Origin of the sequence: Acinetobacter sp. AOR43_HL (assembly GCF_027854635.1) — a bacterium.
Classification (GTDB): domain Bacteria; phylum Pseudomonadota; class Gammaproteobacteria; order Pseudomonadales; family Moraxellaceae; genus Acinetobacter; species Acinetobacter pittii.
Genome location: NZ_JAKTHX010000036.1, coordinates 1 through 57671 on the forward strand (window position 1 = coordinate 1; position 57671 = coordinate 57671).

Consider the following 57671-nt stretch of genomic DNA (forward strand, 5'->3'; position numbering starts at 1 on the left):
CTGATTGATTAATCGAAATAATTTTCATTGATTGATTGGTTTAAATTACTCGAAGTTTATTTGAGCGAAATTTAAGTCAGTAATTGATGAGCCAGAATTGGCACCTTGTCTTTAAATAAGGTGCAAAATGATTTTAACTGAAGAGTTTGATCATGGCTCAGATTGAACGCTGGCGGCAGGCTTAACACATGCAAGTCGAGCGGAGAGAGGTAGCTTGCTACTGATCTTAGCGGCGGACGGGTGAGTAATGCTTAGGAATCTGCCTATTAGTGGGGGACAACATTTCGAAAGGAATGCTAATACCGCATACGTCCTACGGGAGAAAGCAGGGGATCTTCGGACCTTGCGCTAATAGATGAGCCTAAGTCGGATTAGCTAGTTGGTGGGGTAAAGGCCTACCAAGGCGACGATCTGTAGCGGGTCTGAGAGGATGATCCGCCACACTGGGACTGAGACACGGCCCAGACTCCTACGGGAGGCAGCAGTGGGGAATATTGGACAATGGGCGCAAGCCTGATCCAGCCATGCCGCGTGTGTGAAGAAGGCCTTATGGTTGTAAAGCACTTTAAGCGAGGAGGAGGCTACTTTAGTTAATACCTAGAGATAGTGGACGTTACTCGCAGAATAAGCACCGGCTAACTCTGTGCCAGCAGCCGCGGTAATACAGAGGGTGCAAGCGTTAATCGGATTTACTGGGCGTAAAGCGCGCGTAGGCGGCTAATTAAGTCAAATGTGAAATCCCCGAGCTTAACTTGGGAATTGCATTCGATACTGGTTAGCTAGAGTGTGGGAGAGGATGGTAGAATTCCAGGTGTAGCGGTGAAATGCGTAGAGATCTGGAGGAATACCGATGGCGAAGGCAGCCATCTGGCCTAACACTGACGCTGAGGTGCGAAAGCATGGGGAGCAAACAGGATTAGATACCCTGGTAGTCCATGCCGTAAACGATGTCTACTAGCCGTTGGGGCCTTTGAGGCTTTAGTGGCGCAGCTAACGCGATAAGTAGACCGCCTGGGGAGTACGGTCGCAAGACTAAAACTCAAATGAATTGACGGGGGCCCGCACAAGCGGTGGAGCATGTGGTTTAATTCGATGCAACGCGAAGAACCTTACCTGGCCTTGACATAGTAAGAACTTTCCAGAGATGGATTGGTGCCTTCGGGAACTTACATACAGGTGCTGCATGGCTGTCGTCAGCTCGTGTCGTGAGATGTTGGGTTAAGTCCCGCAACGAGCGCAACCCTTTTCCTTATTTGCCAGCGAGTAATGTCGGGAACTTTAAGGATACTGCCAGTGACAAACTGGAGGAAGGCGGGGACGACGTCAAGTCATCATGGCCCTTACGGCCAGGGCTACACACGTGCTACAATGGTCGGTACAAAGGGTTGCTACCTAGCGATAGGATGCTAATCTCAAAAAGCCGATCGTAGTCCGGATTGGAGTCTGCAACTCGACTCCATGAAGTCGGAATCGCTAGTAATCGCGGATCAGAATGCCGCGGTGAATACGTTCCCGGGCCTTGTACACACCGCCCGTCACACCATGGGAGTTTGTTGCACCAGAAGTAGCTAGCCTAACTGCAAAGAGGGCGGTTACCACGGTGTGGCCGATGACTGGGGTGAAGTCGTAACAAGGTAGCCGTAGGGGAACCTGCGGCTGGATCACCTCCTTAACGAAAGATTGACGATTGGTAAGAATCCACAACAAGTTGTTCTTCATAGATGTATCTGAGGGTCTGTAGCTCAGTTGGTTAGAGCACACGCTTGATAAGCGTGGGGTCACAAGTTCAAGTCTTGTCAGACCCACCATGACTTTGACTGGTTGAAGTTATAGATAAAAGATACATGACTGATGATGTAAGCTGGGGACTTAGCTTAGTTGGTAGAGCGCCTGCTTTGCACGCAGGAGGTCAGGAGTTCGACTCTCCTAGTCTCCACCAGAACTTAAGAGAAGTTCGGATTACAGAAATTAGTAAATAGAGATTTAGATCTTGGTTTATTAACTTCTGTGATTTAAGTATCACGGTATTAAGCATGACCTGACGAAGGTATGTTTATTCATTAACAGATTGGCAAAATTGAGTCTGAAATAAATTGTTCACTCAAGAGTTTAGATTAAGCAATTAATCTAGATGAATTGAGAACTAGCAAATTAACTGAATCAAGCGTTTTGGTATATGAATTTAGATTGAAGCTGTACAGTGTTTAAGTGCACAGACAACAGATAGTAGCGATGAAGAATCGCACGGACAACACTCACTTGTAGGTGTTGACGACTGTTTGGGGTTGTATAGTCAAGTAATTAAGTGCATGTGGTGGATGCCTTGGCAGTCAGAGGCGATGAAAGACGTGATAGCCTGCGAAAAGCTCCGGGGAGGCGGCAAATATCCTTTGATCCGGAGATTTCTGAATGGGGGAACCCACCTACTTTAAGGTAGGTATTGCAACATGAATACATAGTGTTGCAAGGCGAACGAGGGGAAGTGAAACATCTCAGTACCCTTAGGAAAAGAAATCAATTGAGATTCCCTCAGTAGCGGCGAGCGAACGGGGATCAGCCCATTAAGTTATGTGTGTTTTAGTGGAACGCTCTGGGAAGTGCGAACGTAGAGGGTGATATTCCCGTACACGAAAGGGCACACATAATGATGACGAGTAGGGCGAGGCACGTGAAACCTTGTCTGAATATGGGGGGACCATCCTCCAAGGCTAAATACTCCTGACTGACCGATAGTGAACCAGTACCGTGAGGGAAAGGCGAAAAGAACCCCTGTGAGGGGAGTGAAATAGATCCTGAAACCGCATGCATACAAGCAGTGGGAGCACCTTCGTGGTGTGACTGCGTACCTTTTGTATAATGGGTCAGCGACTTATATTCAGTAGCGAGGTTAACCGTATAGGGGAGCCGTAGAGAAATCGAGTCTTAATAGGGCGTTTAGTTGCTGGGTATAGACCCGAAACCAGGCGATCTATCCATGAGCAGGTTGAAGGTTGGGTAACACTAACTGGAGGACCGAACCCACTGTCGTTGAAAAGCCAGGGGATGACTTGTGGATAGGGGTGAAAGGCTAATCAAGCCTGGTGATAGCTGGTTCTCCCCGAAAGCTATTTAGGTAGCGCCTCGGACGAATACCATAGGGGGTAGAGCACTGTTTCGGCTAGGGGGTCATCCCGACTTACCAAACCGATGCAAACTCCGAATACCTATGAGTACTATCCGGGAGACAGACTGCGGGTGCTAACGTCCGTAGTCAAGAGGAAAACAATCCAGACCGCCAGCTAAGGCCCCAAAATCATAGTTAAGTGGGAAACGATGTGGGAAGGCATAGACAGCTAGGAGGTTGGCTTAGAAGCAGCCACCCTTTAAAGAAAGCGTAATAGCTCACTAGTCGAGTCGGCCTGCGCGGAAGATGTAACGGGGCTAAAACTATGTGCCGAAGCTGCGGATTTGACATTAGTCAAGTGGTAGGGGAGCGTTCTGTAAGCCGATGAAGGTGTATTGAGAAGTATGCTGGAGGTATCAGAAGTGCGAATGCTGACGTGAGTAACGACAAAACGGGTGAAAAACCCGTTCGCCGAAAGACCAAGGGTTCCAGTCCAACGTTAATCGGGGCTGGGTGAGTCGACCCCTAAGGCGAGGCCGAAAGGCGTAGTCGATGGGAAATTGGTTAATATTCCAATACTTCTGTGTAATGCGATGAGAGGACGGAGAAGGTTAAGTCAGCCTGGCGTTGGTTGTCCAGGTGGAAGGATGTAGGTATGTATCTTAGGCAAATCCGGGGTACTCTATACTGAGATCCGATAGCAAGCTGTACTTGTACAGTGAAGTGGCTGATACCATGCTTCCAGGAAAAGTCTCTAAGCTTCAGTTACACAGGAATCGTACCCGAAACCGACACAGGTGGTCAGGTCGAGTAGACCAAGGCGCTTGAGAGAACTCTGCTGAAGGAACTAGGCAAAATGGTACCGTAACTTCGGGAGAAGGTACGCTGTTGTTGGTGATGGAACTTGCTTCCTGAGCTGACGACAGCCGCAGAAACCAGGCCGCTGCAACTGTTTATTAAAAACATAGCACTCTGCAAACACGAAAGTGGACGTATAGGGTGTGATGCCTGCCCGGTGCTGGAAGGTTAATTGATGGGGTTAGCGTAAGCGAAGCTCTTGATCGAAGCCCCAGTAAACGGCGGCCGTAACTATAACGGTCCTAAGGTAGCGAAATTCCTTGTCGGGTAAGTTCCGACCTGCACGAATGGCATAATGATGGCGGCGCTGTCTCCAGCAGAGGCTCAGTGAAATCGAAATCGCTGTGAAGATGCAGTGTACCCGCGGCTAGACGGAAAGACCCCGTGAACCTTTACTGCAGCTTGACACTGAACTTTGACCTTACTTGTGTAGGATAGGTGGGAGGCTTTGAAGTTGGAACGCTAGTTCCAATGGAGCCGTCCTTGAAATACCACCCTGGTAATGTTGAGGTTCTAACTCTGTCCCGTTATCCGGGACGAGGACCGTGTCTGGTGGGTAGTTTGACTGGGGCGGTCTCCTCCTAAAGAGTAACGGAGGAGTACGAAGGTGCGCTCAGCGTGGTCGGAAATCACGCGTAGAGTATAAAGGCAAAAGCGCGCTTAACTGCGAGACCCACAAGTCGAGCAGGTACGAAAGTAGGTCTTAGTGATCCGGTGGTTCTGTATGGAAGGGCCATCGCTCAACGGATAAAAGGTACTCTGGGGATAACAGGCTGATACCGCCCAAGAGTTCATATCGACGGCGGTGTTTGGCACCTCGATGTCGGCTCATCTCATCCTGGGGCTGAAGCAGGTCCCAAGGGTATGGCTGTTCGCCATTTAAAGAGGTACGCGAGCTGGGTTTAGAACGTCGTGAGACAGTTCGGTCCCTATCTACCGTGGGCGCTGGAAATTTGAGAGGATCTGCTCCTAGTACGAGAGGACCAGAGTGGACGAACCTCTGGTGTACCGGTTGTGACGCCAGTCGCATCGCCGGGTAGCTATGTTCGGAAGGGATAACCGCTGAAAGCATCTAAGCGGGAAGCCTACCTCAAGATAAGATTTCCCTAGGAATTTATTCCTCTAAAGAGCCGTTCGAGACTAGGACGTTGATAGGTTGGATGTGGAAGCATAGTGATATGTGAAGCTGACCAATACTAATTGCTCGTGAGGCTTGACTATACAACACCCAAGCAGTTGTATATGAAGCATCAATCGATTCATAAACATGCAAAGCAACTTGATTTAGTTAAACACTTAGCTAAAATGAACAAAATCAGATCCAATCAGCCCATCTGTAAAGATTTGGAAAACGCAACGTATCACACAGTGAATAAAACGAAGCAAGTATCCATACCAGTTGTGCTGGCGACCATAGCAAGAGTGAACCACCTGATCCCTTCCCGAACTCAGAAGTGAAACCTCTTAGCGCTGATGGTAGTGTGGGGTTACCCATGTGAGAGTAAGTCATCGCCAGCTCATTATTCTAAACACCCCCGTTCTAACGAATGGGGGTGTTTCTTTATTGGGAGAATATAAAATCTAAATCCCTGACTAACTTTAGAATGAATTGTAATATAAATCACACTATTTAAAATGATAAAAAGAGTATTAATAATGAAATTTTCAGAATTTAAAATATTTTCCTTTATATTGGCTACAACACTGAATTGTAGTTGTATATATGCTAATGAAACTGTGAAAAGTTTGTATAGTACAAAAGCTTTTTTAAATATTTGTGTAAGTTCTAGAGGAAATCCAGAATTAATAAATAAACAAGCAAAAAATATGGGATTTATCCAAATGCCTAATGAATATGCTGCGCATTTTTTAAAAGATTATAATGGTCATGCTTGGATGATAAGTTCCTCTGAAGGAAAATTTGTTATTACTCAACTCGATAATGGCGTATGTTCATTATTTATAAATAAAGGAAATTCAACTGAAATTCAGAAGAATTTAGAAAGCTGGCTACCTCCAGAATCTACGGGCCTAACTTATAAAAAAGAAGTATATAAAGATAAGAATTTGACCACAACAAATTATATTATTTCTAAAAATGGGAAGGCTTTAGAAACATGGATATATACTAGTTCATCTGAAAAGAATGATTCATTAGTTGCGGTTATTTCCCATCAAATGAATTAATTAAAGCAATGTGAAGTAGAGAAGAGCCAATTTTTATTAATAAAGAGCTCTTCTAAAATCGATTATTTCAGTTGTCTACGCGCATGCTTTAGAGCAGTGCGAAGACCTTCTTCTAAAGTCGGATGATAAAAGGGTTTCTCTAGAATATCATTTAGCGTTAATTCTTCACCGATTATCCAGCTTAATAAATGGGCCATATGTTCAGTTGCTTCTGTAAATAGCTCAGCACCTAGAAGCTTTTGGCTTTTTCGTTCTATATAAACTTCAATAGCACCTTTATTTTTTCCAAGAACTATAGCTCTTCCTTGTCGTTCATAAGAGACTTCGCCTGTAATAAAATCTATACCTTCATCTTTTAATTGCTTATAACTTTGACCTACGATCGCCATTTCAGGATGACTAAAGACAATTCCTAATGGAGTAAGTGTCTTAACTGAGTTTACCTGCGGATAATTTAAGCAGTTATAAACAACTTTTTTACCTTCATGAGCTGCTTCATGTTGTAGTGGTGTTGAGGTGTAAGCGTCACCGACAACAAAAAATGGATATGTATCTAGCTGCTTAGTTTTAGCATTTACAGGTAATAACTTAATATCTTTGAATGAATTATCAATATTTTCTAGTTTTAAAGTATCAATTAAACTTGTACGGCCGGTTGCAGCTAAAACATATTCAACTTCGAGAGTTTTCTCTGTTTCATCAAATTGGTAAGTTAATACAGCGTTTTCCTGACTGCATTTAACTTCACTCGGTAAAGTCTCGAATAGAATTGTTAATTCTTTTCCTAGCTCTTTTTGAGCAAGCTGTTGAAGTCTAGAACTAGTTAGGATTCCAATTCGTTTACTGCGAGCGAAGATTGTTGTTTTTACACCTAGGCGATGCATAGCTTGTGCGATCTCAAGAGCGATTACACCGCTACCAATTACAGCAATAGATTTAGGAAGTGTTTTTAACTCAAATATTTGGTCTGTTGTTATAAGCCGGTTTCCTAATTCTTGCTTCCAAGTTTGATCATAATTAGGGGTTGAACCAACCGCTAGAATAAAACTTTTTGATTTGTACTGTTTTCCGTTAACTTCTACAGTTTGTGCATCAATAAAATGTGCCTTGCCAGAAATTTTATGCTCAGTCGGCCATTGATCTACATCTTTTAAAGTTGCTTGTGTAAATCTGTCACGTAAAGTCTGTACATGCTGCATCACTTGATCAGTATTAATATTTGCAGATACGTCTAAAGCAACCTCTTGAGCATTTTGAATATCAAACATACGGTTTGCTGTAGAGATGAGAACTTTACTTGGCATACAGCCTACACGGGCGCAAGTGGTATCCCATGGTCCATCATTTATAATTAAAATATTGTTGGTATGTTTAACGGCTTCTTTGTATGCGCTAATACCAGCAGTACCTGCGCCAATGATAATAATATCGAACATTATAAATTCCAATATCTATAAGTTTTTCACTTAATAAGTTACATAATAAAACACAATGTAATTTATGTTTACAGAGTATGGTGAATATGATTACACTAATAATATAAATAATTAAAAAATCTTATACCTTTAGGAAAGATTGGGGAAATGAAAAGTATGTATAAAAAACAACTTACCTTAAAGTTGTCGGCTATTGCTGTGTCAATTATGTTAGCAAGTTGTGGCGGGGGAGGCGGTGATGGCTATTACCAAAATGGTTCATCAAATAGTAACTCATCATCTGGAAGTAATAATAGCGGATCTCAGCAAGCGACTGCTACAGCTTTAAAGATAGAACTAGATAAATTATCAGTTGCTGCAACGAATGATACTTTAACTGTTACTGTTAGAGCTTTAGATAAGAATAAAGGCGGTGTTGCTGGTGCTAATGTCACTTTGGAATTAGATGATCCAACAAATAACGTATCTATAGAAGGCGTATCTACTCAAACTACTGATGCGGCAGGTAATGCTATATACATTATAAAAACACCAAAAACATCGAGTTCGATAAATGAGTTGGTGAAAAATGGTTTTAAATTAAAAGTCTCTACGAATAATGGTACGCTTACTCAAGAACAGACAGTGACAGTAACAGGTAGCAACAGTACTGTCGAAGCTGATACTACGAGTATTGTATTGTTTGATGCTACAAAAACCTCTCTAAATGTTAGAGGTGATCAAACAACCGTCACATTAACAGCTGTAGATGCAAATGGTGCAACTTTAGCAAACCAAGCGATTACACTTAAAGTTAGAAATTCAGTTTTAAATGGTGTCAAATTTACTCCTAATGCGACACAAACTGATGCAAATGGTCAGATCACCTATACTTTATCTTTTAGTGAAAATCAAAGAACTTCATCATATAGTGCTGCTCAGTTCGTAACAGATGATCTTGTTTTAGAAGCAAACTTTGGCCAATCTACAAAAATTTATACTTATAAAATTGATGTGGTTAATTCTGATGTACCAGTAGCAGTAGGCGCTATTGCCGTAGCATATAATCCGACCGCAATGGAAGATTCAAGTGATGGAGTCTACTACTATAAAAATATTTCAGTACAAGTGACTGATGTGGATGGTAAACCGATACCCAATCAAGATGTAGTCATGGGCGTTAATGCTCTTGCGTATTATAAGGGTCGATATGGTTTTGTTGATACTTCTAATCCAACTGATGGTAAACCAGATGAATATCTTCCTGTTATTAGAACAGCTTGTACATCACCAGTCCAAGCTGTAAATGTGAATGGGGACGTTATTAATCAATTAAAGCCGCTTAAAGAAAATTCTACAGTCCAAGTTGTATCGTATATCAACAGTGCAGGTACCGCTGCAACCAATAATAAATATACGACAGATGCAAATGGACGTTTTGATCTTAAAATTCAATATCCTAAAATTTATGCATCATGGTTAACTGTTCAGTTAACTGCTAAATCTACAGTTTCGGGAAGTTTAATTAAAGGATCTACATCTTTAACTTTAGGTTATTTATCGAAAGATGTTAATCTTACTGATCTTAATGGGCCAAATATAGAAAGCCCATATGGAATAGATCCAAATTGTTCAAATGGTAATTAATATAAAAAGAAGCAGCATTTAAGCTGCTTCTTTTTTTAGAGTTGTGTTCCCATACTAACACCTACGGTAGGTCGGACCTGCATAGATGAACATGCATTAAGAATAAGACAACTGACCAATAAAAATATAAGTTTATTCATAAGAGAACTGAGAAATTTAATGTGATTTGAATACTTTAGCTGAAAATTATTTATATATCTGTTGAATTGATACAGTTGTATATTTTCTTTTTATTAATAAAAGCTCTACTTTTTAGGAAAAATAGAGCTTCTCGTTGGCTCATTCAATAATTTAATCGTCTAACAAATCCATTTGTTTTGCTAATTGATATAGGTTGTTTGAACGGTTTCCTGTGCGGCAGAACATCAGCACAGGTTTTGGCAATTCATTATAATGATTAGCAAAAGTACGTACATCTAGTTCAGTAATTTGTCCAGCTACAACAGGTTGATAAACATAGTCTAAGCCTACTTGACGTGCTGCTTCTTCAATCTGAGCGCTTGTAGGTTGTTCTGGGCCGCCTTCCATATCTGGTCGGTTATTAATAATAGATTTAAATCCTTTTTCTACAACTTGGCCAACGTGTTCTGGACCAATTTGACCTGCGAAACCAACATTATCTGACATTTCGTCACTCCAAAATTTAACAAAACCTCTTATGCTGTATCATAGCATTAAGCTTAACCTGAGATACAAGACACTAAAACGTTGTTCCTACATAGATAAAACTTATGTCATAGAACAGCTCTAGATTTTTAAAAGGCGATCAGGATGTTTTTTGTAAATTCATTACTTCGACCATAATGCCACGGAGCACATATGCACGCTTATACGGTTGAGCCTTTATATGTTCCATGTGATCAGGAAATGATCGCAGCTGACTTTTATATTCCAAAAACAAATAATAAATCTGCGGTAATTATCATGGCGCATGGTTTTGCTGGATTGCGTCAATTTAAACTTATTCAGTATGCCCAGCGATTTGCTCAAGCAGGTTACGCTGTTATTTTATTTGATTACAGATATTGGGGTGGTAGTACTGGCAAGCCTAGAGAAATGGTCTCAATCAATTCACAATTAGAAGATTGGAAGACGGTGATTCAGTATGCTTCGACTTGTAAACTTGTAGATAACCGAAGGATTGTGCTTTGGGGAACTTCTTTAAGTGGGGGATATGCACTAAGCCTAGCTTCTGAGTTAAAGAATATTCAAGCGGTTTTAGTACAAATTCCTTATGTAGATGGTGCTGAAACTGCCAAGCTCTATCCTTTGCAGCGCTATCCCCAAGCATTAAAGCTATCGAGTCAGGATTATATGGGATCAAAGATGGGGCTTAATCCAAAGAGATTACCTGTTGTTGATCAACATAACTTATGCTTTATGCCTACGGCTGATAGTTATTATGGCTATTTATCGATTGTAAATCCTGATTATTATTGGAGTGGGGAAGTTCCTGCTCGTGTCTTTTTTAATCTGATGCGATACCGTCCAATCCAAGTTGTGCGCCAGATTAATATTCCTGTTTTATTTATTGCTGCTCAAAAAGATTCGCTTATTCCTATTGAGTCAAGCCGTGAAGCTGCGACAAACATTGCGCCTTTTGTGAGTTATCATGAATGGGATATGAAACATTTTGATATCTATCACGGTTCATGGTTTGAAAAAGCAGTGACAACCCAATTAGAATTTTTACATCAGCATATAGGAGTGATGTAAATGATTATTGTATGTGCATCGTGTGGTGCTAAAAACCGAGTTCCAGAAGAAAAACTTCCAGAGCAACCAAGCTGTGGGCAATGTCATCAGCCACTACTAACGCTTGCACCAATTGAGCTAAATGAGCAGAATTTTAGTAACTACATCACGAATAGTGATCTACCTATTCTTATAGACTTATGGGCAGAATGGTGTGGACCTTGTAAAATGATGGCTCCACATTTTGCGCAGGTCGCAAAACAGAATCCAGGCGTTATCTTTGCCAAGATTGATACCGAAGAATCTCCTCGCTTGAGCCAAGCTTTTCATGTGAGAAGTATTCCGACACTTGTCTTAATGAATAAAACGACAGAGGTCGCGCGTATTAGCGGTGCATTACGTGCGCCTGAATTGCAACAGTGGCTCGATCAACAACTTCAAACGAATTTCGGGAGCTAAGGTGTCAGAAGCTTATACCAAACCAGAAGGAATTTTATCCTTACAAACGATTGCCATGCCAGCAGATACAAACTGGAGCGGTGATGTATTTGGTGGATGGATTGTGTCACAAATGGACTTGGCTGGAGCAATTCACGCAGAACGTTTCAGTCGTGGGCGCTGTGCTACGATTTCTATTAATCAAATGACCTTTTTGGTTCCGGTAAAAGTTGGCTTTGTCATTAGCTGCTATACCAAGATCTTAAAAGTTGGAAATACTTCTATTCAGATGCAAATTGAAGTTTGGGATAGTCATGATGACTCTCGTGAACCAATACGCATTACTGAAGGAGTCTTTACCTTTGTAGCAGTAGATGTAAAAGGTAATAAGCGTCAAATACCTGAAGAAGCGAAACAAAAGTTTTTGGAAACTCAATAAGAATCAGAAAGCCTGAATATTAGTATTCAGGCTTTAATTTTTATTCAAAAGAAAAACTAGTTTTTAGAAATTAAAACATCGTATTTGTATTTTTGCTTTGCTCAGGAATATTTTGTATCACATCCCAATGCTCTACGATTTTTCCATTTTCAACACGGAATATATCAACAATCGCTCTTCCTCGATCTTTTTCGTTTTCAGTGGAATGGACATGTAAAACGACAAGATTGCCTTCAGCAATCGCACGTTTAATCTCATTTTTTAGCTTGCGGATTCTTTTGGAATTTTTCAGTGAAGAAATTAACGAAAGGTGCTTTACCATCTGGCACATTAGGATTGTGCTGAATGTATTGTTGACCAATATAGCGGTCTGCATATTCTTTGACTTTATGTTTTAAAAAGACACCTTCATAGAAGTCGGTCACTATTCTTTTGTTTTGAGCACTTACTTTATCAATAGCTTCTGATTTAGCCGAAGTTACTTTACTGGTTTTAATGCTGGGTTCAGTCGCGTGAGCCGTTATTGTTGTAAATATTAAACTGGTAAATAAAGAGGAAAGAATTAATATTTTTTTCATTTTTAACCTCAAGATACAAAATATTAGTTTTATATCTTGAGGTAAATAACCGTCTAAAAATACTTTAGATTAGTTATTATTTCTTACGTTTAGGTAACCATGCCCAGAGCATTTGGCATTGAATTGGTTCATTGCCTGCATCATCAATCACAGTAACAGGAATCACAAGTTCACCTTTCTCATTATCTGCAATAAACTTTTGTTGTTCAGCAGACAATGTTGCTGTAGCAGTCAAACCGCCTTCAACCACTTTTAAATAATCTACATGTAATGATTTGATTAATAAAATACGATTATCAGGAATATGTAAACCGGTTAGAAAACCTGTTGCAGTTTCTGCTAAAAGCGCCATAGCCGCAGCATGCACTCCTTTAATATGATTCTGCATATTTTTTTGGTTATCTAAACGGACAGTAACGTGGTTTGAGTCTACTTCCAGATAGCGGATATTTGCTGTACCCACCATTGGTACGATACGGCCAAACGCCTTGCTCCAAAGCGTGCTTCGAATGCCTTTAGGGAATTTTGAAGTTGCTTTTACCAGTTTTGATAGACGGTTGGATTGAGACATGGGATTACCTTAGCTTTAAATGGCCGACAAGATATTAATCTTTAAAGTTATTAAACTGTAGTGGCACACCGAATTGTTGTTCACGTAAAAAAGTCATGACTTGCTGTAAGGTGTCACGCTTTTTATCAGTCACACGAATTTTGTCGCCTTGAATAGAAGATTGCACTTTAACGCCACTTTCTTTAATGGCTTTATTAATTTTTTTTGCAGTATCAGAGTCAAGACCATCTTTAAGTTTAATGACTTGTACAAAGTTTTTGCCAGAAGCCGCAGCTTTTTGTGGATCAAGTGCTTGAACATCAATTTTACGTTTATAAAAATGATTTTCTAACATGTTATAAACTTGTTCACACTGGAAATCACTTTCAGTACTGATTTTGATTTCTTTATTTTTTTCATTTAATTCGATAGAAACATCGTGACCACGGAAGTCAAAGCGTGTTGCAATCTCTTTTTGTGTGTTTTGTACAGCATGATTAACTTCAAATAACTCTAATTCAGAGACAATATCGAAAGAAGGCATAGTTTAGACCTTTACAAAGTGAAAGAATATTTGAGATGCTAAGAGGGTTTTCTTCATTTGCCAAGTGTTGTTTACATCAAAGGAGTGCACAATGATCCGTAAACAAGAAATTACAACATTTGAATTCCCAGAAAATGCTGTTATCTGGGATGTCCGTGATACTAATGCTTATGCAGAAGGGCATGTTAAAGGTGCGGTGAATCGCCCAATTAATGATTTGAATGCTGATATTTTGAACCAGGTCTCTGCGGGTCAGCCGATTTATATTTTATGTGGTGGTGGTAGCAAAGCTCCTCGTGCAGCTGAGAAACTAGAAGGATTGGATGCCTCGCGTGAATATGTCGTGCTGATGGGCGGGACACGTGCAGCTCGTGATGCTGGCTTGCCTCTAGAGCAGGGCGCATAAAAAAAGCACCTTCGGGTGCTTTTTTATTGAAATGAATTATTGCGGTTTAAAATAAGGCTTTTTAGGTTTCACTTTCTTTTGGAACCGTTGAGGATTCAATTTTTGTAATAAGCGGTCTGGTACGGGACAAGCTTCTCCTAACATTTGAGCAACTAAGATTTCACTGCACAGCGGGGCAAATAAGAAGCCTTTAGAGCCAAGCCCAGCAAAAGTAGCAATTCGGCTATTGTCCTGTATTTTTCCAACCAGCGGAAAATAATCCAAGCTTTGTGCCCGTATAGATGCACGCCCTTGCCATGTCGAAGGTGACGGTAACTTTTCAGCATATTCAGGGAATACGCTGTGGATTAATTCAAAGTTATGCACATGGTCTTCGGGAAGTACATCTTGATCTTCACGATTTGGGTAGAAAGATGCACCCAAAATCATCTGTGAGGCGTCAAGTTGCATGCAATAGCCGCCATAGCTATAAGCTTCATTTAAAGGCAGAGGGGCAAACGTATTATCAACCCAGCTCACTTGTCCACGTATTGGTTTTAACGGTGGATAGCTGTCGAATAAAGCAGCACTTTCTCGAGCACAGCACACAACGACATTGTCTGCTTCTGCAATGATATCGTTGTCGGTTTGCAATTGAACTTTATTTTCACAAGAAACAAGTGCTGTGACATGGGCAATTTTGAGATTGATACATGGATGCTGCAAAATTTCATCACGTAATTGATGTGGTGAAACGGAACCAGCCTCAGTTAGTAATATGCTTGAATAATCAGTTTCAAGTGAGTTCGCTGAGTTAGTAACAACTTGAGCTGGATACTGATTTACCAAATCGAGAAGTTCTTCTGCATTTTTCAATGCAATTTGTTGAATTTGAAGTGGACGGAATGCATTAAAATTTTTATAAAAATTTAAAGCATGTTGCCAACTTAAGGTCATGAGATGTTCATGACTTTGTTCAATTGGGCATAGTTTCGGATTAAGTAATGCCAAAGGGTTTCCAGAGGCACCCGATAATGCATTTGTTTGCTCGTATAAGGTCACTTGGTGGCCACGTGCTGCAAATACCCACGCCGTGCTTAAACCTGCTACACCAGCCCCTATAATCGCAATATGCTGTTGCTCTGTAGCCAATGCATGAGTTTGCCCTAATTCTGTGGAACCTTCATCAGATTCAGGCAGATTCCAGACTGCTTTGAGCATTTCTCGTTTATGGCCAAAACCACGTGGACGAGAAATATCAATACCATGTGCTTTGAGTCCACGTTTTAGAATGCCAGCAACACTAAAAGAGGCAAAGGTAGTGCCATAACCTGAAAGACGGACAATATTATTTAAAACATTCTGTTCCCACATGTCTGGGTTGCAAGACGGTGCAAAGCCATCTAAAAACCAGGCATTCACAGCTTTAGTTTTAGCCATGCTTGGAAAAATTTCTTGCGCATCTCCAAGCCATAAATCGATGCTAAAACGTTCTTTAGGAAAAGTTAAACGATGACATCCAGCAATAGGCAGGGGATATTGTTCAATTAACTGCTCTGCAAGTGGTTTAAGCTCATCCCAGACATTTAAAGCGCGAATAAGATCAGCTTTACTTAACGGAAATTTTTCTACGCTAATTGCGTGTAAATGGCTTTGATTATTAGGACGAATTTGCTGCCAAAGTTGCCAGAGTGCAAGAATATTTAAACCTGTACCAAAACCGGTTTCTCCTACACTGAAATATTCAAAATCTTTTAGATTAGCTAATCGTTCTGATAAGTCATTACCATTTAGAAAAACATGTCGTGTTTCAAGTAGGCCATTATCTTTAGAGAAGTAGACATCACCAAATTGTTTGGAAATGGGAATCTCGATACCATCGACAAATTCCCAGTCCAGTTCTGCTGTTTGGATACGGTTTGATACGTTCATTGAATTTAATAGATCGCTTGGTATTACCACTGGCGTCGACGTTTTGTATGAATATAACTAGCAATAAAGAAACCTAGCAATACACCACCCGCTAAGGTAACAGCACCATATAAAAACATTTGCGCACTTCGTTCACTTTGTAAGACTTGAACCTGAACAGAGAGATTATCATTTTTTAGCTGTAACTCTTGGTTCTGAGCCAATGCTTCAAGGTTGGCATGTTCTAGCTGTTTTAAGCGAGATGCTTGATCTTGAACTAAGGCTTTGATTTTTGCGTCTTGCTGTTGCTTGTTCTTTGCAAGCTGTTCTGCTGTAAGTGGTTGTGTTGCAGTTGGTGCTGTCGTCGCTGCTGTTTTGACTCCAGTTGCAGATGTTGGAGCTGGTTTAGCGGCTTGAGTTGAAGGCGCACTTGGGGAAGGAGTTGCTGGTGTCGCAGCAGGTTCAACTGCTCCAGCAGTTGAATATATCAAACACAAGCCAAGAAAGCTTTTGATTGCAAGCTGCATGCGTTTACCCTTTTGGAAATGCTTTATTAAACGGTTTTACATCAACGTGAGCATAAATGCCTTCTTTAAGAAAAGGTTCTTCTTTTAACCATTCATCTAATGCTTCGCGACTGTCGAATTCAACAATCATGGTGCTACCATAGAAGCCTGCTTGCGGATCATTAGGATCTTTTGGCATAGCACCCGCTGTAACAAGGCGGCCTTCATCATCGAGTTTTTGTAAGCGTTCGATATGCTGAGGGCGTACTGCCAAGCGTTTTTCTAAAGTTCCTTCGTTATCGGTACAGCTTAGAACAAAAAAAGGCATGTAATCGTATCTCTATAATCAATCTGGAAGCACTTTAAGCGTCTGGTGACTTAAAATGTTTGCGTAAAATAATGAACTGAATAATGATAAATGAAAACATCACGATCATGTCACCAAATGCAGTAAATTCGCCCCAATATTTTCCACCGTGAAATAAAAATGCGAAGAATACATGTAGACAAGACATCACGACAAACATCGCTGCCCAAGCAAAATTGAGGTTTTTCCAACCTTTTTCACTCAAATCTAAAATAGGGTCAAATAAGCGTTGAATGAGTGGTTTACGGTCTTTACCAAACCAAGGTGAAACCAAGAATGCGCCTGCAAAAACTAAATTTAAAATCGCAGCTTTAAGACGAATATAGAAGTCGTCACTTAACATGAGGGTGATACCACCAAAAATGACAGTCATAAACAATACAAACCACTGTTGTTTGTCAAGACGGAATTTTTGGAAAACGAATAGGGCACCATATACCACAAGCATTGAAATAATTAAGCCAGTCGTCGCTACAAGAATATTATTATTATCGGCACCACCAGCAGACCCGATCAGTTTCAGTAAAGGATGCTGGGTGTCAGTTGGATCAACTGTTTTATATAAATAGAAGAAAATAATTAATGGAACAAAGTCCAGAAGTGCTTTCATGTTAGAGTATCTGATCAGGTTTGGCGAATGGCATAGTATAAAAGATGCAAGGCATAGATTTACATACACATAGCAATATTTCTGATGGAACTTTGTCTCCGGAATTGCTGGTGCAAGCTGCTATTGATGTGAACTTGCATATACTGGCTTTGACTGATCACGATACAATGGATGGGCTGCAGCGTGCAAAAAATGCTGCGCAAGGTCATGATTTAAATATTATTTCTGGTACAGAGATTTCTAGTCAGTGGTCGCGTCCAAGCACTAAGAAGAGTTATGGTGTACATATTGTTGCTTTAAATATGCAAGATGAAGCACCAATTTTAGAAGCATTAGAACAACAAAAAAGAATTAGAGCGCAAAGAGCTAAAGTGATTTGTGAGCTATTAGAAAAATGTATTGGTTTTCAGATTTATGATGATGTTCTTGCTAAAGTAGAACATCAGGCGGATAGGATAACAAGAACTCACATTGCTAAAACATTGGTCGAGAAAAATGTCGTGACTCGTCCTCAACAAGCATTTGATCGTTTCTTAAAAGAAGGAAAACGTGCTTTTGTAAAGTTTGAAGGACTAAGCTTAAAAGAAACCATTGATGTGATTCATCAAAGTAAAGGCTTTGCAGTATTAGCACATCCGACCCGTTATGATTTATCTGCAACTAATGTTCGTTATTTAATTGAATTATTCGCGACTTCAGGTGGAGACGCAATTGAGTTACCTCCACCAATGGAACCTCTATCTACTCGCCAGATGATTGATCGAATGATTGAACAATATCAGTTGGCAGTTTCAATTGGCAGTGATTTTCATGGTGAAAATATGCCATGGATTAAACTAGGAAATACGCCTAAACCCACTGATAAGCAGCATGGGATTTGGGAACGTTTTCTTTAATCGAGCTCAGAGTAAGTTGTTATCTTGAGCTTGAATTGGAGGAGGTGTCGGTTTACCGAGAGTCCCTAATAACTCAATCTCGATACTACGTACCATTGCATCTAGTGGTAAATCATTACTTTGCGTACCGAAAGGCTCTTCAATTTCAGAGCTTAGCGCATCCAGACCTAAAAATGTGTATGCCAAAATTCCGACGAGTAAAGGTGTTGCTAATCCAAGCAATGAACCCAGACTAAACGGCAACATAAAACAGAAAAAATAGACTGTGCGGTTAAGTAAAACTGAATAAGCAAATGGAATAGGTGTATTGGCAATTCGGTCACAGCCAGTTTGTACGACGCTTAAGTCGGCAACATTTTTATTCATTTGTGCATAAATGATGTCAGAAATTTCACCTTCTTTAAGTGCCTGCAACAATTCCCAATGAATGAGACTGAGCGTGTACTGAGGGGCATTATTTTGTTGGTAGAGTTGAGTGAGTGCTTGCTGACTCATACCACTGGTTTGAATTAACTCAGTTGGGTTCGCCGTCTGACGACGTAAACGGTCACGCAATACATTAGCAAAAACAATCACATGTTGAATAACACGCTCACGGCGAGCTTGAGTTAAAATACGGCAGTCACGGTCAAAATGGCGTGAAGTTGCAATGAGAACGCCCCATAATTTTCGGGCCTCCCACCAACGGTCATAACACGCAGTATTTTTAAATCCTAGGAAGATCGAAAGTACGACACCAATGAGCGTAAAGCCAACCAAAGGAATCTCTGGAAAGCGATAAAGATTGATGTACTCCACTCCACCAATGATTGCCGAGATCAGCATCACAACGCCTAGGGATGGCAAAATTTTGGGTAAAATTGTGCCTCGCCAAGAGAATAATACTTTGAAAATACTAGGCTGTTCCCGAACAATCATTTTATTTTAAACGTCGCTATTTTTGTTTTGATCTTCTAGGCTTAGTAGTACTTTGTCAATATCATTGAACTGATATTGTTGCTAGGTTGAGCAGTTGTTGTTCAGCAAAGGAAAAGCTCCCTTCTGGTGAGATAATAAAGTGGTCAAGCAGACGAATTTCGACAAGCTGACAAGCCTGTTCAAGTTGCTGAGTTAAGGCAATATCTTCGGAAGACGGCTGCGCTGAACCAAAGGGATGATTGTGTGCAATCACGAGCTGGCAAGCATGTTGCTGTAAGGCGTAGCGTAGGGTTTGATTGACTGAGACTGCGCAATGCTGAACTGAACCAAAGAATAGCTTTTTAAAATGAAGCTTTCTTAATTCGGGATCTAGGCACAAAACAGCAAAGACTTCTTGTTTTTCACCTTTTAATTCATAGCGCAGATAATCCAAAACTAAATCTGATGAATGGAGGCTGAGATTATTTGTCTGGAAGTGATGATCGAGATAACGCCGTCCAAGTTCTTTGACTGCCAGTAATTGTGAATATTTCGTTGCCCCAATGCCATTAAATTGAGTTAACTCACTAAATGAGGCATCAAACACGGCATTAAGATTACCGAAGTGCTGAATGAGTAAACGAGATAACTCGACTGCTGAATATTGCCGTGAACCTGAGCGAAGAAAAATCGCGAGTAGCTCAGCATCTGATAAACTTTGTGGACCTTGTTGTAATAACCGTTCTCTTGGCCGTTCTTGTTCAGGCCAATTTTTAATAGAAGTATTCATATTCCCCAGCATTATTCGCTTAAAATTTTATTTTGTTTGCCCAATCAATCTTGGGTCTGCGCGTATTTAATGCTATTGTGAGCGCCACTGCAACAGAAAGGTATCCTGTTCGTGAGCTTTGATCTAAGCGTTATTCCTCATAAAAACATTGTTTTAGCTGTTACTGGCGGAATTGCTGCCTATAAAAGTGCCATCTTAGTCCGCCGCCTCAAAGATTATGGCTTTGACGTGCGAGTAGTGATGACACATGGTGCTCAGGCATTTATTACACCATTAACTTTTCAGGCTCTTTCTGGTAATCCTGTTCATACTGAACTTCTAGACCCTGCGGCTGAAGCGGGTATGGGACATATTGAATTAGCACGTTGGGCTGATTTATTACTAGTCGCACCTGCAAGCTGTGACACATTGGCTAAATTTGCGAATGGTTTGGCAGATGATTTACTCAGTACAGTTTTTTTGGCAACAAAATCTCCTGTCTGGGTAGCTCCGGCGATGAACCAGCAAATGTGGGCGGCTAAAGCAACTCAACGTAATTTGCAAACCTTGGTCGAAGATGGCGTACATGTGATCATGCCAGATGCGGGGGAGCAGGCGTGTGGTGATGTCGGCTTAGGCCGTATGCCAGAGCCAGAAGAAATTGCTCGCCAAGTCGCTGGCTATTTCCATCAAGCTCAACGTGCCATCGCTGAAAAATTTGGTTTGTTGGCTGGTAAGCGAGTGGTTATTACTGCTGGGCCGACACGTGAAGCGATTGACCCTGTCCGTTATATCTCAAACCATAGTACGGGAAAAATGGGCTTTGCTTTAGCCGCTGCCTGTTATGCTGCTGGCGCACAAGTGACTCTGATTGCTGGACCTGTAAGTTTAGATACGCCAAATGGTGTTCAACGTGTAAATGTTGCCTCAGCACGACAAATGCTTGACGTCAGCATGAGTTCTCTAGAAACAGGCTGTGATATTTTTATTGCGACTGCGGCAGTTGCGGACTATCGCGTAGCAGAAGTTGCTGAGCATAAGATTAAAAAAGCAGGGGATGAGTTGAACGTTTCCCTTGTCAAAAATCCAGATATTGTGGCAACAATTGCAGGTCAGGAGAAACGTCCATTTATGGTAGGCTTTGCAGCTGAAACGCAAAATGTTGAAGAATATGCGGCAGGGAAACTCGTGGCTAAAAAACTAGATATGATTGCGTGCAACGATGTATCTCGTGCTGATATTGGGTTTGCTTCTGATGAGAATGCGATGACAGTTTTCTTTGCTGAAAGCTATCACATGAAAAAGCGTGAATTAGAGAAAGCCTCTAAACAAGAAATTTCTCAACAATTGGTTGAAGCAATTTCAGATGCATTACGCCGTAAATAATTTTTGAATCAAATAAAAAAAACCGCGAATGAATCGCGGTTTTTTTATTTGTCTTGTTTTAGACAGCTTAAGGAATCTCATCCTCAAATTCAGGTTTAACTTGAACGATGAAGTCTTGGCGGTTAAGACCACGCCATAATGCAAATGCAGTACCGATATAGATCGAAGAATAAGTACCAACAAATACACCAACAAACATTGCCACAGAGAACCAGTGTAGACCATCACCGCCTAAGAACATCATTGCAAGTACAACCAGCAATAACGTCATTGATGTATGAATGGTACGACGTAAAGTCTCAGTTAAAGCAATATCGACGATTTCACGAGGAGTCGCACCGCGAATCTTACGGAAATTTTCACGGATACGGTCTGACACTACAATGTTGTCATTAAGCGAGAAACCAATGACAGCAAGTACCGCAGCTAACACTGTAAGGTCAAATGGCCATTGGAATAATGCAAAAGCACCAATAATAATGATAATGTCGTGGAATAAAGACATTACGGCACCCATCGCGAGTTTAAACTCAAAGCGAATGGTTACGTAGATCAACATTAAGATAAGTGCAAGTGCAACAGCACCAGCAGAACGAATATATAACTCGTTACCAACTTGACCACCTACAGAGTCCACTTTATGAACTTCGGCAGCATTATTTGGTAACTGTACAGCCTTAGTGATCGCGTTATTAAGATCTTCAACCTTAACTTCTTGTACTGGCATGCGCACAAGTAAGTCTTTATTACTGCCTAAAGTTTGTACTACAGCATCTTTAAAACCAGCTTTATCGAGAGCCTGAATAACTTCAGACTGATTGGCTGGTTGAGCATAGTTAAGCTCAGCTGAAACACCACCTGTAAAGTCCAAACCGAGGTTAAGACCTTTAGTCGCAATAAAGAAAATACTTGCCAAAGTAATAAGGATCGAGAAGATTGCCGCAGGTTTAGCAATCTTCATGAACGGGATGATTTTTGCATCATCCGGACGTCCATATTGTTTTGAATCTTGTTGAGTCACTTTAGTCATCATTGATCTCCTTAAATGCTCAACTTTTTCAAATTACGGCGTTTACCATAAATGATTTGTACGATTGCACGAGTTACTGTAATTGCAGTAAACATCGAACAAATAATACCGATCATTAATGTCACGGCGAAACCTTTGATTGGGCCTGTACCAATTGCAAACAGAATGAATGCAACAAGGAACGTGGTTAAGTTCGAGTCAAAAATGGTGTTATAGGCTCGATCATAACCGGCCACAATGGCCTGTTTGGGTGAGGCCCCCCAGAGCATTTCTTCTCGGATACGCTCACATATCAATACGTTCGCATCGACCGCCATACCAATGGTAATAACGATACCGGCAATACCCGGTAAGGTGAGGGAAGCTCCAATCCATGACATCACGGTTAAAATCATTGCCAAGTTAAACACAAGAGCAAAGTTCGCGATTAAACCGAATACACGGAAGAAAACCACCATCCAGATTGCAACGAGTAAGAAGCCGATTTGAGTAGACAATACACCTTTATCAATGTTTTCTTGACCAAGGCTTGGACCAACTACACGCTCTTCAACAAAGTACATTGGCGCAGCTAAAGCACCAGCACGAAGCATTAATGCAAGTTCAGATGCTTCTTGAGGAGAACTTAAACCGGTAATACGGAAAGTCGAACCTAAAACAGCCTGAACTGTTGCTGCGTTAATGACTACAGATTCAGTGTATGGCGTACGAACTTCTGTTTGTGCACCAGTTTTTGGATCTGTGACATAGTTAATTTTTTGCTTGTTCTCGATGAACAATACCGCCATGCGTTTACCAACTGCATTACGGGTTGCATCGGACATTAGCTTACCGCCAGCGCTGTCGAGCGTGATATTTACTTCGGCACCGCCAGAGTCCTGACTAAAGCCAGAGCTTGCATTTTGAACACGCTCACCAGTCAAGATTCGGTTACGTTGCAACAAGAGCTGACGACCGCTATCTAAAGACTCATAAGCAAATACTTCTGTACCCGGAGGTAAAGGTTGACCATTATATTTACCCGTATATGGATCGATATATTGATCATTTAAGTCAGAAACTAAACGGAATTCGAGGTTCGCAGTACGCCCTAAAACACGTTTAGCTTCAGCTGTATCTTGTACACCCGGTAATTCAACAACAATACGGTTGCTACCCTGACTTTGTACCAATGCTTCTGCAACACCAAGTTCGTTAATACGATTACGTAATGTTGTTAAGTTCTGATTTACCGCATATGACTGAATTTCTTGGCGACGTACATCGGTATAAGTAAGCTTTAAAGTAGAACCTGTAGAGCTTGCTAATGCCTGTTGGGTATATTCATTCCCATTACGACGTAAAAAATCCATTGCTGCATCACGGTCAGCATTGTCAGCAAATTGAACAGTGATCACATTATTTGTTAATGCAAGACTGTTAAATTTGATCTTGTTTTCACGGAACTGACGACGCAAATCGGTGGCAGAGGTTTCCATACGTTGGGCAACGGCTTTGTCCATATCTACTTCAAGCAAGAAGTGGACACCACCACGTAAGTCCAAACCAAGTTTCATTGGTTTTGCCCCAATCTTTTGCAGCCATTCCGGTGTGGTTGGTGCAAGGTTTAGGGCGACAACATATTCATCACCTAAGTCACGACGTAATACTTCTTTTGCCTTTAACTGTGCTTCAGATGAACTGACACGCAATAGGGCAGCATTATTTGTAAAAGTATTGTCATGGCTCGCAATATTTGCTGTTTTTAAAATTTGCTCTGCTTTTTTCACCACACTTTGATCAATTTGGGTACCAGCTTTGGCACCGGAAATTTGAACAGCGGGCTCATCCGGATATAGACTAGGCAGTGCGTATAATGTACTGATTACCAGAACAACCAGAATCAGTAAATATTTCCATGCAGGGTAACGCATTCGCTTTCTTCTTAAATGAAAAAGCCGTGCTAAAGCACGACTGTTTTATGATTAAAGGTTATTTAGAGTGCCTTCAGGTAATACTGAAATTACGCTGGCACGCTGAATTTTTACTTCTACACCACGGCTCAGTTCAACAACTGCATAGTCACCTTCAATTTTGGTTACTTTGCCCATTAAACCGCCAGCGAAAACAACTTCACTACCAACACCTAAGCTCTCGATTAAAGAACGGTGTTCTTTAGCACGTTTTGCTTGAGGGCGCCAAATTAAGAAATAAAAGATTGCAACGAATACGACAATCATCAAGATGTTTGGCAAAATACCATTAGTTGGGCCAGCTGCCGGTGCTGCATGAGCAGCAGAAATTAAAAAGCTCATTTTGATTTCCTAAAGTTAAAAATATGAGTCAGATAACTGACATAATCCTAATTCGTTTTGCAATTTACCTTGTCTTGAGGTTGAGCGCAAATCTGGCTTATTCATCAACCGGACATGGTGGAACCTCTAAACCACGACGGGCATAAAAGTCCTGAACAAATTCATCAAATGTGCCATTGTCTAATGCATCACGCATACTTTCAGTCAAACGTTGGTAATAACGTAAGTTATGAATAGTACCGAGCATAGATGCCAACATTTCTCCACATTTTTCAAGGTGGAATAGATAAGCACGGGTAAAGTTCTTACAAGTGTAGCAATCGCAATGTGGATCGAGCGGGCTCTGGTCATGGCGATATTTGCTATTACGAATACGTACCAGACCATCAGTGACAAAATAATGACCGTTTCGAGCATTACGAGTCGGCATTACACAGTCGAACATATCGACACCGCGGCGCACCGCTTCAACGATATCTTCTGGTTTACCAACGCCCATCAAATAACGCGGTTTGTCATGTGGCATTTTATTTGGTAGATAATCTAAAACTTTGATCATCTCTTCTTTAGGTTCACCTACAGATAAACCGCCAATTGCGTAACCGTCAAAGCCGATTTCTAAAAGGCCATTTAAAGACTCATCGCGTAAGTCTTCATACATGCCACCTTGAATAATGCCAAATAACGCATTGTGATTTTTGAGCTCATCATGATGATGGGTTTTACAACGTTTTGCCCAGCGTAAAGAAAGCTGCAATGATTTTTGAGCTTCTTCATGTGTCGCAGGGTAAGGCGTACACTCATCAAAAATCATCACGATGTCAGAGTTCAAGACCTGCTGAATTTCCATAGAAATTTCAGGCGATAAAAACACTTTTGAACCATCAATCGGTGAGCGGAAAGTAACACCTTCCTCTTTGATTTTGCGCATTGCGCCAAGACTAAAAACCTGGAAACCGCCAGAGTCAGTCAAAATTGGCTTATTCCATTTAATAAAGTCATGCAAACCACCGTGTTCTTTAATCACTTCAAGACCCGGACGCAAATATAAATGGAACGTATTTCCTAAAATAATTTGTGCCTGAATGTCTTCGATGTCACGAGGTAACATGCCTTTGACTGTGCCGTAAGTCCCCACTGGCATAAAAACAGGTGTTTCAACAACACCATGTTCTAAAGTTAAACGACCACGACGGGCGCGCCCCGACTGACCTAATTTTTCAAACTTCATCTAAAAATCCTGAACACGAGCAGAGGCGAAGAAACAGTTCGCTGCTAAAAAGAGGGCTATTTTCCTTGATTCTGCGATGTAGTTCTACTACTAAATGTAGCTGTTATATAAAAAGATTGGAGAAACTAAGGATAGGTTTTATGGCATAGATATTTTAATGAAGGAAATATCTAAAATTCAGGCTTATAAAAATTATAATCGACTTGGTAAAGCTAATCGATATTGCTAAATATTTGCATCCATATTATAGATGATTAACAATATCGATCAGAATTTAATTTTTAAACTTCTAGCTTATCAATCAGCATTGCATCGCCATAGCTAAAGAAACGATAGCGGCTTTTAACTGCATGTTGATAAGCAGTCAAAATGTTGTCTCGATTTGATAGCGCTGATACTAACATGAGCAGGGTAGACTCTGGTAAATGGAAGTTGGTAATTAAACGGTCTACGATGCAGAACTCATAACCTGGATAGATAAAGATTTGTGTGTCGCCCGTCCAAGCTGCAATTTTACCGCCATGAGCTTGAGCTGCACTTTCTAAAGCACGTGTCGCGGTTGTACCAATGGCAATCACTTTATTGCCGCGTGCCTTAGTTGCCAAAATTAAATCAATGGTTTCTTGAGGAACATCACACCATTCACTGTGCATGACATGATTGGTAATGTCATCAGTACGAACAGGCATAAATGTGCCAGCACCGACATGTAAAGTCACAAAAGATTTTTGAACATTTTTTTGCTCTAACTTTGCTAGTAACTCTTCGTCAAAGTGCAAGCTCGCAGTAGGAGCGGCAACACTGGCAATTTTTTCGGGATTATGGAAAACCGTTTGATAGCGTTCAGTATCAATTTCTTCTGCTTCACGGTTAAAGTAAGGCGGAATAGGTAACTGACCATATTGCTCAAGTACAGGCAAGATCGGCTGTGAAAACTCAACCACAAATAAATTTTCGTGACGGCCACGTACAATCACAGGAATATTATCTGCACCAACAAAAAGCTCCGCACCTGCCTTAGGTGAGTTGCTAGATTTGATATGACAGTACGCTGTGGTGTGGTTCAGCATACGCTCAACCAAGATCTCGATAGCACCGCCTGTAGAGCGTTTTCCTTTAAGTCTAGCTTTCATGACCTTGGTGTCATTAAGCACCAACAAATCACCTTCTTCGAACAGATCGATAATGTCTGTGAACATGTGATCGTGATATTGACCCTTTGAATCTAGGTGCAACAATCGCGAAGCACTACGTGATTCGAGAGGGTAACGGGCAATAAGTTCATCAGGTAATTCAAAGGAAAAGTCAGACAGTTGCATATTTGAGAAAAAACACCACAAAAATTGGGCCTAGTATAAACTTTTTCGCTTTTTTATGGCTGTGCTTCTGACCTAAATCATGAAAAATGTTTAAATGATCTAAAAGTGAACGATAATATTCACTTAGGGTTTGACAAGTTTTACAAACGCGTTAATATACGCAACACAAACATACTTCCTCTCCCGAGGTGGTGAAATTGGTAGACGCGGCGGACTCAAAATCCGCTGTCAGAGATGACGTGTCGGTTCGAGTCCGACCCTCGGGACCATATTCAGAATCGTAAGATTCTACGAAAACCCCTAAGCTAACGGCTTAGGGGTTTTTTGTTGGATAAATTTTTACTAAATTTTGATAATATATGATGAAGCAAAACTGACTCAGTTGTACCGTTAAATACGTGAAGAAATGCGTTCGGGGTTAGTTTCTATAACTGAGACTTATGCAAATCAATTTAAGCAAATAAATAAAAAATTTATTCAGGGTAATTTTATGGGATTAAAGGTTAGAGGTAAGTTGAAATATACACTTCTTATTATTTTTATTTTTTTCATTTGGACTTATTTTCCCTTTATATTTAGATTTTTAATGAATTGGATGGGATGGCTCGGAACAGATCTAAAAGGATTTAGTGAGTTTGGGGCAATTGGGGATATTTATGGAAGTCTAAATACTCTGATTTCATCTCTAGCTTTGTGTGCTGTAGCCTATTCAACGATCTTACAAGTTAATGAATTAAAGTTAGCTAGACAAACATATGTAGATCAGTTGAATGAAGCAAAATACTCAAATTTTTCGGCCTTATTTTATTCCTTACTTCAAAGTAAACAACAGACTTATAATTATTTAAAATTAGAAGATAGAAATGGTGAAACATATATCGGACAATATATGTTTGGGGTCATATGTACAGAATTCATGAAATACTTAAATAAATATATAGATAAGGAATTTGGTGATTTTCGAAATTTAACTAAAAAAGAAGTACGCTATTTTTTTTCAAAGGAATTGATTATTAATTATAAGGGCTCTATTGAATCAGAGTTATTAACATACTTCTCTAACTATACGACTATATTAAATTTAATATCGAAGGCAGACCTTAAAGAGACTGATAAGGATTTTTTTATAGGAATTTTAAGGGATAATATGTCTATTTATGAACAGGTCATATTAATCGCAATTAGTTCAACTGAAGATGATCTCAAAACAGCTTTATCTAATTCAAGGATTATAAAAACAGGATATCAAGGTGTAATTTTTGAGTTTATCAAAAAATTTCACCATCCAAATATGTTTGCAGATCAGGACCTAATATCTAGATTATCACATTAAGTTCAAAACCCAGCCTAAGCTGGGTTTGTTTTAATTCATTTTGCATGAACCGCGCGGTTAATGTTAATCACTTGGTGATGTAGCGTATTGATGATGGCGCTAAATTCTTGTTCTTTTAAACCATCATCGACGTTCATTTTTGAAAAGGCAAAAAGTAAGTTTTGAAGGTTCTCAAGTGGATATTCAATTTCTTCCAATATTTCTTCAGCCGTCATTTTCTTTTGGCTCTTAACGTCTAGTATTGAGTGCATTTCTCCCTCTCTCTATCTATTGATCATAAGGGCTATTTTATAAACTCGCATTTCTAACATCTTACAACTCTTTACCTTCAAACATTTGTTGTATTTTCCTCAAGCATACCCACTTTATGTATCTGAAAACCTTTAATTGAAACTTCACATTTCTATTTTGAAAAGAACGTTGCTCTTTTAATGTACTGTGTTAAAGTTTGTAGTAGATCATAATGATTATAAGTACATTTCTTGAGAGCGGTTCCGACCAAAAACGACATAATCTGTGAGGCGGGCAATGACATTCCAACGTTTAGAACTAAATCAGGTTGAGCAGTTAAGTGCTTGTAGGATATCTCTGTTGCTTGGATTAAATGCCGAGCAGAACTACATCGAACAATTTTTCCGGTTTAGTCTTCGTCTTTTGAATTGTAAAAAAGCCTTATTGACTTTTAATCAGGAACCTTACTTTTGGCACCGTTGCCCTGAAGGCATGACGGCAATCTCGTTTAAACCATCAAAGCATTTAAAACAGTGCTTCGCCAAACAACAGGTCATTAATCATTTACATCCTTCATATCAAAATTTAATCAACTATTTAAAAGAATTAAATATTGAGTGCAGCAGGGCATTGGCCGTGCATCTTTTACACCCTGATAAAACCTCAATGGGGTTTGCTGTCTTTTTTGATGACGATGCGGCAACATTTGAAGATGACGATATTCAATTACTGCTCGATTATTGTTCTACTTTTATGCAACAAGTTGAGTTGAAGTTTAACTATGAAGAGTTAAACGAACTCTATGAACAACAGGTAGCAATTAATTCAAGTAAAACAAAATTCTTCTCAATTATTTCGCATGACTTGCGTGCACCTTTTCATGGATTGCTCGGGTTTTCTGAGGTACTCGCCAAAGAGCGTGAAACCTTAGATGAATCTAGTATTCAAAATATTGCAGATTATTTATACGACACCTCACAATCGACCTATAACTTACTTGAAAGCTTACTGACATGGGCGATGGCCGAGGGAGGGCGTTTTGTCTATCACCCGATTAACTTTAAACTTAGACAAGTCAGCAATATCGTTTGTGATGTACTGCATACATTAGCTTTAAAGAAAAATATTGAACTGGTTAATGGTGTTCCAGATGATTTAAACATCTACGCCGATATCAATATGATGACTTCTGTGATTCAAAACTTGGTGTCAAATGCTCTGAAATTTACCGACGTTGATGGATCAGGCAAAGTCTTTATTGAAGCTCAACAAGCGGATACAAATGTAGAAATTACTGTTCGAGACACCGGTCTAGGCATGACTGAGCAACAAATGGCAAATTTATTCCATCCACGTATTACTGCAAGCTTTAAAGGCACTGCAGGGGAAAAAGGTGCTGGTTTAGGTTTGAGTCTTTGCAAGCGTTTTGTCGAGATTAATCAGGGGCAAATTACTGTTGATTCTAAAGAAGGGGTGGGAACGACATTTAAGGTTCTATTACCCTCAGCTCAAGAAAGTCATGAGGTGCATACCGAACATCATTCTTCATCAGAAGCAAAATTAGTCTAATCCCTTTTCCTAACACTACTCGAACTGCTATAACTAAAAACAGAGTACGAGGAAAAGAGCTTTTTATATGAATGCGGAGCAGTTACAAAAAACATTGCGTGCCAGTCAGTACGCAGAACAAGTTTTAGGTTTACATCAAGCTGTTTTAGAACAAGATTATCAAATAGATCAATTTACTGCACCGCTCTCGACCGAACAGATTTACCAATTTGTACAGACCACGCTAGATGGGATTGGTGATGAAATGCTTTGGATGCGCGGAATGCGCATTTTACGTAGCCGTTTAATGTTCCGCTGGATCTGGCAGGATGCCAATCAGCTTACCGATGTTGTCACACTCACTCGTGAACTTTCTGATTTTGCAGATGCCAGTATTTGTGCAGCAAAGGATTTTGCGCGTGTAGCACTTGTGGCGAAACACGGTGAACCTGTGAGCTACTCTGGCAAAGTTCAAGATTTGATTGTTGTTGCCATGGGTAAGCTTGGTGCTCAAGAGCTTAACTTGTCGAGTGATATCGACTTAATTTTTGCCTTTGATGAGCAAGGTGAAACCAACGGTCGCAAATGTATTGATGTACAGCAGTTCTGTATTTTGTGGGGACAAAAACTCATTTATTTGCTTGAACACATTACTGCCGATGGTTTTGTGTTTAGAGTTGATATGCGTTTACGTCCTTGGGGGGATGGCTCGGCATTAGCGATTAGTCATGCCGCTTTAGAAAAATATTTAAGTCAACATGGCCGTGAGTGGGAACGTTATGCGTGGATTAAAGCCCGTGTAGTGACTGGCGGCAAAGAAGGGCAGGATTTGTTAGAAATGACACGTCCTTTTGTATTCCGCCGTTATGTCGATTACACCGCTTTTGCTGCTATGCGTGACATGAAAGCGATGATTGAGCGTGAAGTGTTACGTCGTCATATTGAGGATGATATTAAACTCGGGGCGGGTGGTATTCGCGAAATTGAATTTATTGTTCAGGTCTTCCAGCTGATTTACGGCGGTTCTAAACGTGAGTTACAAGACCGTCAATGTTTAGTTAGTCTTGAGCACATTGGTGAGGCAGGTTTGTTAGAAAAACAAGCTGTATTAGAACTTGAAGATGCTTACCTATTTTTACGCCGTGTTGAACACGCGATTCAAGCTCTAAACGATCAACAAACTCAGTTATTGCCGGAAGAATTAGATCTAAGACAACGCATTATAGATACTTTGGATTTTACGGGCTGGAATGAGTTTCTCGATGTTCTTAATGAAAAACGTCAAAAAGTAAAAGTTCAATTTAAGCAACTGATTGAAGATACCAGCTCTAATGCCGCAACTGAAAATTTTGGGCAGTTAGAGCAGCAATTAGATGAAGTGCTGGATGACAATGCGAAAAATCTGATTCATGAGTTTTGGCATGGTCATGCACTTAAAAAACTTCCTTCAAATGCTGTGCAGCGTTTAAAAACGTTTTGGCCTCATTTAATCGAAGCGATCTTACAGTCTGAACAACCACAAACTGCACTGTTGCGTTTAATGCCACTGATTGAATCAGTCATGCGTCGAACCGTGTATTTGGTGATGCTGATTGAAAGTAAGGGGGCATTACAACGCTTGGTGAAAATGGCGACGGTGAGCCCGTGGATTTGTGAAGAGTTAACGCAATATCCAGTACTGCTGGATGAGTTCTTATCGATGGATTTCGAGTTGCCAAAGCGTAAGGACTTAGAAGACTCATTGCGTCAGCAATTGCTTCGCATTGAAATTGATCAGGTCGAAGACCAAATGCGAGCACTTCGCCTGTTTAAAAAGAGCAATGTACTCACTGTTGCTGCAAGTGATGTGTTAGCTGAAAGCCCATTAATGAAAGTATCTGATGCATTGACTGATATTGCTGAAGTCAGTGTAAACGCAACTCTCCATTTAGCTTATCAGACCGTGGCGAAGCGTCATGGTTACCCTAAAGATGTCGATGGGAAAAGCTGCTCACTCGACTACAAAGCCTTTGCTGTTATTGGTTATGGCAAAGTGGGTGGTATTGAGCTGGGCTATGGTTCTGACCTAGATCTTGTTTTTATTCATTATCTAGATGAACAATCCGATACGGATGGAACCAAGTCAATTAGTGGCTTTGAGTTTGCTATGCGTGTCGCTCAAAAGTTTATGTCTTTGATGACTACGCAAACGCTAGATGGTCGTGTTTATGAAATTGATACACGCTTAAGACCTTCAGGTGAGGCCGGTTTATTGGTGACAAGTCTGAAAGCCTATGAACACTATCAGTTGAAAAGTGCATGGCTTTGGGAGCACCAGGCACTAGTTCGAGCACGTTCTATCGCTGGTGATGAAACGCTTTGCCAAAAATTTGAAATATTTCGACGCAAGATATTGACTCAATCTAGAGATGAGGCTTATGTTCGTGAGGAAGTGTTGAAAATGCGTCAGAAAATGAAAGACCACCTAGGTTCGTCTTCTGAACAAAAAAAACATGGTATTTTTCATTTAAAACAGGACGCAGGTGGTATCGTAGATATCGAATTTATGGCACAGTATGCTGTACTTGCATGGAGCGGGACGAAACCCGATCTCGCCCATTATTCTGATAATGTAAGAATATTAGAAGATGCTGCTAAAGCAGACTGCTTATCCAGTGAAGATGCCACAGCATTAATTCGAGCCTATCTTAGTGAACGTGCCGAAAGCCACCGCTTAGCCCTTGCAAATCAATCCATGCAAGTCAGCGCAGCGGACTGGCGTAGTACCCGTGCGGTCGTTTGCAATTTATGGCAAAGATTAATAGACCCAACCGCTTCGGTTGAGTTGGATAGTGAATGATTTTATAACAATTTGGAGTGTTCCATGAATTTGGCTGATCGTGATGGTTTTATTTGGCAAGATGGAAAATTAATTGATTGGCGTGATGCAAAGATTCACGTTTTAACCCATACATTACACTACAGTATGGGCGTATTTGAGGGTGTTCGTGCTTATGAAACACCTAAAGGTACTGCCATTTTCCGTCTTCAAGACCACACAAAACGTTTGTTAAATTCAGCAAAAATTTATCAAATGAAAGTGCCGTATGATCAAGCAACGCTTGAACAAGCACAAATCGATGTTGTTCGTGAAAATAAATTAGCTTCTTGCTATTTACGCCCTTTGATCTGGATCGGTTCAGAGAAACTAGGTATTGCAGCAACAAATAACACAATTCATGCTGCTGTTGCTGCGTGGGCGTGGGGTGCATACCTTGGTGATGAAGCGATGGCTAAAGGTATTCGCGTTAAAACTTCATCATTTACTCACCATCATCCAAACGTGACTATGTGTAAAGCAAAAGCATCTGGTAACTACACGTTGTCAATTCTTGCTCATCAAGAGGTTGCACACTCTGGTTATGATGAAGCAATGCTCATGGACCCACAAGGTTATGTATGCCAAGGTTCAGGTGAAAACGTATTCTTGATTAAAGATGGCGTTTTACACACTCCAGATATCGCTGGTGGTGCGCTTGATGGTATTACACGTCAAACTGTGATGACAATCGCTAGAGATCTTGGTTACCAAGTTGTTGAGCGCCGTATTACACGTGACGAATTCTATATTGCAGACGAAGCATTCTTCACAGGTACTGCTGCTGAAGTAACACCAATTCGTGAATACGATGACCGTCCAATCGGTTCGGGTACTCGTGGCCCAATTACCACTGAAATCCAAAAAACTTACTTTGATGCGGTTCAAGGTAGAAATCCGAAATATGAACACTGGTTAACTTACGTAAAATAAGTTAATCCGTTAACATAAAAAGGCGAACATAAGTTTCGCCTTTTTATTTTTTGGCTTAGGGAGCTTCTATGCATATTGTCTATGTGTCTGATGGTAAGGCAGGGCACCGCTCACAAGCATTAGGCTTGTTTCAGGCAATGCAAAGACAACAGCCAGAAACAACTTTTGAAGAGGTCCTAATTTCTGAGTTACCTATTATTTCCTTAATTCAGGCACTTTTCTCTTCAAAAAAATCTTTGTTTAAACAAGCGCCTGATTTTGTATTTGGGGTGGGTAGCCACACACATTTTCGTGTTTGGTTGCTCGGTAGAATTTTTAAAAAGGCTAAAACGATTATTTTAATGAAGCCGAGTTTACCTATTGGTTGCTTTGATTATGCTGTTATTCCGGAGCATGACGGTATTCACGCCGATAGCCATGTGATTGTCACGCGTGGTGCATTAAATCCCATTCGTAATGAAAATCGCCATCAAACCGCGAGAGTTTTAATCGCTTTAGGTGGTTCGTCTAAACGACATCAATGGAACCAAAATAAAGTATTAACCAGTGTTCAAAAAATTGTTGAGAATAATCCAGACGCTGAAATTATTCTGACCACTTCTCGTCGAACCCCAGCAGAGTTTGTCGATATTTTAGGACAACAAAGTTTTGCCCAGCATTTACACATATTTCCAGTTGATCAAACACCCCAAGGCTGGATTTTCGAAGAAATGCAAAAAGCAGAAGCTGTCTGGGTAACAGAAGACAGCGTCTCTATGATTTTTGAGGCACTTACTGCGGGTTGTCGAGTCGGGGTGATGGCTATGGATCGTTTGAAAGACGACCGGATTACGCACTCAGTTGACCAAATGTTAGAATCAAAATTAATTTCACAGCAGACTTGTGTTGTACAGTTACCACAACCTTATGCTTTTAAAGAAGCAGACCGTGTGGCAACATATCTTTTATCAAAAAATTAAATTTTTTATTTTGAGTAAATAAATGAAAATATTGCATATTGCAAATTTTGGCTTTAATAAACAAGGCGCCCATTTTTACTGCACAGACCGTAAAATTTCTGCCGGATTAATTGAAAATGGCCATTTCGTTTATGATTTTAGTTTTCGCGATATGGCTCGAATGGGTACCATTTTTAAAACAAAAAAACTGGGTGCCAATTGGGCTAATAAAGAAGTACTAAAGGTCGTCAATAATATTGAACCTGACTTGGTACTGATTGGACATAGTGACTTAATGAGTCCAGATGTTCTAAGACAAATTAAAGAATCTTATCCAAATACTAAAATTGCATTTTGGTATGTTGATCCGCTTTATCTTGAAAACAAACTCGACTTTGTTAAAGCATTCTCGCCATATTTGGATGCTATTTTTTGCACAACAGGTGGGGAATATCTACAAAAGTTAAAACAGCCTCATTTAAGCGTAGCCTATCTGCCAAATGTAGGTCACCGTAATGTAGAAACACTACAGCAATTTTCAAATTCTAAGACTGACAAGACTTTTATTTTCTGCGGCGTGGTCTATAAAGAACCTGAGCGTGAGAAGTTCTTAAAGGACTTGGCAGATGCTTTACAACAAGGCCATGTGAACTATCAATATTATGGTTGTTTTGAACAACCTGGTGTTTATGGTAAAGCGTATTATAAAGTTCTGTCTGAAACAAAAATGGGACTTAATTACTCACGTCGTAATGATGTAACCTTGTATAGTTCTGACCGTATTGTACAGCTGACTGGTAATGGTTTACTCACTTTTAGTCCAAGAATTCCGGGTTTTGAGAAGCTCTATACTGAGCAGGAAGTGGTTTACTTTGATGATCAGTTTGACTTGGCCAACAAGATCCAATTCTTTGATCAAAATCCAGAGCAGGCTGAAAAAATAGCGAAAGAGGGCTGGGAGAAAACACGTAAATCTTTCAATGCTAAACGCATCACCCAGTTTATGGTTGAGGTAACATTTAAGCAGCCCCTTTCAGAAAATTATGAATGGTCACATGAGGTTTATGCATGATGTGGTTTTTGTACGTTGCGGTGGGCCTATTAGTACTTGCTGCACTGTTATATGTGCTGGGTAATTATACATTCTGGCTTCCGTTTCGTTCGAGTAAACTACCTCGCATTGTGATGTTGCATCAGGTTACCCCTAAAGATGCGGCCTCAGGCATGAATATGCCTCCTGAAAAGTTTGAACAACTCTTAACGTTGTTGACGCGTAAGGGGACTACTTTTTGCTTTGTTTCCGAGCTTGAGCAATATCGTAATCAAAAGAATGTCGTTGCTTTAAGCTTTGATGACGGTTTTATGGATAATTATCTCTATGCTTATCCATTACTCAAAAAATATAACGCGAAAGCAACTATTTATTTGGCAACTCAAATTGAAGGCATCGAAAAGCTCACTCATGAACAAATTCATGAAATGGCGAATTCTGGTTTAATTGAATTTGGTGCACATACCCAACATCATGTGAACTTACTTAAGCTTGATGATCAAACTGCTTATGATGAGATGCTTCAGTCTAAACGTGACGTTGAAGCATTAGTTGGAAAGTGCCCGAGTTTTGCTTATCCATTTGGTCGATTTAATGAAAAGCACCAGAAAATGGCGCAAGAAATTGGCTTTAAAAACGCAGTATCGACTCGTAAAAAAATCGAAGCGTATGAAGCAGATAACCAATTTAATATTCCACGTGTCAGCACGCATGGTGCCATGAATGCTTTACAGATGCGTATCGCCCTTGCTAAAGGACGTTATAAGTTATGAATAAAATTCCATGTAGTGTCTATATTGTTACTTTAAACTGTGGCGCTTGGTTAGAGCGGACTTTGCAAAGTGTCAGTGAGTTTGATGAAGTCATTATTTTAGACTCTGGCAGTACTGATAATACTTATGAAATTGCTCAGCGCTTTGAAAATACGCAAATCTCTCACCAAGACTGGCAAGGTTACGCTGGGCAAAAAAGTTTAGCTTTAGAAAAATGTCGAAATGATTGGGTACTCAATCTAGATGGTGATGAAGTCTTATCTAACGAGTTAAAACAAGAGATTGTTGAGACTATTCAACAGAACAAGCTTGATGCATTAATCACACCAATTAATGATGTGTTCTTAGGTGTTCCAAACAGCAAACATACTAAAAAACATGCAAAGGTACGTTTTTTCCGCAAGTCTAAAGGGCATTATGACCTTGCTAATAAAGTTCATGAAAATGTGATTGTAGACGGTGAATCTCAGCGTGCTCAACATGATATTTATCATTATGGTGAGTCGAGTATTTTCGTTAAGGTCGAAAAAAATAACCAATATTCCAACCTCAAAGCACTAGAGAAATACCAAAAAGGAAAGTCTCCAAGCGTTGCAAAATTGGTTTTGGTAATGCCAGTAACTTTCATGAAGTCTTATTTTATTCGCCGTAGTTTCTTAAATGGTTGGCGTGGTTTCGTAAATAGTATGATTAACGCATTTTATGCATTTCTAAAAGAAGCCAAACTGTTTGAACAGACGATGAATAAAGATAAAAAATAAGTAGGCAAGCTATGAAAATTGTTCAGGTATTGGCAACGAGTGGTGGAGTTGGTGGTTTAGAGCAGCACACTTTTAACCTTGTTAATGAGCTCGCTTTAAATCATGAAGTACATGTGATTGCACATCCTTGCTATGTAGACAAGTTTAGCCAACAAGTACATTTTCATGCTGTCGATTTTGCGCGTAGCCGTTGGAATATTTTTTTACTTTGGCAACTTAAAAATCTTATTCAGCAAATCCAACCCGCTATTGTTCATGCACAAGCAGGAAAAGCGGCTGAGCTGATTGCCCGCATTAAGCCATTTTTATCTGGTCCAAAGTTTGTAACGACTGTTCATGGTACTAAAAAGAATAAGTCTGCTTATTTAGCAGGTGATGCAGTTATTGCGGTGAGCCAAGCGCTCACGCAAGGCATACCTGAGTCTAAAGCACACGTAGTTTATAACGGTGTATATCCTCAACCCGTACTTACAACTGAAAATAAAGAAAAGTTACTTCAATCGATTCAAAAAGATTTTGCTGAGCTAGACGCAGGCAAAAAAGTTGTTATGTGTATTGGGCGTCTAGAACCCGTAAAAAATATCAGTTTATTGATTGAGTCGATGCAACAGATTGATGCCAATTTATGGATTGTTGGCGATGGCTCACTTCGAGCAAGTTTGGAAAAGCAAGTCAGCGAATTGAACATGCAAAATCGGGTTGCTTTTCTTGGGTTTAGAACTGATGCGCGTGATCTGGTGCAACTGGCTGATATTGTAGTTTTATCGTCAGACCGTGAAGGTTTTCCACTCGTCATGGTAGAAGCTTTACAGGCTGATAAAGCAATGGCTTCAACTAAAGTGAACGGTGTGATTGAGTGGTTGCCAGAGCAATATCTAGCCGAAATTGGAGATGCACAAAGTTTAGCAAAAACCATTGAATATGCACTGCAACTTGAGGCTCAAAACGACTTTAGCCCTTTGTATGCAAAAGCCAAGGCTGAACTGACTGTACCAGCCATGGCTGAGCAGACACTTAATATTTATAAAGGCCTGCTGAACACTTAATTATTCTTCGGTGTAAGGCGGATGGCATCAAGTACTACGAAGTTATCTTCGACATTAATAGTATGGCAACCGTCATCTGCTTGATTCCAGTCTGGTAAAACGACTTCTAGTAATTTTTCTTCATAAGCTATTGAGCTAAGCTGAGTAATCGCTTTTAATTCGATATTGCCGCCATATCGCTTTAAAGAATCTTGGCTTGGTCGAACCAGTTGCCCTTTATAAATAAAAGGTTTGCCTGCCATACGGAACTGCTGACTGCCTCGGCACACTGGGTTCATTGGGTGCTCTTGCCAGTTCGGATTTAAAATATCTTCGGTAAAGAACAGGTCTAAACGGTCACCAAATTTCTTACAATCACGACGCGTTGAAGTAAAAAGATACCATAAGCCCTCATGGTAAAAAGGGGTGCTATCGACTGCTTCGATATTCTCAATCAGATTAGAATGCTTTTCCCATTTCAGTGGAAATTCAGTACATTTCCAAAGTTCAATCGTCTTGTTGGCAGAAGTCTCTGGGATCATGTACCAAGTGTCTTCTAACTTAAATACACAAGGATAAGAAAGGTGATAGTTGAGCTTTAAGATTGTCTCTGGTGGTGTGTAGGTGCCATTTTTAAAGACTTCTAAAACAGAAAGAAAACCTACTGGATGCTGGTCATCGACTTCTTCAAAAAAAATGAAATGACGCTCATTTTCATAAGCATAAAAGCTATCTGCAAATGTAAACTTTCTAGGGGAATGGATCTCAAAGAGTGAATCTAATTGCTCAAGTGTAGTAAAAGGTTGCTCTAACCAGCCAAAACGCATATACCAATGGGAGTCAAAAGTTTTCGCTTTTTTTGCTTGTTGGTACTTGTACCATTTTTTTTGAATCAGGCGATTTAGCATTAAATTTTACACTCGATATAACTATAATTAGATAGACTATCCCTGACTCATTTTAACATTTGAATGAAATGAAAAAATATTTAATCAGTATTGAATCTGCTAATAGTGAACGTTTAAAAAAGTTGTACTCTCAAGCAACATTTTACAAATATCGCGATGAATTTAAGCAATTTGGGGTTATAGGAAAAAATTTAAGTGTTAGTGAGTATTTTCAACAGGGTGTAGCAGGTAAGAAGAAACCGATGACACCAGGTGAGCTTGGTTGTGCAATGTCACATATAGCTGCATTAAAAGATTTTTTAAGCTCTGATGAAGAATATGCAATTATTTTTGAAGATGATGTGATCGAACGTTTTGAAATTGATTTCCAAGATTTAGAAAAACACATTCATTCTTTGAGTTTAGGTCCTTGCTTTTTCTTAAGCTTGGGCGGTATTCAAATGAAAATATGCAATCGTGTTCGTGGAAAATTTTTACCCGAAGAATTGTATAACCAAAAAGTCTTAAAAGTTGATTACGACTATCTTGAAAAACTTGCCTATGCTTATGCCTATGTTGTAGATCGTAAAATGGCTCAAATGTTGGTTGATTATCATCAACCGATAAAAATTTATGATCATTGGCAGGACCTTGTTGGGCGAGGGGATTTTAGTTTCTATGTCAGCTTTTTATTCGATCACCCAATTATTGAAAATAATGATGCATTAAGTTACTTAGAAAAGGAAAGGAGTCTAGTGACGCCTCTTTCTCAAGATGATAGTGATTTATTACGTTACTTAAGAGTTAAACTAAAGAAATATATACTTAATAAATATATAATTTAGTCATTTTTATGGGTTTTATTGATAATTTTATGATTAAGCAAAAAAATATTATTATCGGGTCAGCTACTGGATATGATGCTGACCTCATCTCTTCTTTTGTATATTCTTTGGAAAAAGCAAACTTTGATGGCATATTGGCTTTAATTATATATAAAGAGCAAATGACAGAATTTGTTAATGCATTTTCAGATATCAAAAATTTTAAAATTGAATTTAAAGTTTCAACTATTGGAAAATTTAAATCAAAGTCAAAATATTCAGGTGTTTATAAATTCAAGTTTGTAAAAAATATTCTTAAGAAAATTATTGGCTTAACTGTAAATGAAGAAAACGCTGATTCAAAAATAAAAGCGCTTAAAATTACAGGTTATCCGCATGTGAGCCGTTTCTTTGAATATAAGGAAATTGTAGAAAGCCATCCGGATGCATCACATGTATTGCTGAGCGATGTTCGAGATGTTTTTTTCCAAAGTAATCCTTTCAAAAATCTTGGCAAAGGACTATTGGTTGGGATGGAAAATCCAAATTTCACCATAGGTACTGAGCAATATAACCAAAAATGGATCTTGGATGCGTACGGAGAGGACTTTTATAATCTTGCAAAAGATGAGCAAGTTTCTTGTTCAGGCGTCACTATTGGTGATCATGAATCAATTAGAGTCTATATCAATAAGATGATCGAAGAATTCTGCAAACAGCCATATCAAAAAATGTCTGAAAGAATTTATGATCAAGCTATGCATAATAAATTATTAATTACTAATAATTTAGCTGATGTAACACGTTGTCAGCCATTTGAATCCATTATTGTAACCCTAGGGTTATACCCAATAGATCAAATTGCAGTTAATGATCAGGGATTTATTATCAATCGCAATCAAGAAATCATTCCTATTGTCCATCAACATGATAGACATCCGGAACTGATTCAGTTATGTGATAATTATATTGGGAAATAAATTTAAGATTTTCTAAAAATTTATGTGGGATGCGGATATTAATTTTTATCCGCATTTCCTTTTAAAACCATATAAATCAATGCAACAAATATAAGCAATGCACCAACCAAGCTACTTACACAGAAAAATAAAATTCGTTGATTTGTAGTCATGTTAAATAATTCATTTGCAAGAATATAGCGCATGAAAAACCATTGTGCGAGAGAGAATACAATCACGACTAAAGCATGTCGACGAACGTCAGGACGCATTGCCATAATGAATTACCAAGGGAGAAAAGAAAGAGTGGGGGTATTATGCCATTTGCCTACTACCATCTCAATAGAGTCTTAATTAAGCAAATTCTGTAGAAAAAGTAAAATTATGGATAAATTGTGAAGTTTTATTAACATTAATAAACTTGGTATCCGATTTTTATCGAATTTTATCTAGTAAATTGCTGAATTTATTTGGATATATGTTTGATGCAGCCTATAGATTTTGTAATGATTTGGGTGGACTCAACCGATACGAAATGGCAGCAACAATATCTATATTATAAATCCAAAGAAACTAAAACTAAGATCGATGAACTCGCTGACCAATGTCGCTATCGCGATTGGAATAATCTTCATTTTTGGTTTAGATCTGTTGAAAAATTTTGTCCTTGGGTTAGAAAAATTCATCTTGTGACCTGTGGTCATTTCCCAGAATTTTTAGTCAAGAATCATCCCAAGTTAAATCTAGTTACCCATGATCAAATTATAGAACCAGCCTGTTTACCGACCTTTAACTCACATGCCATCGAAATCAATATTCATAAAATAGAAGGCTTAGCAGAACACTTTGTCTATTTTAATGATGACACCTTTATTAATAGCACTTTAGAGCCAGAGTTCTTTTTTAAAAATGGTTTACCTTGTGATGGTATTCAGCTACAACCTTTAATGGTCGTGGGAGAAGAGAACTTTTTAGGCGCAGTTGCATTGACTGATGTCGCAATCATTAATAAGTATTTTGATAAGCGGAAATTATTTCATAACAATCCCTATGCACTTTTTAATCATCGCTACTCTATGAGTAATAATTGGGGGAATTTTTTAAGTTTATATAACCGAAAATTTTCGAGCTTTTATAGTACTCATTTGCCTCAACCATTTTTGAAATCAGTGTTTGAAGAAGTTTGGCAAACTGAAGAGACTTATTTAAAAGGAGTATCAAGTCATCGTTTTAGACAGCCTTTAGACGTTAACCAATATTTGTTTAGGTTATGGCAGTTATGTTCATCCCGTTTTTATCCTGTAAATATATTTGAGCGTGGCCAAAATTTTAATTTAAGACTGCAAAACCTTCCCGAAATTAATCAAATTATTAAAAATGGACGGCTTCCACAAATTTGTCTAAATGACGATGAACAAGTGGTCGATTTTGAAAAACTAAAAACAGAAGTTATTCAAATTTTTGAACAAAAATTTAATACGCTTTCAAGTTTTGAAAAAGAAATATCTCATTAAATTTTTCTCAATAAAAAACCCTGCATAAGCAGGGTTTTTTAATTTGAAGATCTAAAAAATTATTTAGATTCTTCAGCTTTTGGCTTTTCACGTAAGCGGATACCCAAGTCACGAAGCTGGTTTGCTTCAACAGGAGCAGGTGCTTGAGTAAGTGGACATTCAGCAGTCTTAGTTTTCGGGAACGCAATAACGTCACGAATTGAAGTCGCGCCAGTCATAAGCATAACTAAACGGTCAAGACCAAATGCCAAACCACCGTGAGGAGGAGCACCATAACGAAGCGCGTTAAGTAAGAAGCTGAATTTCTCTTCTGCTTCTTCATCAGAAATACCAAGCGCTTCAAAAATCGCTTTTTGCATTTCTAATGTGTAAATACGAAGTGAACCACCACCAACTTCAGTACCATTCAATACCATGTCGTAAGCAACAGAAAGTGCTTCACCTGGATTGCTCTTCACGTCTTCTACGCTAGATTTAGGTAGCGTGAATGGATGATGAACAGAAGTCCATTTACCATCGTCAGTTTCTTCAAACATTGGGAAGTCAACAACCCAAAGTGGAGCCCACTCACAAGTTGAAAGATTCAAATCGTGACCAATCTTGACACGAAGCGCACCCATTGCGTCATTTACAACTTTAGCTTTATCAGCACCGAAGAATACGATATCGCCATCTTGTGCGCCAACACGTTCCAACAGCTCAAGTACAATCGGTTCAATGAATTTCACGATTGGAGATTGAAGACCTTCAATTCCTTTAGCGAGTTCATTAACTTTAATGTACGCTAAACCTTTAGCACCATAGATGCCAACGAATTTGGTGTATTCATCGATTGCACTACGTGGCAATGAAGCTGCACCAGGAACACGTAAAGCAACAATACGGCCTTTAGGATCTTTTGCAGGACCAGCGAATACTTTGAACTCTACTTCTTGCATTAAGTCTGCAACGTCAACGAGTTTCAACGGAATACGCAAATCTGGTTTGTCAGATGCATAGTCACGCATTGCTTCGCTATATGGCATACGGCGGAATTTTTCAAATTTTACGCCAAGCAAGTCGTTAAATAATTTAACAGTCATGCCTTCCATCAAATCCATGATTTCATCGTCGTTTAAGAACGATGTTTCAATATCGATTTGAGTGAATTCTGGCTGACGGTCAGCACGTAAGTCTTCATCACGGAAACATTTCGCGATTTGGTAGTAACGATCAATACCACCCACCATCAATAATTGTTTAAACAATTGCGGTGATTGTGGAAGTGCGTAGAAGCTACCATTTTGTACACGACTTGGTACTAAATAGTCACGTGCACCTTCAGGAGTTGCACGGGTTAAAATCGGAGTTTCAACGTCTAAGAAACCGTGATCGTCTAAATAATTACGGATCAAGTTAGTTACTTTAGAACGGAAACGTAAGCGATCTAACATTTCTGGACGACGGATGTCCAAGAAACGATATTTTAAACGGTGTTCTTCTGACACGTTAATGGTGTCATCATTTAACGGGAATGGCGGAGTTTCAGAAGCAGCAAGAACTTCGATTTCTTTGCCTAAAACTTCGATTTGACCACTCACCATATTTTGGTTTTCAGTACCTTCATAACGGCGACGAACACGACCTGTAATTTTTAATACATATTCAGAACGTGCTTTATCTGCTGTTGCAAATGCTTCTGGAGTATCTGGGTCAATAACCACTTGAACGAGACCATCACGGTCACGCATATCAAGGAAAATAACACCGCCATGGTCACGGCGACGATGTACCCAACCGCATAGTGTAACGGTCTGGTCGATTTGGGCTTCAGTTAAAGAGCCACAGTAATGAGTTCGCATCATGATGAAGATTATCCAAACTATATTGGCTGAAAGGACGGATGCGTAAACCGCGCACCGTCAAAAAAGTAAGTTTTCGATTATGCCTTGTTGGATGGTTTGTCACAAGAACTAGATCAAAAAACCGCAGAAATTAACCTGAAAATGAGCAATTTGGCAGCGATTTTAATTATTCATCCCATTCTTTGTTGTCGATCTAAAACCAAGAATAGTAAGCATCCTAAGCTAAAGGTACTTAACCAACCTTGCATAAATTCATTAATAGAGCGGCCCGTAAAATAATACGTATCGGCATGCCAAACTTCATGAGGAATGTAGCGGGCATAATCCCAAAAAGAAAATAGGCCTAACACTGTAGATAAAATCAAAAGAAACCATGCGAAAATTTTAATTTTTTTACTTACTTTCCAGTGTTGTTTATAGCGCTGATAATAGTGAACACACATCCAAACAATAAAAGGTAAGGCAAGAGCAGAGGAGCCTAACTGTAAAAGACGATGTAAGGGATAAGGGTGTCCCAAAAGATGAACTGTGGTCGCTAATACATCTTTAAATACAAAGGTCCGAAAGTCTGAGTGTGTTAGACCATCCCAAATTAAATGAGTGGCAATCCCTAAAATAAGCGCGAGTAATGTTCCAACCAAAAATAAAAAAATACGTTTTAAAGAGTTGAGGCCAAGATCATGCTGAATACCGAAAAAACGGTAAATTACAGGTCGATATAGAAAGTACCAAATAGCACAAAAAATGAGGCCTAAGGCAAGGTTGGGATAAATCAGGCCTTTCCATTGATGTGTCAACATACCTGATTGCATTGTAAATAAGCGGTAAAGATCGGGTGTCATACTTCCAATTGCTAGAGCTGCAACTGGTAAAGTGTTTCGGCTAAGCTTTGAAAGAGGGGGTGCTATAACGGCATGAGAGATTGTAAAAGGCATTATAAAACAGAGATTACTCACATCATTTAATTGCCCAGTCTAACGAATCAGCCGATTGGAAATGTTTTTTATTGCAAAAAGACTGAAATGTTATAATATAACAAAACAAAAGGCGTAGCGATCAGAGAATCACCTCATGTTGTTCTATAAAAATATTTTGACCTTATCCATTTTAGCTGTCATATCCGTACCTTCGTTTGCAGCAGAAAGTGAAAATGTTGAAAAGCTAGAAACCATCCGAATTAAGGCTCATCCACTTGAGCAAACTTCACAAGATTTTGCTGTGGCAGATACTGTTGTTGATCAAAAGCATCTGTCGCAAGGCGCTGCTACCATTGGGGATGCACTCAGTAGTGAAGTCGGAATTTACGCGAATCAGTTTGGGGCTGGTTCGAGTCGTCCGGTTATCCGTGGACAAGATGGCCCACGCGTTAAAGTACTTCAAAACTCATCAGAAAATATTGATGTCTCGACCTTGTCTCCTGACCACGCTGTCACTGTAGATCCTGTGCTTGCGAAACAAGTCGAAGTAATTCGCGGCCCTTCAACTTTACTGTTTGGTGCGGGGACTGTCGGTGGTTTAGTCAACGTCATTGATAACAAGATCCCTACGCAAATGCCTGAAAATGGTTATGAAGGACAAGTTGGCTTACGTTACAACACTGGAAGTGATGAAAAACTGGCGAGTGCTGGTGTAACTGTAGGGTTGGGAAGCCAAGTTGCATTACGTGTTGAGGGGTTAACACGTGATGCGAATAACTATATTGCGCCCAATTATATTCATGAAGGTGAAAAAGAGCGCCGTGTAGACAATACTTTTGCGCAGGGTGACTCGGTTAATGTTGGTTTGTCTTGGATTTATGACCGTGGTTATACGGGTATTTCTTATAGTAACCGTCGTGATCAGTATGGCTTACCGGGGCATAGCCATGAATACGAAAGTTGTAGCGCTCATCTAGGTGGAAGACCGCATTTGCATTGTGGAGACCATGAACATGAAGAGGGTGAAGAAGGTCACGATCATGAGCATGAAGAACATGAACACGAACATGGCGGCCCATGGATTGATTTAAAATCTGAGCGTTACGATTTTAAAACCGAGTTAAATGATCCATTTGCAGGCTTCCAAAAGTTACGTGCGCAAGCAAGCTATACTGACTATCAGCATGATGAAATTGAAGAGGGAACAATTGCGACCCGATTCCAAAACAAAGGTTATGATGGACGTATTGAGTTAGTACATAACCCGATTGCAAGTTGGGAAGGCGTAATTGGCGCACAGTTAGGTCAACAGAAATTAGATTTAACTGGCGAAGAAGCATTTATGGCTCCGACCACTACCAAAAAGTGGAGCGTATTTGCTTTAGAACATAAACAATGGAAAGACGTACATTTTGAGCTTTCTGCCCGTGCAGATCAGCAAGAAATTGATGTAGATGATAACTCTAAACAAGATTTTGATGGTTCTGCATTTTCTTACGCAGGTGCTGCGAATTGGGAGTTTGCACCGAACTATAAACTGTCTTTTGTCGCTTCACATCAAGAGCGTTTGCCTTTAGCTCAAGAGTTATATGCAAATGGTGGACATTTTGCGACGAATACTTATGAGTTAGGAAATGATCAACTCAGTAAGGAAAAATCGAATAATGTTGAGTTAGGTTTGCATTTTGATAATGACAAACTTGATTATCATCTTCATGTGTACCATAACTGGTTTGATGACTACATCTATGCGCAAACCCTTGACCGTTATAAAGACTTCCGTTTAGTTCAATACACTCAAGATAAAGCACGCTTCTATGGTGCAGAGGGTGAAATTGGTTATCAAATTACCCCAATGTACAAGATCAGTGCTTTTGGTGATTATGTGCGCGGTAAAATTGATGCAGAAGGTAATGCTCCACGTATTCCAGCAGGACGTTTAGGTACTAAAGTCGATGCAGATTTTGGTGATGGTTTTAGTGGTTCTGCCGAGTACTACCATGTCTTTAACCAAGATAAGATTGCAGCTTACGAGACCGAAACTGAAGGCTATAACATGCTCAATCTTGGGGTGGCATATTCTGGACAATATGGTGCAAAAACTGATTACCGTGTTTATATGAAAGCAAATAACTTGTTAGATGATACGGTTTATCAACATGCTTCATTCTTATCAAATATTCCACAAGTTGGACGTAATTTTACTGTAGGTGTTGATTTTAGTTTCTAAGGCTTTAACACGAAACTAAACTTGAAAAATCAATCCAAAAGACCTAATTTGAAACCATTAAGTTAGGTCTTTTTTATGCGTATTTTTCAACGAATTCATCAAAAAATAAATTGGTCAGGGCGTCGTTATATGGCGGTATTACTTTGCGTTGTTGCTATTGCATATCTTGCGTCAGCAATTTACCACACAGTAAAACCATTACCACAAGGGATTAACTTTAGTGGCAAGCTTAGACATGCCGATGTTAAATTTTTAGCAGACAAAACTTATCTTGATGCAAAAGGGCAACAGCAGGTTGATCAGCATATTTTTGATGAAATCTTGAAAATGATTGATGAGGCAAAAACCACGATTGTGGTCGATATGTTCTTGTTTAATTCTGAAGTGGGTGACTCAAAACTTAAGCAAAGACCATTAATGCAAGAGCTAACCGATGCATTAGTAAGTAAGAAAAGACAAAACCGCCAAATTCAGATTGTTATGATTACCGACCCGATTAACTCGGTATACGGTGGTATCAGCCCTGAACACTACCGTCAGTTACGTCAGGCAGGCGTTGATGTGATTGAAACGAATTTAACGCCTTTGCGTGCTTCTAACCCATTCTGGTCAGGCTTCTGGTACATCTGCTGTCAAAATATTGGCAATAACCCTGAAAAGGGCTGGTTACCGAATCCATTCGGTGATGAAAAAATTACACTGCGCAGCTATCTAAACTTATTTAATTTTAAGGCCAATCACCGTAAGACTGTTGTGGTCGATACCGATGCTGGTTGGAAGTCATTGGTGACCTCAGCAAATCCACACGATGGCAGCTCTAGACACTCTAATGTCGCGTTGGTTGTAACAGGGGCAACAGCTGCTGATGTTCTTCAAACTGAAGCTGCAGTTGCACAAATGTCAGGCAGTAGCTCTCCATCGCTCATTTTAGGTGACTTTGAAAAAGACGTTAGCAAGCCTCAAGTGCAGGTGTTAACTGAAGGCGCAATTTATCAATCTGTATTGAAATTGATTAATTCAGCGAAGCCGAAAGAGCATCTTGATTTAAGTATGTTCTATTTGTCTGAACGCAAGATTATTCAGGCGCTAAAAAGTGCCCAAGAACGTGGTGTTATTGTTCGTGTTTTACTCGATCCAAATAAAGATGCGTTTGGTCGACAAAAGAATGGTATTCCAAACCGTCAGGTGGCTTCAGAGTTACATGCTACCGGTATTCCAATCCGTTGGTGTGATACTCATGGCGAGCAGAACCATAGCAAAATGATCTTGAAATATAATGCCCAACACGCTGAGTTGATTGTAGGATCTGCCAACTTTACGGCCCGTAATTTAAAAAATTATAACCTTGAAACAGATATGTTGGTCATTGGCAAAGTTCAAGATCAAGTTTTTAAAGATGCACAAGATTACTTCAATACCTCGTGGTCAAACCTAAAAGATAGACAGATGAGTGTGGATTACGTGAAGTATGCAGATGAGTCTAAAGTGAAGTATTGGATTTATCGTTTTATGGAATGGTCAGGATTATCGACTTTCTAATTCTATTTTTTTATATAAACGTTGAGGCTATATGTTCACGACGGAGTCTTACTTAGTCTCACCCTAAAACTAGAGCTCATTCGTTACTTTGGTTTTGCCCAAAGTAACCAAAGGCATTTGTCATCCACAAAACCTGTTCAATATCTTCATTTAACCGATTTTATTGCAAATACAATATATTCATAAATTTCGGGCAGGTTGTGGATGACATTTAGCACAAGCGAATATTGGAAAATATTAATTTCTATATCACTTAGCCTACCCATCATTGAAATAATTTAAGGTGCAGGCGGAATCAATTGATCCAACGCTTTATCATCAAGTTTTTCGATTTCACTCAAATCCGTTTTAATTTTCCACTGCGACTCATCGTCAACAGGATTCGGCAAACGTGCTTCAAGCCAATCACAAACCACATCCGGAGAGAATTCAGGATGGTTACATTGAATAATCCATGATAAAAAATCTTTGGCTTCACCATTCATGTAAGGTGGCGGTGAAACAGGGAAGAATAATGTGGGTAGGCGTTCATTCGTCGATAGATAATTTAAAACATGACCTAGTTCTTGAACTGTTTGCCATGCAAGCACATGCTCTACGTCAATACTGAACTTAAACCACCAAGCATGTTCGCCATCTGCTCCATGAGCCATAATACGGGCTTCTTGTACACTTGGAACTTTGCAAAAAAATTGATGAAGACGCTCAAAACTGATTTCAGACACAGCAATTGACCTAGTTTGAAAAATGCTAATGGTAGCACAGATACAGATTCTTCATATTTTCTTTATAGTCATTACAAAGTTTAGCAATCAAAGCTGTTTTATTCATGGTTTCTCCTTGAGTCTCTTCTAATCTAGCTTCATATTAAGATTAAAAGGAAATAGGCCATGAAAAAGCCAATCGTTCTTGTACTTTCGACATTAATGTTAGGTATATCAGCTACCGCGATGGCCGATTCTGGACACCGTTGGAACAATGACCATGGTAAAAACTATGATCGATATGAGCATCGTGATGACCGCCGTCATGATTATCGTAATGATCACCGAGCGCCAGTTTGGTCAAATGCTGATCGTGGTAAGCATTATGGTAACTATGTTGCTTTTAAACGTGGTGAACGTATTCCTGCTCAATATCGCCATCGCCGTTATTATGTTTCGGACTGGAGAGCGCACCGTTTATATGCGCCACCACGTGGATACCACTGGGTTAAAACCCCTAATCAATACTTATTAGTAGACTCAAGACACAACATTTACCGAGTTCGTTAAACGTAAAAATAAAAAGGCCTCAATATTGAGGCCTTTTTCTATGCTAACTCGTCATCTTGCGGTTGAGGGGTTTTCAAATTATTTGAGGTTTTTGCGTGTTTCTCTTTCATCACTGATGGGTAGTGCCATGAAGCAAATCGAACGACTAAAATAGATAAAGCTAAAATCAAAATTGAGCCCGTAATAATGACTTGATCGATATCGGCTTTATGATCATGTTGAATGTCTGAAATGAGTAGACGGGTTAAGGCCGTAATCGCGACATAAATAAGAAAACGTACAGGCATATGGTTGGTTTTAAAGTAAATTCCAACCATTGCTCCAAGCTCTAAGTAAATAAATAATAATAAAATATCATCAATTGAAGCATACTTTTTGACGGTCAGAATTTCAAAAACCGTATTGGCTGCCGACCATGCCACCATACACCCGATAATAAATAAGGCTAAATAATGGAAGGCTTCTACGGCGTAATGTCCGAAACGGTCGAGTATTCGTTCGTATTTTTTAGGATCAGGCATAATAAGATCTTTTGTTCACTTCGTAATGTTTAGAAATTAAACAAATTTTGTGCCAATGGAAATAGTAAATACAAAATAAAAAACGCCTGATTATTCAGGCGTTTTTATGAAGAACTTAATTAAGCTTGATTTGTAAAGTAATCTTCACTAAAGCTCATAATTAAGTCAGAACCAGCTTTGATTTTAGCAATACGCGCATCAATATCTGGCAAGATACGTTCAACAAAGTACTGAGCCAAAGCAAGTTTGTTCTGATAGAAATCACCAGACTTATCTTTAGCAGCGGCAGCAATTTTTGCAAACATATATGAGAAGCTGAGTAAACCAACCGCATGTAAATAATCAACCGCAGCTGAGTTCGGGAACTCTACATTTTCAGCAGCTTGCTCAATAATAAACTGAGTGATTGCTTCGATTTCAGTTGCAGCATCTAAAGTTGCATCTTTAATGAAGTTCAAATCAGTGTCTAAATCATTTGCAAAGTCACGAATTTCAGTGATGTATTCAGCAATGAAAGCGCCGCCACACTTAATGGTTTTACGACCAATTAAATCTTGAGACTGAACGCCGTTGGTTCCTTCGTAGATTTGAGCAATACGAAGATCACGAATACATTGTTCCATACCCCATTCACGGATGTAACCGTGACCACCGAATACCATTTGAGCATCTAAAGTTGCTTGGAATGCGGTATCTGTGAGGTAAGCTTTTGCAATTGGAGTTAAAAGCGCAACACGGTCATTGGCTTTTTTCACTGCCGCTGCATCAGTTGAGAATTTAGTGATATCGAGTTGTTGACCTACATAGACTGCAAATGCACGAGATGCTTCATTATTTGCACGCACATTTAACAACATACGACGTACATCACCATGCACTAAAATGCTGTCAGCAGGTTTATTTGGCGATTGAACACCAGCTGCACTGCGGCCTTGTAAACGGTCAGTCGCGTATTGAGCAGCATTTTGATAAGCAAATTCAGAAGCGCCTAAACCTTGAATACCCATTGATAAACGTTCGTAGTTCATCATAACGAACATTGCAGCAAGGCCTTCGTTTTCTTTACCAACGAGGTAACCTTTAGCTCCATCAAAGTTCATTACACAAGTTGCAGATGCTTTGATACCCATTTTATGTTCAATAGAACCTGGGCCAACATGGTTACGGTCGCCTAAAGAACCATCTTCATTTACAAGGTATTTTGGTACGATAAATAACGAGATACCACGTGAACCAGCAGGGGCATCTGGAGTTTTAGCAAGTACCAAGTGAATGATGTTTTCTGCTAAATCGTTGTCACCACCAGTGATGAAGATTTTAGTACCGGTAATGTTATATGTACCGTCTTCATTACGTTCTGCTTTGGTTTTGATAATCCCTAAGTCAGTACCTGCATGTGGCTCAGTTAAGCACATGGTACCTGACCATTCACCTGAATAAATCTTAGGTAAATAAGTTTCTTTTTGTTCTTGAGATGCGTAGCTGCTTAAAGCCATACCTGCACCCACTGAAAGAAGAGGATAAAGCATGAAAGATGGGTTAGTCGCAAATAACATTTCATCAGAAAGAACGGTGAGCATTTTTGGCATGCCTTGACCGCCCCATTCTTCATCGGCACCTAGGCCAATCCAACCACCTTCTGCATATTGACGAAATGCATCTTTAAAACCAGCTGGTGTGAATACTTCGCCGTTTTCATAGCGAGCACCTTCTTCATCACCAGTACGGTTTAATGGATGAGTCACGTTCTGAGCAAATTTAGCCATTTCTTCTAAAATTGCTTCAGCTGTTGCAGCATCTACATGAGCGAGTTTCTCATTAGACTGCCAAAATTGTTCTGCTTTAAATACATCATTTAAGATGAATTTCATATCAGCTAAAGGAGCATTGTAAATTGGCATAATCGTTCACCTTTTTTGTGCACATTGGCCTGTGCTAGATATCCTGTAAAACGAAATGGATATGGAATTTAAAGTGTAAATTTATCATTGATTTTATAAAAAAAGGACCGTCAAAACTGAGCAGTCCTTTTTTGTTTTTTAACATTGCATATCGCAACTAACTATGGTTAGAAAGCGAAATGTTCAGCGTCTAATGACATTAATGGATCTAGACCACCAGCGATCACATCTACGTGAGAACGTACACGTGGCAAGATTTTCTTGAAGTAGAAACGAGCAGTAGTTACTTTCGCATTGTAGAAGTCAACATCGGTTGTACCTTCTGCTAATTTCTCTTGTGCTACAAGCGCCATACGAGCCCATAGGTAAGCTAAAGTGATATAACCTGCGAAGTAGAGGTAATCTACAGCAGCAGCACCGACTTCATCTGGGTTTTGCATCGCACGCATACCGATTTGCATAGTAAGATCGCCCCATTCTTTGTTAAGCGCCGCAAGCGGTTCAACAAATTCTTTCATAGCAGCGTTGTCTTTGTTTGCTTCTACGAATTTATGGATGATCTTAGTGAAGTCACGTAGCATTGCACCTTGAGTTTGCAATACTTTACGACCTAACAAATCAAGTGCTTGAATTTCAGTTGTACCTTCGTATAAGCAAGCAATACGTGTATCACGTACGATTTGCTCCATGCCATGCTCAGAAATAAAGCCATGACCACCGAAGACTTGTACACCGTGCTTAGCAGATTCAGAACCTGTTTCAGTTAAGAATGCTTTTGCAATTGGAGTCAATAAAGACAAGATGTTGTCAGCAAACTTACGCTCTTCTTCAGTTTCGCCTTTTTCAACGATATCTGCGTATTGAGCAAGTAAGTAAACAAGAGCACGACCGCCTTCAGCAAAAGCTTTTTGAGTTAAAAGCATGTTACGAACAGCAGGGTGAACGATAATTGGATCTGCTTCTTTTTCTGGAGCTTTAGGACCAGAAAGTGAACGCATTGCTAAACGTTCTTTCGCGTAAGTTAACGCACCTTGGAAAGATGATTCAGACGCTGCTAAACCTTGAACAGCAGTACCAATACGTGCTGTGTTCATGAAGGTGAACATACAGTTCAAACCACGGTTTTCAGGTCCAATCAAGTAACCTTTAGCTTGGTCAAAGTTAATGACACAAGTTGCGTTACCATGAATACCCATTTTGTGTTCGATAGAACCACAACGTACCGCATTACGTTCGCCAATAGATCCATCTGCATTTACATTGAATTTAGGAACGATGAATAATGAGATACCTTTAGTACCTTTTGGTGCACCAGGTAGGCGAGCAAGAACGATATGGATGATGTTCTCAGCCATGTCATGTTCACCAGCAGAGATAAAGATTTTCTCGCCAGAGATTGCATAGCTACCATCAGCATTTGGTTCTGCTTTAGTACGGATAATACCCAAGTCTGAACCTGCATGAGACTCAGTTAAGCACATCGTACCTGTCCAAACACCTGAAACAAGGTTTGGTAAATAAGTATTTTTTTGTTCATCAGAACCGTGATGCTCTAATGTACGTACAGCTCCGTGAGACAAGCCTGGGTACATGCCCCATGCCCAGTTAGAGCTACCTACCATTTCAGAAATTGCGATACCTAAAGAGTTAGGTAATGCCTGACCACCGTATTGTTCTTCTGCTGATAAAGACGGAAAGCCAAGTTCAATATATTTTTGATAAGCTTCTTTAAAACCTGTTGGAGTGGTAACTACGCCATCATTCCAAGTACAACCTTCGCGGTCGCCAACTTGGTTTAAAGGAGAAAGCTCATTTTCACAGAAGTCCGCCGCAGCTTCTAAATATTGATCAACCAATTCACGGCTTACGTTACCTTGGAAATCAGGTAATTTTGCATAGTGTTCTTCAGCATTTAATAATTCATGCAAAACGAATTGCATATCACGTAAGGGCGCTTTGTATTGTGGCATATCGGGTTCCTCAATACTGGTGAAACCAGAGTTATAATCTTAATCTATGATAATGTGCCATGAGGCACCTTGGACTATTACATCGTGCAACAACTTGCATAACTGTACAAGCACCTCAGGACCTTTACTTTGTGACTGCAAAGTCAAGAAAAAAAAGCTGAAACTATGTAAGTGCTTTGAGTGTAAATACTTTTGGTTATGTTTATATGATACAAATAGTCAAAATCGTAAACACTTATGTATAAACAAAAGGCGCCTATAGGCGCCTTTTGTTTTATGATTTTTAGAATTATTTTGCTTGAACTGGTGCAGGAACAGGGGCATTAACAGGTGGTTGAGGGCGTTTTGGTTCAAAACGAAGGTTACAAGTACCTTCAAGTGTCTTATCCCCAACTTGAACACTTACGGGTTGTCCATTGGCCTTACCATCACATGCTTTTTGAATTTGTTCAAAGCGAGCTTTACGTTCTGCGCGGTGCTGTTCCCATGCAGCTTTTTGTTCTGGAGTAAATTCACGGTGCTTCATACGGTGGTGCCCCTCACGTGGGCCATCTTGCATCATTCCATGCTCTGGTTTAGGTGGTTGAGTTGTCGATTGACACGCAGCCAAACTTCCCATTGTTACAATTGCCGCACTGAATAATGCAATTTTTGCCGTCATTTTCATATTTAAAGCCCTTTAATGTTGTGTTTTCTGATGGCTTAAAGATTAGATAATAAAGATGTAGAAACAATGGAGAGTTTTTCTTTTCGTTGTTGGTTACAATGCAAAATATAGGGTAAAAATGAGAGAGTGCTTTTGAACGTTCTACGTGTTCCCATTGCATTACGGTTATTTTTGACAGTCTTGCTCACCACATTACTTATTGCGACTGCAAGCTTGAGCGTTTTGCACTGGACAATGCAAAAGAACTTTGCCAAATATGTGGCTGACGTTGAAATGCAGAAACTAGACCGCCTCATTACCAATCTGGGCGATGTCTACACGGTGTACCATGATTGGGGGAATGCGATTCAGGCACAGATTTTACAAATCGAAGGAACTGCGGCTCCCGATGACTACGATCGTCTCTCGCAGTGGTGGCTCCGTCGTCAATATGACATTGCAATACAACAGCATTCTTTCGATGAACATGCCCTTATTAATATTTCACCGCAAGTTGCACCGACCAATAAAAATACTATTTTTAGTGATGAGGAATTAAGAGCACTCGAGCAAAATTTACCTTCCCAGTATCAACCCTTTGAAGGGCTAAGATTCCCTTTAAGCGCAAATCAGTTTCGCCCAAGTGATGATAAAAATAAATCAAAGAAGGGAAGCTTAAAAGATATTGAAACCCAAAATGGCAAGAAACGTTTTATTGCTTTACCAGACCGTTTAGGATTGAGTTCGCGTTTATCTCTATATGATGCACAGCACCAGTTTGTGGTAGGTGAACCGCCTTCATCAGATCAGATGTCATTTCGCCCAATTATTTTAAATAATAAAGTCGTGGGATATTTAGGTTTAAAGCCTGTTTTAGATAAAGAAGACGCTTTGAGTATTAATTTCTTTAGTAATCAAAAGCGTTATTTACTCTTAATCTATGCTTTAACCTTACTATCAAGTTTAGTTGCAGCACTGTTAATGGCGACTTATTTTAAAAAGCCAATTCAGCGTTTATTAAATGCAACCAATGAATTAACCAAAGGAAATTATCAACACCAAGTGGTCATTAAGCGAAATGATGAGCTAGGTGATTTATCAACCCAGTTGAACCATTTGGCAGAGATTTTACATCAGCATGAAGAGTCACGACGTCAATGGGTGGCAGATACTTCCCATGAATTAAAAACGCCTTTGGCTGTATTGCAAGCACAAATTGAAGCCATGCAAGACGGGATTCGAAAAGCCACACCTGAACATTTAGATGCAATGATGCGTCAGGTTTCAAGTCTGAAAAAATTGACCCAAGACCTTGCAGACTTGGCACAGGCAGATGCCCAGCAGCTTAAGTGTTATTTGAGTTCTGTTAATCCATGGGAAGTGGTACTACAAGAAGTTGAAAACTTTAAACCAAAACTTGAGCAGGCTGGTCTCGAAATTCAGGTTGAAGGAACAAGTTCTCCGCTATTATTAGACCGTGACCGGTTTAAACAGATTATTGTTAATTTAATTAGTAATAGTATTCGTTACACAGAAACAGGTGGCAAAATTCATATTCATACAAGTCAGAATCCTCAAGAGTGGACTTTGTATGTCGATGATAGTCCTTATGGTTTAAGTGATGAGCAGTTAAACCGTTTAGGTGAACGTTTCTATCGCGTAGATGATTCGCGTACGCGTAGTACAGGTGGAACAGGGCTGGGCTTAGCTCTGTCTTGTAAGATTGCGCAGGCGCTTGGTGGTACACTCAGTTTTGAACATTCACCATTAGGTGGTTTACGTTGTGTACTTACTTTTAAAAAGCAGAGTTAAATATAAAAGGAAAAATATCTCATGAAACATGTGATGTTGGTTGAAGATGAAATCGAATTGGCGCATTTGGTGCGTGATTATCTTGAAGCTGCCGGTTTTGAAGTAAGTATGTTTCATGATGGTCAAGATGCCTATGCGAGTTTCCAGCAACGTAAACCAAATTTGATGATTCTGGATCTAATGGTTCCACGAATGGATGGTTTAACGATTTGCCGTAAAGTTCGTGAACAGTCAGATTTACCGATTATTATGGTCACTGCCCGTACCGAAGAAATTGACCGAGTATTAGGTCTTAACATGGGCGCTGATGATTACGTATGTAAACCAT

The 57671-nt window shown here is 39.7% G+C and carries 50 protein-coding genes, 3 tRNA genes, 3 rRNA genes and 1 pseudogene (1 of these 57 running past the window's edge); 31 read left to right on the plus strand and 26 right to left on the minus strand.

Annotated elements, in window-relative coordinates; translation table 11 throughout:
- Nucleotides 1-134: 134 nt before the first annotated feature.
- The 6 genes from MKL33_RS17830 to MKL33_RS20640 all read left to right on the plus strand — a co-directional run bounded on the left by MKL33_RS17830 (nucleotide 135) and on the right by MKL33_RS20640 (nucleotide 6148).
- A 16S ribosomal RNA gene (locus MKL33_RS17830) occupies nucleotides 135-1672 on the plus strand.
- Between the two features lie 59 nt (nucleotides 1673-1731).
- Nucleotides 1732-1808 (plus strand) — tRNA-Ile (locus MKL33_RS17835).
- A gap of 55 nt (nucleotides 1809-1863) precedes the next feature.
- Nucleotides 1864-1939, plus strand: a tRNA-Ala gene (locus tag MKL33_RS17840).
- Between the two features lie 352 nt (nucleotides 1940-2291).
- A 23S ribosomal RNA gene (locus MKL33_RS17845) occupies nucleotides 2292-5182 on the plus strand.
- A gap of 182 nt (nucleotides 5183-5364) precedes the next feature.
- Nucleotides 5365-5479 (plus strand): 5S ribosomal RNA (rrf, locus tag MKL33_RS17850).
- Together the 16S, 23S and 5S rRNA genes with 2 tRNA genes alongside form the textbook arrangement of a ribosomal RNA operon.
- 138 nt (nucleotides 5480-5617) lie before the next feature.
- The gene (locus tag MKL33_RS20640; RefSeq protein ID WP_069036230.1) at nucleotides 5618-6148 is read left to right on the plus strand and encodes an NMCC_0638 family (lipo)protein; all 531 of its coding nucleotides are present in this window, start codon (nucleotides 5618-5620) and stop codon (nucleotides 6146-6148) included.
- 62 nt (nucleotides 6149-6210) lie between these two features.
- Here MKL33_RS20640 and MKL33_RS17860 read toward each other — a convergent pair whose 3' ends face one another.
- On the minus strand, nucleotides 6211-7584 hold the full coding sequence (locus MKL33_RS17860) for a dihydrolipoyl dehydrogenase (protein WP_270907459.1): 1374 nt from the start codon (nucleotides 7582-7584) through the stop codon (nucleotides 6211-6213).
- Between the two features lie 147 nt (nucleotides 7585-7731).
- On the opposite strand from MKL33_RS17860, the gene MKL33_RS17865 reads away from it, so the two are divergent.
- Nucleotides 7732-9210, plus strand: coding sequence for an Ig-like domain-containing protein (locus MKL33_RS17865; RefSeq protein WP_119684714.1), 1479 nt, complete (start codon nucleotides 7732-7734; stop codon nucleotides 9208-9210).
- Between the two features lie 291 nt (nucleotides 9211-9501).
- Here MKL33_RS17865 and MKL33_RS17870 read toward each other — a convergent pair whose 3' ends face one another.
- Nucleotides 9502-9837, minus strand: a complete 336-nt coding sequence (locus MKL33_RS17870) for a TIGR01244 family sulfur transferase (protein ID WP_002116083.1) — start codon at nucleotides 9835-9837, stop codon at nucleotides 9502-9504.
- Nucleotides 9838-10029: 192 nt separating this feature from the next.
- Between MKL33_RS17870 and MKL33_RS17875 the strand changes: the two genes are divergently transcribed.
- The 3 genes from MKL33_RS17875 to MKL33_RS17885 are packed head-to-tail and all read left to right on the plus strand — an operon-like array spanning nucleotide 10030 to nucleotide 11782.
- Nucleotides 10030-10926: an alpha/beta hydrolase gene (locus MKL33_RS17875; protein WP_005064153.1), complete on the plus strand. Its 897-nt coding sequence runs from the start codon at nucleotides 10030-10032 to the stop codon at nucleotides 10924-10926.
- On the plus strand, nucleotides 10927-11364 hold the full coding sequence (gene trxC / locus MKL33_RS17880; protein WP_069036227.1) for a thioredoxin TrxC: 438 nt from the start codon (nucleotides 10927-10929) through the stop codon (nucleotides 11362-11364).
- 1 nt (nucleotide 11365) lies between these two features.
- The gene (locus MKL33_RS17885) at nucleotides 11366-11782 is read left to right on the plus strand and encodes an acyl-CoA thioesterase (RefSeq protein ID WP_002116010.1); all 417 of its coding nucleotides are present in this window, start codon (nucleotides 11366-11368) and stop codon (nucleotides 11780-11782) included.
- A 70-nt stretch (nucleotides 11783-11852) separates the two neighbouring features.
- On the opposite strand, the pseudogene MKL33_RS17890 reads toward MKL33_RS17885, so the two are convergent.
- The 3 genes and pseudogenes from MKL33_RS17890 to MKL33_RS17900 form a co-directional block, all read right to left on the minus strand.
- Nucleotides 11853-12360: pseudogene (locus MKL33_RS17890) on the minus strand (nuclear transport factor 2 family protein).
- Between the two features lie 76 nt (nucleotides 12361-12436).
- Complete coding sequence (locus MKL33_RS17895; protein WP_005804736.1) at nucleotides 12437-12931, minus strand: DUF4442 domain-containing protein; 495 nt, start codon at nucleotides 12929-12931, stop codon at nucleotides 12437-12439.
- Between the two features lie 34 nt (nucleotides 12932-12965).
- Nucleotides 12966-13454: a YajQ family cyclic di-GMP-binding protein gene (locus tag MKL33_RS17900; RefSeq protein WP_002051423.1), complete on the minus strand. Its 489-nt coding sequence runs from the start codon at nucleotides 13452-13454 to the stop codon at nucleotides 12966-12968.
- 91 nt (nucleotides 13455-13545) lie between these two features.
- On the opposite strand from MKL33_RS17900, the gene MKL33_RS17905 reads away from it, so the two are divergent.
- Nucleotides 13546-13860, plus strand: a complete 315-nt coding sequence (locus MKL33_RS17905) for a rhodanese-like domain-containing protein (RefSeq protein WP_002116171.1) — start codon at nucleotides 13546-13548, stop codon at nucleotides 13858-13860.
- A 36-nt stretch (nucleotides 13861-13896) separates the two neighbouring features.
- Here MKL33_RS17905 and mnmC read toward each other — a convergent pair whose 3' ends face one another.
- The 4 genes from mnmC to MKL33_RS17925 are packed head-to-tail and all read right to left on the minus strand — an operon-like array spanning nucleotide 13897 to nucleotide 17233.
- Nucleotides 13897-15771, minus strand: coding sequence for an FAD-dependent 5-carboxymethylaminomethyl-2-thiouridine(34) oxidoreductase MnmC (mnmC, locus tag MKL33_RS17910; RefSeq protein ID WP_270907460.1), 1875 nt, complete (start codon nucleotides 15769-15771; stop codon nucleotides 13897-13899).
- A gap of 23 nt (nucleotides 15772-15794) precedes the next feature.
- Nucleotides 15795-16277, minus strand: a complete 483-nt coding sequence (locus MKL33_RS17915; RefSeq protein ID WP_069036225.1) for a hypothetical protein — start codon at nucleotides 16275-16277, stop codon at nucleotides 15795-15797.
- A gap of 4 nt (nucleotides 16278-16281) precedes the next feature.
- The gene (locus MKL33_RS17920; RefSeq protein ID WP_002116400.1) at nucleotides 16282-16584 is read right to left on the minus strand and encodes a YciI family protein; all 303 of its coding nucleotides are present in this window, start codon (nucleotides 16582-16584) and stop codon (nucleotides 16282-16284) included.
- 34 nt (nucleotides 16585-16618) lie between these two features.
- Nucleotides 16619-17233, minus strand: a complete 615-nt coding sequence (locus tag MKL33_RS17925; RefSeq protein WP_005064166.1) for a septation protein IspZ — start codon at nucleotides 17231-17233, stop codon at nucleotides 16619-16621.
- Between the two features lie 44 nt (nucleotides 17234-17277).
- On the opposite strand from MKL33_RS17925, the gene MKL33_RS17930 reads away from it, so the two are divergent.
- Nucleotides 17278-18129: a PHP domain-containing protein gene (locus MKL33_RS17930; RefSeq protein WP_270907461.1), complete on the plus strand. Its 852-nt coding sequence runs from the start codon at nucleotides 17278-17280 to the stop codon at nucleotides 18127-18129.
- 6 nt (nucleotides 18130-18135) lie between these two features.
- On the opposite strand, the gene MKL33_RS17935 is transcribed toward MKL33_RS17930, so the two are convergent.
- Together MKL33_RS17935 and radC are read right to left on the minus strand one after the other, a co-directional pair.
- Nucleotides 18136-19047: a bestrophin family protein gene (locus MKL33_RS17935; RefSeq protein WP_005064169.1), complete on the minus strand. Its 912-nt coding sequence runs from the start codon at nucleotides 19045-19047 to the stop codon at nucleotides 18136-18138.
- Nucleotides 19048-19108: 61 nt separating this feature from the next.
- Entirely contained in the window at nucleotides 19109-19828 is a 720-nt protein-coding gene (gene radC, locus MKL33_RS17940; protein ID WP_002116331.1) for a RadC family protein, read from the minus strand.
- A 99-nt stretch (nucleotides 19829-19927) separates the two neighbouring features.
- On the opposite strand from radC, the gene coaBC reads away from it, so the two are divergent.
- Nucleotides 19928-21181: a bifunctional phosphopantothenoylcysteine decarboxylase/phosphopantothenate--cysteine ligase CoaBC gene (gene coaBC, locus MKL33_RS17945; protein ID WP_002116235.1), complete on the plus strand. Its 1254-nt coding sequence runs from the start codon at nucleotides 19928-19930 to the stop codon at nucleotides 21179-21181.
- A 67-nt stretch (nucleotides 21182-21248) separates the two neighbouring features.
- Here coaBC and secF read toward each other — a convergent pair whose 3' ends face one another.
- From secF to queA, 5 genes are all read right to left on the minus strand, one after another.
- Entirely contained in the window at nucleotides 21249-22214 is a 966-nt protein-coding gene (gene secF / locus MKL33_RS17950; protein ID WP_016802533.1) for a protein translocase subunit SecF, read from the minus strand.
- Between the two features lie 8 nt (nucleotides 22215-22222).
- On the minus strand, nucleotides 22223-24124 hold the full coding sequence (gene secD, locus MKL33_RS17955) for a protein translocase subunit SecD (protein ID WP_002116237.1): 1902 nt from the start codon (nucleotides 24122-24124) through the stop codon (nucleotides 22223-22225).
- Nucleotides 24125-24175: 51 nt separating this feature from the next.
- A complete protein-coding gene (yajC, locus tag MKL33_RS17960) occupies nucleotides 24176-24505 on the minus strand; it encodes a preprotein translocase subunit YajC (protein WP_002116168.1) in 330 nt (109 codons plus the stop codon).
- A 97-nt stretch (nucleotides 24506-24602) separates the two neighbouring features.
- A complete protein-coding gene (gene tgt / locus MKL33_RS17965; RefSeq protein ID WP_032007395.1) occupies nucleotides 24603-25736 on the minus strand; it encodes a tRNA guanosine(34) transglycosylase Tgt in 1134 nt (377 codons plus the stop codon).
- A 281-nt stretch (nucleotides 25737-26017) separates the two neighbouring features.
- Nucleotides 26018-27055 carry a tRNA preQ1(34) S-adenosylmethionine ribosyltransferase-isomerase QueA gene (queA, locus tag MKL33_RS17970; RefSeq protein ID WP_032056723.1) on the minus strand — a complete coding sequence of 346 codons (1038 nt, stop codon included), beginning with the start codon at nucleotides 27053-27055 and terminating at the stop codon, nucleotides 26018-26020.
- Nucleotides 27056-27237: 182 nt separating this feature from the next.
- On the opposite strand from queA, the gene MKL33_RS17975 reads away from it, so the two are divergent.
- A tRNA-Leu gene (locus tag MKL33_RS17975) sits at nucleotides 27238-27324 on the plus strand.
- 137 nt (nucleotides 27325-27461) lie between these two features.
- Nucleotides 27462-28388 carry a putative phage abortive infection protein gene (locus MKL33_RS17980; protein WP_270907462.1) on the plus strand — a complete coding sequence of 309 codons (927 nt, stop codon included), beginning with the start codon at nucleotides 27462-27464 and terminating at the stop codon, nucleotides 28386-28388.
- A 35-nt stretch (nucleotides 28389-28423) separates the two neighbouring features.
- Here MKL33_RS17980 and MKL33_RS17985 read toward each other — a convergent pair whose 3' ends face one another.
- A complete protein-coding gene (locus MKL33_RS17985; protein WP_270907463.1) occupies nucleotides 28424-28639 on the minus strand; it encodes a hypothetical protein in 216 nt (71 codons plus the stop codon).
- A 277-nt stretch (nucleotides 28640-28916) separates the two neighbouring features.
- On the opposite strand from MKL33_RS17985, the gene MKL33_RS17990 reads away from it, so the two are divergent.
- The 8 genes from MKL33_RS17990 (at nucleotide 28917) to MKL33_RS18025 (ending at nucleotide 38526) form a co-directional block, all read left to right on the plus strand.
- The gene (locus MKL33_RS17990; RefSeq protein WP_270907464.1) at nucleotides 28917-30188 is read left to right on the plus strand and encodes a sensor histidine kinase; all 1272 of its coding nucleotides are present in this window, start codon (nucleotides 28917-28919) and stop codon (nucleotides 30186-30188) included.
- Between the two features lie 67 nt (nucleotides 30189-30255).
- Nucleotides 30256-33006 carry a bifunctional [glutamate--ammonia ligase]-adenylyl-L-tyrosine phosphorylase/[glutamate--ammonia-ligase] adenylyltransferase gene (gene glnE / locus MKL33_RS17995; RefSeq protein WP_270907465.1) on the plus strand — a complete coding sequence of 917 codons (2751 nt, stop codon included), beginning with the start codon at nucleotides 30256-30258 and terminating at the stop codon, nucleotides 33004-33006.
- A gap of 24 nt (nucleotides 33007-33030) precedes the next feature.
- Nucleotides 33031-33957, plus strand: a complete 927-nt coding sequence (locus MKL33_RS18000; protein ID WP_004705670.1) for a branched-chain amino acid transaminase — start codon at nucleotides 33031-33033, stop codon at nucleotides 33955-33957.
- 68 nt (nucleotides 33958-34025) lie between these two features.
- Nucleotides 34026-34916, plus strand: coding sequence for a mitochondrial fission ELM1 family protein (locus MKL33_RS18005; protein ID WP_270907466.1), 891 nt, complete (start codon nucleotides 34026-34028; stop codon nucleotides 34914-34916).
- Between the two features lie 22 nt (nucleotides 34917-34938).
- The gene (locus tag MKL33_RS18010) at nucleotides 34939-35967 is read left to right on the plus strand and encodes a glycosyltransferase family protein (protein WP_270907467.1); all 1029 of its coding nucleotides are present in this window, start codon (nucleotides 34939-34941) and stop codon (nucleotides 35965-35967) included.
- Complete coding sequence (locus MKL33_RS18015; RefSeq protein ID WP_206224053.1) at nucleotides 35964-36719, plus strand: polysaccharide deacetylase family protein; 756 nt, start codon at nucleotides 35964-35966, stop codon at nucleotides 36717-36719. Before MKL33_RS18010 ends, MKL33_RS18015 begins: the two co-directional genes overlap by 4 nt.
- Nucleotides 36716-37480, plus strand: a complete 765-nt coding sequence (locus MKL33_RS18020) for a glycosyltransferase family 2 protein (RefSeq protein ID WP_130120800.1) — start codon at nucleotides 36716-36718, stop codon at nucleotides 37478-37480. The genes MKL33_RS18015 and MKL33_RS18020 overlap by 4 nt, the downstream gene beginning before the upstream one ends.
- Nucleotides 37481-37491: 11 nt before the next feature.
- Nucleotides 37492-38526, plus strand: coding sequence for a glycosyltransferase (locus MKL33_RS18025; RefSeq protein WP_270907468.1), 1035 nt, complete (start codon nucleotides 37492-37494; stop codon nucleotides 38524-38526).
- Here the strand turns inward: MKL33_RS18025 and ghy are convergent.
- Entirely contained in the window at nucleotides 38523-39413 is an 891-nt protein-coding gene (ghy, locus tag MKL33_RS18030; RefSeq protein WP_270907469.1) for a glycosyl hydrolase Ghy, read from the minus strand. The two genes, MKL33_RS18025 and ghy, sit on opposite strands and share 4 nt — an antisense overlap.
- Nucleotides 39414-39481: 68 nt before the next feature.
- Here ghy and MKL33_RS18035 point away from each other — a divergent pair, with 68 nt between their 5' ends.
- Nucleotides 39482-40237, plus strand: a complete 756-nt coding sequence (locus MKL33_RS18035) for a glycosyltransferase family 25 protein (protein ID WP_069036214.1) — start codon at nucleotides 39482-39484, stop codon at nucleotides 40235-40237.
- Nucleotides 40238-40245: 8 nt separating this feature from the next.
- The gene (locus tag MKL33_RS18040; RefSeq protein WP_086393594.1) at nucleotides 40246-41196 is read left to right on the plus strand and encodes a lipooligosaccharide outer core biosynthesis glycosyltransferase GtrOC6; all 951 of its coding nucleotides are present in this window, start codon (nucleotides 40246-40248) and stop codon (nucleotides 41194-41196) included.
- Between the two features lie 38 nt (nucleotides 41197-41234).
- Here the strand turns inward: MKL33_RS18040 and MKL33_RS18045 are convergent, their stop codons facing one another.
- Nucleotides 41235-41453: a hypothetical protein gene (locus MKL33_RS18045; RefSeq protein ID WP_014207632.1), complete on the minus strand. Its 219-nt coding sequence runs from the start codon at nucleotides 41451-41453 to the stop codon at nucleotides 41235-41237.
- A gap of 207 nt (nucleotides 41454-41660) precedes the next feature.
- Between MKL33_RS18045 and MKL33_RS18050 the strand changes: the two genes are divergently transcribed.
- Nucleotides 41661-42689 (plus strand): stealth conserved region 3 domain-containing protein, encoded by a 1029-nt coding sequence (locus tag MKL33_RS18050; RefSeq protein WP_270907470.1) that lies wholly within the window; start codon nucleotides 41661-41663, stop codon nucleotides 42687-42689.
- A 59-nt stretch (nucleotides 42690-42748) separates the two neighbouring features.
- Here MKL33_RS18050 and aspS read toward each other — a convergent pair whose 3' ends face one another.
- Both aspS and MKL33_RS18060 read right to left on the minus strand, forming a co-directional pair.
- Nucleotides 42749-44533: an aspartate--tRNA ligase gene (gene aspS / locus MKL33_RS18055; protein WP_005064200.1), complete on the minus strand. Its 1785-nt coding sequence runs from the start codon at nucleotides 44531-44533 to the stop codon at nucleotides 42749-42751.
- 170 nt (nucleotides 44534-44703) lie between these two features.
- Nucleotides 44704-45468 (minus strand): DUF4184 family protein, encoded by a 765-nt coding sequence (locus tag MKL33_RS18060; protein ID WP_270907471.1) that lies wholly within the window; start codon nucleotides 45466-45468, stop codon nucleotides 44704-44706.
- 136 nt (nucleotides 45469-45604) lie between these two features.
- Here MKL33_RS18060 and znuD point away from each other — a divergent pair, with 136 nt between their 5' ends.
- Nucleotides 45605-47680, plus strand: a complete 2076-nt coding sequence (znuD, locus tag MKL33_RS18065; RefSeq protein WP_174723083.1) for a zinc piracy TonB-dependent receptor ZnuD — start codon at nucleotides 45605-45607, stop codon at nucleotides 47678-47680.
- A gap of 75 nt (nucleotides 47681-47755) precedes the next feature.
- Complete coding sequence (locus tag MKL33_RS18070) at nucleotides 47756-49219, plus strand: phospholipase D family protein (RefSeq protein ID WP_206243089.1); 1464 nt, start codon at nucleotides 47756-47758, stop codon at nucleotides 49217-49219.
- Nucleotides 49220-49497: 278 nt separating this feature from the next.
- Here MKL33_RS18070 and MKL33_RS18075 read toward each other — a convergent pair whose 3' ends face one another.
- On the minus strand, nucleotides 49498-49944 hold the full coding sequence (locus MKL33_RS18075) for a hypothetical protein (RefSeq protein WP_068528956.1): 447 nt from the start codon (nucleotides 49942-49944) through the stop codon (nucleotides 49498-49500).
- A gap of 165 nt (nucleotides 49945-50109) precedes the next feature.
- Here MKL33_RS18075 and MKL33_RS18080 point away from each other — a divergent pair, with 165 nt between their 5' ends.
- Nucleotides 50110-50493 (plus strand): RcnB family protein, encoded by a 384-nt coding sequence (locus MKL33_RS18080; protein WP_270907472.1) that lies wholly within the window; start codon nucleotides 50110-50112, stop codon nucleotides 50491-50493.
- A 38-nt stretch (nucleotides 50494-50531) separates the two neighbouring features.
- Here the strand turns inward: MKL33_RS18080 and MKL33_RS18085 are convergent, their stop codons facing one another.
- The 4 genes from MKL33_RS18085 to MKL33_RS18100 all read right to left on the minus strand — a co-directional run bounded on the left by MKL33_RS18085 (nucleotide 50532) and on the right by MKL33_RS18100 (nucleotide 55552).
- A complete protein-coding gene (locus tag MKL33_RS18085; RefSeq protein ID WP_002116490.1) occupies nucleotides 50532-51014 on the minus strand; it encodes a phosphate-starvation-inducible protein PsiE in 483 nt (160 codons plus the stop codon).
- A 119-nt stretch (nucleotides 51015-51133) separates the two neighbouring features.
- On the minus strand, nucleotides 51134-52915 hold the full coding sequence (locus MKL33_RS18090; RefSeq protein WP_069030789.1) for an acyl-CoA dehydrogenase C-terminal domain-containing protein: 1782 nt from the start codon (nucleotides 52913-52915) through the stop codon (nucleotides 51134-51136).
- A 167-nt stretch (nucleotides 52916-53082) separates the two neighbouring features.
- The gene (locus MKL33_RS18095) at nucleotides 53083-54885 is read right to left on the minus strand and encodes an acyl-CoA dehydrogenase C-terminal domain-containing protein (protein WP_005804712.1); all 1803 of its coding nucleotides are present in this window, start codon (nucleotides 54883-54885) and stop codon (nucleotides 53083-53085) included.
- A 289-nt stretch (nucleotides 54886-55174) separates the two neighbouring features.
- The gene (locus tag MKL33_RS18100) at nucleotides 55175-55552 is read right to left on the minus strand and encodes a hypothetical protein (RefSeq protein WP_167563048.1); all 378 of its coding nucleotides are present in this window, start codon (nucleotides 55550-55552) and stop codon (nucleotides 55175-55177) included.
- A gap of 132 nt (nucleotides 55553-55684) precedes the next feature.
- Between MKL33_RS18100 and baeS the strand changes: the two genes are divergently transcribed.
- Nucleotides 55685-57343: a sensor histidine kinase efflux regulator BaeS gene (gene baeS, locus MKL33_RS18105; RefSeq protein WP_270907473.1), complete on the plus strand. Its 1659-nt coding sequence runs from the start codon at nucleotides 55685-55687 to the stop codon at nucleotides 57341-57343.
- Nucleotides 57344-57364: 21 nt separating this feature from the next.
- A protein-coding gene (locus tag MKL33_RS18110; RefSeq protein WP_032036982.1) for a response regulator crosses the window boundary here: on the plus strand, nucleotides 57365-57671 show its 5' end (the start). The gene runs 380 nt beyond the window's last position; the window shows 307 of its 687 coding nt (coding positions 1-307); its start codon is at nucleotides 57365-57367; its stop codon lies off the right edge, out of view.

What these genes read in the sequence shown, in the direction of transcription:
- MKL33_RS20640 (WP_069036230.1), top strand. Translation starts at nt 5,618, where the DNA reads ATGAAATTTTCAGAATTTAAAATATTTTCCTTTATATTGGCTACAACA.
- MKL33_RS17860 (WP_270907459.1), bottom strand. Translation starts at nt 7,584, where the DNA reads ATGTTCGATATTATTATCATTGGCGCAGGTACTGCTGGTATTAGCGCA.
- MKL33_RS17865 (WP_119684714.1), top strand. Translation starts at nt 7,732, where the DNA reads ATGAAAAGTATGTATAAAAAACAACTTACCTTAAAGTTGTCGGCTATT.
- MKL33_RS17870 (WP_002116083.1), bottom strand. Translation starts at nt 9,837, where the DNA reads ATGTCAGATAATGTTGGTTTCGCAGGTCAAATTGGTCCAGAACACGTT.
- MKL33_RS17875 (WP_005064153.1), top strand. Translation starts at nt 10,030, where the DNA reads ATGCACGCTTATACGGTTGAGCCTTTATATGTTCCATGTGATCAGGAA.
- trxC (WP_069036227.1), top strand. Translation starts at nt 10,927, where the DNA reads ATGATTATTGTATGTGCATCGTGTGGTGCTAAAAACCGAGTTCCAGAA.
- MKL33_RS17895 (WP_005804736.1), bottom strand. Translation starts at nt 12,931, where the DNA reads ATGTCTCAATCCAACCGTCTATCAAAACTGGTAAAAGCAACTTCAAAA.
- MKL33_RS17900 (WP_002051423.1), bottom strand. Translation starts at nt 13,454, where the DNA reads ATGCCTTCTTTCGATATTGTCTCTGAATTAGAGTTATTTGAAGTTAAT.
- MKL33_RS17905 (WP_002116171.1), top strand. Translation starts at nt 13,546, where the DNA reads ATGATCCGTAAACAAGAAATTACAACATTTGAATTCCCAGAAAATGCT.
- mnmC (WP_270907460.1), bottom strand. Translation starts at nt 15,771, where the DNA reads ATGAACGTATCAAACCGTATCCAAACAGCAGAACTGGACTGGGAATTT.
- MKL33_RS17915 (WP_069036225.1), bottom strand. Translation starts at nt 16,277, where the DNA reads ATGCAGCTTGCAATCAAAAGCTTTCTTGGCTTGTGTTTGATATATTCA.
- MKL33_RS17920 (WP_002116400.1), bottom strand. Translation starts at nt 16,584, where the DNA reads ATGCCTTTTTTTGTTCTAAGCTGTACCGATAACGAAGGAACTTTAGAA.
- MKL33_RS17925 (WP_005064166.1), bottom strand. Translation starts at nt 17,233, where the DNA reads ATGAAAGCACTTCTGGACTTTGTTCCATTAATTATTTTCTTCTATTTA.
- MKL33_RS17930 (WP_270907461.1), top strand. Translation starts at nt 17,278, where the DNA reads ATGCAAGGCATAGATTTACATACACATAGCAATATTTCTGATGGAACT.
- MKL33_RS17935 (WP_005064169.1), bottom strand. Translation starts at nt 19,047, where the DNA reads ATGATTGTTCGGGAACAGCCTAGTATTTTCAAAGTATTATTCTCTTGG.
- radC (WP_002116331.1), bottom strand. Translation starts at nt 19,828, where the DNA reads ATGCTGGGGAATATGAATACTTCTATTAAAAATTGGCCTGAACAAGAA.
- secF (WP_016802533.1), bottom strand. Translation starts at nt 22,214, where the DNA reads ATGATGACTAAAGTGACTCAACAAGATTCAAAACAATATGGACGTCCG.
- secD (WP_002116237.1), bottom strand. Translation starts at nt 24,124, where the DNA reads ATGCGTTACCCTGCATGGAAATATTTACTGATTCTGGTTGTTCTGGTA.
- yajC (WP_002116168.1), bottom strand. Translation starts at nt 24,505, where the DNA reads ATGAGCTTTTTAATTTCTGCTGCTCATGCAGCACCGGCAGCTGGCCCA.
- tgt (WP_032007395.1), bottom strand. Translation starts at nt 25,736, where the DNA reads ATGAAGTTTGAAAAATTAGGTCAGTCGGGGCGCGCCCGTCGTGGTCGT.
- queA (WP_032056723.1), bottom strand. Translation starts at nt 27,055, where the DNA reads ATGCAACTGTCTGACTTTTCCTTTGAATTACCTGATGAACTTATTGCC.
- MKL33_RS17980 (WP_270907462.1), top strand. Translation starts at nt 27,462, where the DNA reads ATGCGTTCGGGGTTAGTTTCTATAACTGAGACTTATGCAAATCAATTT.
- MKL33_RS17985 (WP_270907463.1), bottom strand. Translation starts at nt 28,639, where the DNA reads ATGCACTCAATACTAGACGTTAAGAGCCAAAAGAAAATGACGGCTGAA.
- MKL33_RS17990 (WP_270907464.1), top strand. Translation starts at nt 28,917, where the DNA reads ATGACATTCCAACGTTTAGAACTAAATCAGGTTGAGCAGTTAAGTGCT.
- glnE (WP_270907465.1), top strand. Translation starts at nt 30,256, where the DNA reads ATGAATGCGGAGCAGTTACAAAAAACATTGCGTGCCAGTCAGTACGCA.
- MKL33_RS18000 (WP_004705670.1), top strand. Translation starts at nt 33,031, where the DNA reads ATGAATTTGGCTGATCGTGATGGTTTTATTTGGCAAGATGGAAAATTA.
- MKL33_RS18005 (WP_270907466.1), top strand. Translation starts at nt 34,026, where the DNA reads ATGCATATTGTCTATGTGTCTGATGGTAAGGCAGGGCACCGCTCACAA.
- MKL33_RS18010 (WP_270907467.1), top strand. Translation starts at nt 34,939, where the DNA reads ATGAAAATATTGCATATTGCAAATTTTGGCTTTAATAAACAAGGCGCC.
- MKL33_RS18015 (WP_206224053.1), top strand. Translation starts at nt 35,964, where the DNA reads ATGATGTGGTTTTTGTACGTTGCGGTGGGCCTATTAGTACTTGCTGCA.
- MKL33_RS18020 (WP_130120800.1), top strand. Translation starts at nt 36,716, where the DNA reads ATGAATAAAATTCCATGTAGTGTCTATATTGTTACTTTAAACTGTGGC.
- MKL33_RS18025 (WP_270907468.1), top strand. Translation starts at nt 37,492, where the DNA reads ATGAAAATTGTTCAGGTATTGGCAACGAGTGGTGGAGTTGGTGGTTTA.
- ghy (WP_270907469.1), bottom strand. Translation starts at nt 39,413, where the DNA reads ATGCTAAATCGCCTGATTCAAAAAAAATGGTACAAGTACCAACAAGCA.
- MKL33_RS18035 (WP_069036214.1), top strand. Translation starts at nt 39,482, where the DNA reads ATGAAAAAATATTTAATCAGTATTGAATCTGCTAATAGTGAACGTTTA.
- MKL33_RS18040 (WP_086393594.1), top strand. Translation starts at nt 40,246, where the DNA reads ATGGGTTTTATTGATAATTTTATGATTAAGCAAAAAAATATTATTATC.
- MKL33_RS18045 (WP_014207632.1), bottom strand. Translation starts at nt 41,453, where the DNA reads ATGGCAATGCGTCCTGACGTTCGTCGACATGCTTTAGTCGTGATTGTA.
- MKL33_RS18050 (WP_270907470.1), top strand. Translation starts at nt 41,661, where the DNA reads ATGCAGCCTATAGATTTTGTAATGATTTGGGTGGACTCAACCGATACG.
- aspS (WP_005064200.1), bottom strand. Translation starts at nt 44,533, where the DNA reads ATGATGCGAACTCATTACTGTGGCTCTTTAACTGAAGCCCAAATCGAC.
- MKL33_RS18060 (WP_270907471.1), bottom strand. Translation starts at nt 45,468, where the DNA reads ATGCCTTTTACAATCTCTCATGCCGTTATAGCACCCCCTCTTTCAAAG.
- znuD (WP_174723083.1), top strand. Translation starts at nt 45,605, where the DNA reads ATGTTGTTCTATAAAAATATTTTGACCTTATCCATTTTAGCTGTCATA.
- MKL33_RS18070 (WP_206243089.1), top strand. Translation starts at nt 47,756, where the DNA reads ATGCGTATTTTTCAACGAATTCATCAAAAAATAAATTGGTCAGGGCGT.
- MKL33_RS18080 (WP_270907472.1), top strand. Translation starts at nt 50,110, where the DNA reads ATGAAAAAGCCAATCGTTCTTGTACTTTCGACATTAATGTTAGGTATA.
- MKL33_RS18085 (WP_002116490.1), bottom strand. Translation starts at nt 51,014, where the DNA reads ATGCCTGATCCTAAAAAATACGAACGAATACTCGACCGTTTCGGACAT.
- MKL33_RS18090 (WP_069030789.1), bottom strand. Translation starts at nt 52,915, where the DNA reads ATGCCAATTTACAATGCTCCTTTAGCTGATATGAAATTCATCTTAAAT.
- MKL33_RS18095 (WP_005804712.1), bottom strand. Translation starts at nt 54,885, where the DNA reads ATGCCACAATACAAAGCGCCCTTACGTGATATGCAATTCGTTTTGCAT.
- MKL33_RS18100 (WP_167563048.1), bottom strand. Translation starts at nt 55,552, where the DNA reads ATGAAAATGACGGCAAAAATTGCATTATTCAGTGCGGCAATTGTAACA.